The following is a 57,415-nucleotide window of genomic DNA, read 5'->3' as shown; positions in this document are numbered from 1 at the left end:
CGCGAAGGGCCACGAGTACTTCCTCAAGCACCTGCTGGGCGCGCAGAACGGCGTGCTGCAGGAAGGCGGCGACGGCAAGGGCACGAAGGAAGTGAAGTGGCGCGAGGAAGCGCCCGTCGGCAAGCTCGACCTGATGGTGGACATCAACTTCCGCCTGAACTCGACCGGCGCCTACTCGGACATCATCCTGCCGACGGCGACGTGGTACGAGAAGAACGACCTCAACACCACCGACATGCACCCCTTCATCCACCCGCTGTCCGAAGCCGTGACGCCGGGCTGGGAGTCGAAGTCGGACTGGCAGATCTTCCGCACGATTGCGAAGACCTTCTCGGATCTCGCCGAGAAGCACCTGGGCGTCGCGAAGGACGTCGTCGCCCTGCCGATGCAGCACGACTCGCCGTTCGAGCTCGCGCAGCCGCTGGGCCAGGTACGCGACTGGAAGAAGGGCGAATGCGAGCCGGTGCCGGGCAAGACCATGCCGCTGCTGAAGGTCGTCGAGCGCAACTTCGCCGACACCTACAAGAAGTACATCGCGCTCGGCCCGCTGCTGACCAAGCTCGGCAACAACGTGAAGGGCCTCGACTGGAACACCGAGCAGGAGTACGACGAGCTCAAGAAGTGCAACTACACGGTGAAGATTCCGGGTGTTTCCTTCGGCATGCCGTCGCTGGAAGAGGACATCTCGGTGTGCGACGCGGTGATGCGCATGGCGCCCGAGACCAACGGTGAAGTCGCCCACAAGTCATGGTCGGCGCTCTCCAAGAAGACCGGCATCGACCACCATCACCTGTACGCCGGCCGCCACGAGGACAAGATCACCTTCCGCGACATCCAGGCCCAGCCGAGGAAGATCATCACCGCGCCGACCTGGTCCGGCATCGAGTCGGAGACCGTGAGCTACACCGCGGGCTACACCAACATCCACGAGCACATCCCGTTCCGCACGCTCACCGGCCGAGCGCACTTCTACCAGGATCACGAGTGGTTCCTCGACTTCGGCGAAGGCTTCTGCGCCTACCGTCCGCCGGTCGACATGAAGGCCCAGAACCTGATTCCGGATTCCGTGCGCAAGAAGCCGCACCTGACGCTGTCGTGGCTCACGCCGCACTCGAAGTGGGGTATCCACTCCAGCTACCAGGACAACCTGCGCATGCTGTCGCTGTTCCGCGGCGGCCCCTACGTGTGGGTGTCCGAGGACGACGCGAAGGAAATCGGCCTCAGGGACAACGACTGGGTCGAGGCGATCAACGCCAACGGCGCAACGATGGCGCGCGCCGTCGTGTCGCAGCGGGTGCCGCGCGGCGTGGCGCTGATGTATCACGCCCAGGAGAAGACGGTGAACGTGCCCGGCTCGCCTTCGACCGGCAAGCGCGGCGGCATCCTGAACTCCGTGACGCGCGTGATCGTGAAGCCGACCAACATGGTCGGCGGCTACGCGCAACTCGCATACAGCTTCAACTACTACGGCACGGTCGGTTGCCAGCGTGACGAGATGGTGGTGCTGCACAAGGTCGAGGACCAGGACATCGACTGGCTGGAGCGACCTCTGACGCCGGAACGCGAGCAGCAGCGCAACCCGGTCGGGGTGGGTCCGCGGTAAGGGACCGAGTACGAAACAAACGCAGGATGGGGTGTCTGCGGAGCCGGGCGAGGAAGCGGCGGCCCGGCGGAGCAGATACCCCAGCCGGCGGGAAGCGGCACAACGCCCCCGCCCCAAAGGATCAAGCATCAGGAGAAACGCATGAAAATCCGCGCGCAATTCGCGATGGTGTTCAACCTCGACAAATGCATCGGTTGCCACACCTGCTCGGTGACCTGCAAGAACGTGTGGTCGAACCGCAAGGGTATCGAGTACGCCTGGTTCAACAACGTCGAGTCCAAGCCGGGCGTCGGCTATCCGAAGAACTGGGAAGACCAGGAAAAGTGGAAAGGCGGCTGGGAAAAGGTCAACGGCAAGCTCGAACTCAAGGCCGGCGGCAAGCTGAAGAAGATCGTTCAGATCTTCGCCAACCCCAACATGCCGCAGATTGACGACTACTACGAACCCTTCACCTACGACTACGCGCGCCTGCACAACGCGCCGCTGTCGGAGGCCGCGCCCACCGCGCGCCCGGTGTCGCAGATCACCGGCGAGAAGATGGACAAGATCACCTGGGGCCCGAACTGGGAGGACGACCTCGCCGGCGAATTCGCCGCGCGCTCGCAGGATGCCAACTTCGCGAACATGCAGAAGGAGATGTACAAGCAGTTCGAGAACACCTTCCACATGTACCTGCCGCGCATCTGCAACCACTGCATCAACCCCGCCTGCGTCGCCTCCTGCCCCTCGGGCGCGATGTACAAGCGCGAGGAAGACGGCATCGTGCTGGCCGACCAGGACCGCTGCCGCGGCTGGCGCATGTGCATCTCCGGCTGCCCGTACAAGAAGGTGTTCTTCAACTGGGAATCGTCGAAGGCCGAGAAGTGCATCGGCTGCTACCCGCGCGTCGAATCCGGCCTGCCGACGGTCTGTTCCGAGTCCTGCGTCGGCCGCATCCGCTACAACGGCATCATCCTCTATGACGCCGACAAGCTGCTCGACGCCGCCTCGACCGACAACGAACAGGACCTCTACAAGGCCCACCTCGACCTCTTCGTCGATCCCTACGACCCCGCGATCATCGAACAGGCGCTGAAGGACGGCGTGCCGCAGAGCTGGATCGACGCCGCACAGAAGTCGCCGATCTACAAGATGGCCGTCGAGTGGAAGATCGCCTTCCCGCTACACCCCGAGTTCCGCACGCTGCCGATGATCTGGTACGTGCCGCCGCTCTCGCCGGTGCAGTCGCAGATCGACCAGAAGAACCTGCCGACCGAGTCCGACGGCGTGATCCCGAAGGCCGAGGCGATGCGCCTGCCGGTGCAGTACCTCGCCAACCTGCTCACCGCGGGCAAGACGGAGTACATCCAGACCGCGCTCAACCGCCTGCTCGCGATGCGCTCCTACATGCGTTCGATCAACGTCGATGGCGAGCCGGATCTCGGTCCGCTCAACCGCGCCGGCATCACCGAGCAGAACGCGAAGGACATGTACCGCTACCTCGCGATCGCCAACTACGAGGACCGCTTCGTCGTGCCGACCGCGCACGAGGAAATCCGCCTCGACGACTACCACGGCTTCCAGGGCCAGAACGGGTTCACCTTCGGCGCCGACAACTCCAAGGGTTACGGCACCTTCGCCCTCTTCCCGGAACGCCGTACCGAGTCCGCCGAACCGCGCGAACCGGCTCCCCAGGCGAGCCCCTTTGCCACCACGCGCGACTGAAGGAGACCATCATGAAAATCTTCCGACTGCTGGCCGCGCTGCTGGACTACCCGAGCGACGAGCTTCTGCGCGATCTGCGCGAGAGCGTCGGCGCGAATGCGTCGAGCTTCGTCGAGGGGCTCAATGAAGAGCAGATCCTGAGCGCCGACGAGGTGCGCAGTGTTGCCGACTTCATCACGACGCAGCTCGCCGCCGACCCGATGGAGCTGCAGGGCAGCTACGTCCAGTGCTTCGACCTCACCGCCGAGCACAGCCTGCACCTGACGCACCACCTCTTCGGCGAGGAGAAGTCGCGCGGCCCCGCGCTCATCGACCTCGGCGAGTTCTACCGCAGCTACGGGCTGCAGGCCGACGAGAAGGAACTGCCGGACTACCTGCCGGTGATCCTCGAGTTCGTCTCGACCCTCGGCCTCGACGAAGCGTGGGTGTTCCTCGCCGACGTCGCGAAGGTGTTGAAGGTCCTCGCCGAAAACCTGGAAAAATCCGCCAGCCCCTACGCGTCACTGGTCCGGATCGTCGAAAAACAGGGCAGCCTCACCAACCTGGCTGCCTGAGGAGACAAGATGAACGCGCTTAACTTCTTCTTCGGGGTCTATCCCTACATCGCGCTGACGGTGTTCATCATCGGCAGCTGGATCCGCTACGACAACGGGCAGTACACGTGGAAGACGGATTCGTCGCAGTTGCTGTCGAAGCGCCATATGTGGCTCGCGAGCAACCTGTTCCACGTCGGCATCCTGTCGATCTTCGCCGGCCATTTCGCTGGCCTCGTGCTGCCGCACGCGCTGTGGACCGGGCTGGGCGTGTCCGACCTGCAGCACCAGTGGATCGCGATCATGGCCGGCAGCGTGTTCGGCATCATGTGCCTGCTCGGCGGCGCCATGCTGTGGATGCGGCGCATGTTCAACACCCGGGTGCGCGCCGCCGGCCGCCGCATGGACGTCTTCATCCTGAGCTGGCTGCTGCTGACCCTGCTCGCCGGCCTGTCGACGCTGCCGGTATCGGTGAGCCACGCGCATCATGGCGACCCGAGCGTGATGCTGGCGCTGTCGGGCTGGGTGCAGAGCGTGCTGACACTGCAACCCCAGCCGTCGCTGCTGGCCTCGGTCGAGCCGGTGTTCCGCCTGCACATGGTGCTTGGCATGACGGTGTTCCTGCTGTTCCCGTTCTCGCGCCTGGTGCATGTGCTGACCGCACCGCTCACCTACGTCGGCCGCGCGTACCAGATCGTGCGCACGAAACGGCGCGTCCGGGCAGCAGCTTCGGCCTGATCCCGCGCCTCCGGGCAGCGCCCCTGCGCTGCCCGGCCTTGCGGAGGGGACCGCTTGCAACATAGTCTGCGGTATTCCCCACCACCTTTCCCGTCCATGCTGCGCCCCCGCAACAGCCTCGCCACCAAGATCACCGGCATCCTGCTGGTGTTCTTTCTCGTCGCCCTGACGGCAATCGGCATCACGCTGTTCATGTCCTGGCAGCTCGAAGGCGCCGCCGCGGCGATCAACGACGCAGGCAGCCTGCGCATGCGCGCCTACCGCATCGCCAATCTGCTCGCGCGAGCGGACGCCACGTCACTCGGCGAGCCCGAGGAGTTTTCGGCCGCGCTGCGGGGCGAGCTCGATCAGTTCGATGACGTCCTCGACGAACTGCGCCGCGGCGACCCGAAGCGGCCGCTGTTCATTCCGCGCGACAACGACATCCCCGCCGACCTCGACCGGATGACCGACTCCTGGTCCGGACGCGTGCGCCCGCTGCTCCGCGAGCTGATCACCGATCCGGACCCCTCGCGACTGCACGGCGAACTGGCGGCCTTCGACCGCACCACCACCGAGTTCGTCGGCGGCATGAACGCCGTCGTGCTCAAGATGGAACAAAGCTACGCGCGCAATACCGACATCCTGCGCGCCTCGCAGGTCTCGCTGATCGCGCTGGCAGTCATCGGCACCCTCGTGCTGATCCGCTTTTTCTTCGTGCTCGTGATCCGCCCGGTGTCGGAACTGCGGGACGGCATGAAGCGCATGGAGGAGGAAGACTTCAGCGCGCGCGTGCCGGTACTCGCGACCGACGAGTTCGGCGAATTGTCGGACGGTTTCAACCGCATGGCCGTGCACCTGCAGGGCCTGTACGAGACGCTCGAGGAACGCGTCGCGGCGAAGACGCGCAGCCTCGAGGAGAAGAACCGCGAACTCGAAATCCTGTACGACATCGGCGCCTTCCTGCGCGAACCGAACGACGTCGACAGCCTGTGCCGCGGCTTCCTGCAGCGGGTGCAGACCACGCTCGGCGCGAGCGCGAGTTCGGCGCGGCTGCTCGATCCCGGTTCGCAGAACCTGTGCCTGACAGTGCATGACGGACTCGACCAGAAGTTCGTCGCGCGCGAAGCGGTGCTCGAATGCGGCGAATGCATATGCGGCGAGGCGGCGCGCCGCGGCTCGTCACTGGTGTGCGAGATGCGCGAGCCCGCCCCGCTGCTCACGCTGTCCGCCTGCCGCAAGGCGGGCTTCGAGGTCGTGTCGGCGACCACGATCACGGCCAACAAGCAGACGCTGGGCCTCTACAACCTGTTCTTCAGGGATCCGCGGCCGTTCACCGACTCGGACCGCCTGCTGCTCGAGACGCTCGGCCAACAGCTCGGCATCGCAATCGAGAACCAGCGCCTGCAGGCCAGCGGACGCGAGCTCGCGGTGTCCGAGGAACGCAACCTGCTCGCCCGCGAGCTGCACGATTCAATCGCGCAGGGACTCGCTTTCATGAACCTGCAGGTGCAGATGCTCGACGACGCGCTCAAGCGCAACGACGAAGGCGCAGCGCGCGACACGCTCGCCATGCTGCGCCAGGGCGTGCAGGAGAGTTACGATGACGTGCGCGAACTGCTGGTGCATTTCCGCACCCGCGTCGCGCAGCAGGACCTCGCCGCGGCGATCACGGCGACGCTGCGCCGCCTGGCCGAACAGACCGGCATCGCGACCGACCTCGAACTCGCGGGCGACGCCGCGCCACTCGACCCCGAGGCCGAAACCCAGGTGCTCTACATCGTGCAGGAGGCGCTGTCGAACGTGCGCAAGCACGCCAGCGCGCGCTCAGTGAAGGTCAGCATGCAGCGCGGCGTCGAGGGGCTCGCGGTGATCGTGCGCGACGACGGTGTCGGCTTCGACCTCGCCGATCGAAGCGCCACGGCGCAGGACTCGCATATCGGCCTGCAGATCATGCGCGAACGCGCGCTGCGCATCGGTGGGCGCTTCGCGGTACGCTCCTCGTCCGGCGAGGGGACCGAGGTCCGCCTCGAACTGCCACGCACGAACAGGGAAATCCAGTGACCTCCGATCCGCTTCACGTCCCGATCCGCGTCCTTCTCGTCGACGACCATGCGCTGTTCCGCAGCGGCATCCGGTCGCTGCTGCAGCGTCATGCACAGTTCGAGATCGTCGGCGAAGCCGGCGACGGCATGGAAGGCGTCAAGCGCGCCGGGCAGCTCAAGCCCGACGTCGTGCTGCTGGACCTGCACATGCCGGGGCTGTCGGGTCGCGACGCGGCGGCAATGATTGCCGAGGAGTCGCCCGCGTCACACGTACTGATGCTCACCGTGTCCGAGGACGCCGAGGATCTCATCGAAACGCTGCGCGCCGGCGCCTGCGGCTATCTGTTGAAGAACATCGAGGCGGAAACGCTGACCGCGGCGATCAGCAAAGCCGCAGCCGGCGAATCCGTGATCTCGCCGCAGATGATGGGCAAACTCGTTGCCGGCGTGCGCGCCGAGGCCCCGCCCAAGGCATCGGCCCCGGCGGTCGTCGCATCGGAACTCAACAAGCTCTCGCCGCGCGAGCGGGAAATCCTCGGTTTCCTCGCGCGCGGCCAGAGCAACAAGGAAATCGCGCGCGAACTCGACCTCGCCGATAGCACGGTGAAGATCCACGTGCAGAACATCCTGCGCAAGCTCAACCTGACGAGCCGCGTGCAGGCGGCCGTATTTGCCGTCGAGCAGGGAATCGTGCAGGATCCTGAAGCCTGAGCCCAGGCTTACGGAGACCCCCTTGGATTCATCGACTCCCACGCGCGCCGGCGTGCTCGGCCGCATGGTGCTGCCCTTTGCGCTGGTCCCCCCGATCATGATCATGCTCGCGATGCGCGATCACGCGGAGGCGTACCGGCTGAACCCGGCCGCGGCAAACTGGGAGTGGATCGCGCTAGTCGTGTTCGCCGCCGAAATTGCGTCGGTCGGCCTCGTCGCCGGCATGCTGCGCCTGACGACGCCGTCCGACCGGCTGCCGCCGGCGACCGGGCGGGCATGGATGCTCGCGGCGCGCGCCGCATCGCCGCTGTGGGCATCCGCCATCGTGCTCGCGGTACCGAGCCTCGCCGCGCTGATCGTGGCGCACCTGCTCGCCCATGCGGTCGCGCTGCGCACGCTTTATCGCGACATCCGCAACGAATGGCAACTTGGCCCGGGCGTCCAGGCGCTGCATCTCACCTACATCGTCTACAGCATCCCCGTGGTGCTGTGGATACCGATCTTCGTGATGATCTTCGTCTCGCTGTCGCAGGGCGGCTGACCGCCCTGCAGACTGTTTGCGGCGCGACTCAGCGCTTGAAGCGCTCCTCGGCGATCGCGTCGGCGACTTCCCCGGTCGGGCGCTCTTCCTTGCGGGCGCGCGCGAAGATTTCCATCAGGTTGTCGTAGATGCTCTCGATGTGCTTGGTGAGCGCGGCACGGTCGAAGTTGGCGGTGCGCTCGTAATACACGTCGATGATGCCGCCGGCGTTGATGACGTAGTCCGGCGCGTACAGGATGCCCTTGTTCATCAGCGCGAGGCCGTGACGCGGCTCGGCGAGCTGGTTGTTGGCGGCGCCGGCGATGACCTTCGCCTTCAGCAGCGGGATGGTCTGGTCGTTGATGATTGCGCCCATCGCGCAGGGGGCGAAGACGTCGACGTCGAGGCCGAAGATCTCTTCCGGCGACACGACGGTCGCTTCGAGCTCCTTGCCGGCACGCACCAGCGGCTCACGGTGGATGTCGGTGACCCACAGCTGGGCGCCGGCTTCCTTCAGCTGGCGGGCGAGGTCGAAGCCGACGTTGCCGAGGCCTTGCACCGCGATCTTCAGACCTTCGAGCGAATCGCGGCCGAGGCGCTCCTTGACGGCGGCCTTGATGCCGACGAAGGTGCCGTAGGCGGTCGCGGGCGACGGGTCGCCGCTGCGGGTGCCGTTCTCGGCGGGCTTGTCGACGATGCCGGCGACGTGTTGCGTGAATTGCGACATGAACTTCATGTCATCGACGCCGGTGCCGGAGTCTTCGGCGGCGACGTAGCGGCCGTTCACGCGCTCGACGGCCTGGGCGAAGGCCTTCAGCAGCTCGGGCGTCTTGTCGGTGCGCGGGTTGCCGATGATCACGGACTTGCCGCCGCCGAGCTTGAGGTTGGCCATCGCCGACTTGTAGGTCATGCCGCGCGACAGGCGCAGCACGTCGCGGATCGCTTCCTCTTCGCTCGCATAGGGCCACATGCGGCAGCCACCGAGGGCCGGGCCGAGGTTGGAGTTATGCACCGCGATGATGGCCTTCAGGCCGCTCTTTTCGTCGCTGCAGAAAACGACTTGTTCGTGATCGGCGAAATCGCTCAGGGAAAAAACGCTCATGATGTCTCCTTCATTGGTCTGGAAAGGGCGCAACGCCCCCTCCACCACGGCTCGTGGCCGTGACGGAAGGTTTGGTGCGGGGAAAAACGGGATTAACCGGGAATGACGGCGATGGTCTTGCGGACCTTGCCGTTCGCCACGTCGGCGGGGCGTTCCTTGCGGCGGAAGGCCGCGAGGAGTTCGCCTTCGCGCATCCGGGCGTGGCCCAGGTAGCGCTCGCGGATGTGACCGAAGCCGCGGATCTGCTCGGGCAAGTTCGCGAGTTCGATCGCGGTCTCGTAGTTCGCCTTCTCGACGCCGACGAGGATCTCCTCGACGATGCGCTCGTAGTCGGCGATGAGCTGACGGTCGAGCTTGCGGTCGTGCGTGCGGGCGAAGGGGTCGAGCATCGTGCCGCGCAGGCCCTTCATCTTCGCGAGCTGGCGCATCGCCTTCAGCATCCACGGGCCGTACTTCTTCTTCTGCAGCTCGCCGGTCTGCGGATCCTTGTCGGCGAGCGTCGGCGGGGCGAGGTGGAAGACGAGCTTGTAGTCGCCTTCGAACTGCTCCTCGACGCGCTTGAGGAAGTCGCTGCCGGTGTAGAGGCGCGCCACTTCGTACTCGTCCTTGTAGGCGAGCAGCTTGTGGTAGCCGCGGGCGACCGCTTCGGTCAGCAGCGTCGTGCCGGGCTGGACCTTGGCTTCGGCGGCGCGCACGCGCTCGACGAGTTTCGCATAGCGTTCTGCGTAGGCGGCATCCTGGTAGTCGGTGAGGAAGGCCTTCCGGCGGCCGATCACTTCATCGACCGAGGCCGACAACTTGTGATGTTCCGGCGTGCCGTGCTGCGGCTTGGCGGCCTTCTCGACGGCATCCGGATCGACCGCGGCGCGGCGGCCCCACTGGAAGGCCGACTTGTTCGCGTCGATCGCGGCGCCGTTCAACTCGATGGCGCGCAGGATCGCGTCGCGCGTCAGCGGCACGAGGCCGCGCTGCCAGGCAAAACCGAGCATGAAGAGGTTGGTCGCGATCGAGTCGCCGAGGATCGCGGTCGCCAGACGCGAGGCTTCGAGGAACTCGACGTTCTGGTTGCCTACAGCGTCGACAATTTGCGACTCCATCGAGCCGGACGGGAACTGCGGGTCCGGGTGCTTCGTGACGTCGCCGGTACGCGCCTGGGCCGCGAAGCCGCGGACGAATTCGCTGGTGTTGGTCTGGTCGCGGTTGATGACGACGCGGGTGTGATTGGTGCGCATCTTCGCGAGCGATTCGTCGCTGGCGGACACCACGAGATCGCAGCCGATCACGACGTTCGCTTCACCGGCAGCGACGCGGGCGGCGAAGATGTCTTCCGGACGGTTCGCGATCTTGACGTGCGACCACACTGCCCCGCCCTTCTGTGCAAGGCCGGCCATGTCGAGGATGGACACGCCCTTGCCTTCGAGGTGCGCGGCCATGCCGAGCAGCGCGCCGATCGTCACGACGCCCGTGCCGCCGACGCCGGTGATGAGGATGCCCCACGGCGCGTTGGTCGCCGGCAGCGTCGGCTCGGGCAGCGACGCGAAGACGTCGCCGGTTGCCCCCGCGGCCTTGCCCTTCCTCAGCTTGCCGCCTTCGATCGTCACGAAGCTCGGGCAGAAGCCCTTCACGCACGAGAAATCCTTGTTGCACGCGGACTGATCGATCGTGCGCTTCCTGCCGAACTCGGTCTCGACGGCGGTCACGGACATGCAGTTCGACTTCTCGCTGCAGTCGCCGCAGCCTTCGCACACGAGGTCGTTGATCACGACGCGCATCGCGGGATCGGGGAACTTGCCGCGCTTGCGACGGCGGCGCTTCTCGGCTGCGCAGGTCTGGTCGTAGATGATCGTGGTCACGCCCGGCACTTCGCGTAGCTCGCGCTGCACGGCGTCGAGTTCGTCGCGGTGGCGGATCGGCACGCCATGCGGCAGGTCGGCCGGGCCGTAGGCGCGCGGTCCGTCATTGACGACGATGATGTTGCCAACGCCTTCGGCGGCGACCTGGCGCGCGATGATCGGCACCGACAGCGTACCGTCGTGCGGCTGACCGCCGGTCATCGCGACGGCGTCGTTGTAGAGGATCTTGTAGGTGATGTTCACCTTCGCCGCCACTGCCGCCCGGATCGCGAGGATGCCAGAGTGCATGTAGGTGCCGTCGCCGAGGTTCGCGAAGACGTGCGGGGTCTTCGTGAAGGGCGCCTGGCCGACCCAGGGCACGCCTTCGCCACCCATCTGGCAGAAGGTCTGCGTCGTTTCGGGCGAGAGCCAGGTCGCCATGTAGTGGCAGCCGATGCCGGCAATCGCGCGCGAACCCGCCGGGACCTTGGTCGAGGTGTTGTGCGGGCAGCCCGAACAGTAGTGCGGCACGCGCTGGATCGACAGGCGGGGCTTGGCGAGCGCGGCTTCCTTGGCGTCGAAGAAGGCGAGGCGCGCCTTGATCTTGTCGGAGGTGTAGAAGCGCGCGATACGGGCGGCGATCACGCGGGCGATCATCGCCGGGGTCAGGTCGCCGGCCGCGGGCAGCATCCAGTCGCTATGCGGCAGCGCCCACTCGCCCTTCTCGTCGAACTTGCCGATGACGCGCGGACGCACGTTCTCGTTCCAGTTGTAGAGCTCTTCCTTCAGCTGGTATTCGAGGAACTGACGCTTCTCCTCGATCACGAGGATCTCGTCGAGGCCGTTGGCGAACTCGCGCACGCCCTCGGCTTCGAGCGGCCACACCATGCCGACCTTGTAGAGGCGGATGCCGATCTCGGCGGCAAGTTGCTCGTCGATGCCGAGGTCTTCGAGCGCCTGGCGCACGTCGAGGTAGCTCTTGCCGGAGGTGATGATGCCGAGCTTGGCGTTCGGGCTGTCGATGATCGTGCGGTTGAGCCCGTTGGCGCGGCAATAGGCGAGCGCGGCGTACAGCTTGTGGTGCACGAGGCGCTTTTCCTGCACCAGCGGGGGATCGGGCCAGCGCAGGTTGAGGCCGTCGGCGGGGATCGGGAAGTCGGTCGGGATGATGGTCCGGACCTTGAAGGGGTCGATGTCGACCGAAGCCGAGGTCTCGACGGTGTCGGTCAGCGCCTTGAAGGCGACCCAGCAGCCCGAGTAGCGCGACAGCGCAAAACCGTGCAGGCCGTATTCGAGGTAGTCCTGGATGCCCGCCGGGGCGAGCACCGGCATCATCATCGACTTGAAGATGTGCTCGGTCTGGTGCGGCAGCGTCGAGGACTTGGCGCCATGGTCGTCACCGGCGATCACGAGGACGCCGCCGTGCTTCGAGGTGCCTGCGGCATTGGCGTGACGGAAGACGTCGCCGGTGCGGTCCACACCCGGGCCCTTGCCGTACCAGATCGAGAACACGCCGTCGTACATCGCGTTCGGATCGAGGTTCACCTGCTGTGTGCCCCACACGGCGGTCGCCGCGAGGTCTTCGTTGAGCCCGGGCTGGAAGCGAATGTGCTGCGGCTCGAGGTATTTCTTAGCCTTCCAGAACTCCTGGTCGACATTACCGAGCGGCGATCCACGATAGCCCGTGACGAAGCCGGCAGTGTTGAGCCCCGCGGCCTGGTCGCGCAGGTGCTGCATGATCGGCAGGCGGACGAGCGCCTGGATGCCGGTCATATAGGCGCGACCGGAGGTCAGCGTGTATTTGTCGTCGAGCGAAACCGGGACGAGGGGAACGGATGCCTGGGGGGATTGGGTATTCGACATGGCGCGTGGTCCGTCGCAGTCCCGGGACACGTGGCGCTCGTGACGCCCCGATCCGGCCTGCCGACGTTGTCTCCTGTGTGGTTGCTGTTATGGCCGTTCGCGGCATCGAACGACGAGTCAGCATCGTAAGGAGAACTCACGGCGGAGAAATTTCTCGTTGGCGGGCCTTTTACCCTGTCGAAGGAAAAATTTTTCGCGAAATGGCGGTTTCGGAAAATTTATCCGATTGAGGGCACGATGCACCGCAACATGGGCCAAGCGGGTCGAGGCGCCCCTTCCCCGCCAGAACCCCTGCGTCCCTAGGGCGCGGCGGTCGCCAGCGCTGCCAGCGCGCCTTCGACGGCCTCGGCAAGATTTTCCCGGCTCGGCATCTCGGTAAACGCATGCCGCGCGCGTCTGGCGTCGACGGTGTAATCGATGCCGCAGAAATCGATGCCGAGGAGACGAATGCCTGCCGGCGGAGAAAGCCGCCGCAGCAAGTCGCCCTCCTCGCCCGGGGCGAGCGCCGGTATTCCGGCCCAGGCTTCCGCTTCCAGCCATCCCATCCGGCCCAACCCGCCGATGTAGCGCACGCGCCGCGGCGTGAAGCGGAAGAACATGAAGTCGAGCTGCAGGTATTGCTCGGCCTCCGGCTGGTAGCGGAGGTAGCGCGCGACGAGATCCGCATCCGGCTCGAAGCGCTCGGCCTCGCCCAGCAGCGTCATCCGCTGGGCGGTCTGCACGTTACTACTCTCAGGCCCGACGACGGATAGGCTCACCCGCCCGTCGGCGAGCAGGTTCTTGGTGTGCTCGGCCAAGGCACTGATACAGAGCAGCGGGCGATGGGCATCGTCTACGACACACGGGAGCGCCGTGGCGTAAGGGTAACCGGGGAGCTGGGTCGAATGCGTCGCGACGGTGACGAAGGCGGCTTCGTGCAGGAGATGGATGGCGGAGTCGGCTGCGATCTTCATGCGCGACAATTTCCGCTTCCGGGCGCCCGTAGTCAATCCGGCTCGGGCGATGCGGATTCGTCGCTTGTAGGAAATTCTGACAGCTTCGCCCGGCGCAATCAGCCAACATAACGAATGGCGGAAATCCGGACGGCACGTGACGCCTTCCCCGCCACAGCAGCATGAGGAGTTGTGATGATGAATCGAATGCGCCCCGTGGTCCTTGGCGTCGCGCTGCTATGCCTCTACGGCACGACCAACGCGGCCGACGTCCGGCCCGGACAGTGGGAATTCCGCACGACGCGGATGAATCTCGGCGGTCTGCCAGACATGTCGTCGCAGATGTCGCAGGCCCAGCAGTACCTGCAGAACCTGCCGCCCGACATGCGCCGGATGGCCGAGCAGCAGATGGCGGCGCGCGGCGTGCGCCTGAACAACGACGGGACCGTGCGCAGCTGCATCACACCCGAGCAGGCCAAGCAGGACAACATCTATTCCGGTCGTGCCGAAGGCAATTGCACGCTCTCGAACGTCGTCAAGAGCGAATCGACGGTGAGGGGCTCCGTCAGCTGCGCCCAGCCGCAAGCGAACGGCAACTTCGAGGCGAAGCTCGACGGGCCAGAGCACTTCACGACGCGCGTCAACATGAAGACGCAACAGGGCGACATGCATGTCGAGACCGACGCGCGCTGGGTCGGCGAGCAGTGCAGCGCGCCGGTTCGGCCACGCCGGCCACCCGGCTCGTGACGCCGTAGCGGGGGATGCCTCGAGGCGACTTCCCGAACAAGCACAACAAAGGGGGAGAAATGGACAGGAGATTTTTTCTTTCGTCGCTTGCGTCGGCGGCGGTGCTCGCTTGCGTCCCTGCCCGCACGCTGGCCGCGGCTCCAGCCGATCCCGACCAGGGGACCGAGGCGATCCAGGCGCGTCTGCGCGAGCTCGAGACCGCCGCGCAGGGGCGGCTCGGCCTCCATATCTTCGACTCGGCGACGGGCCAGGAATACGGCTATCGCTCCGACGAGCGCTTCATGATGCTGAGCTCATTCAAGCTGCTCGCGAGCGCGCTGGTGCTGCATCGGGTCGACGTGGGCCAGGAGTCGCTCGACCGCCGGGTTGCCTACACGAAGGACGATCTCGTCCCGTGGTCGCCGGTCACCGAAAAGCACGCCGACGGGCGCGGCATGACGCTTGGCGAGTTGTGCGAAGCGACCATCACGACCAGCGACAACACGGCTGCGAACCTGATCCTCGCGAGCTATGGCGGCCCGTCCGCAGTGACGGCTTACGCACGCCTGCTCGGCGACGGCATCACCCGCCTCGACCGCTTCGAGCCGCAGCTGAACGAAGGGCATGCGGACAAGCTGCTGGACACCACGACGCCGCGGGCGATGCTCGCGACGATGCAGATGCTGGTGCTCGGCGACTCGTTGTCCGCGGCCTCACGCGCGCGCCTGCAGCAGTGGCTGCTCGCGAACACGACCGGCGGCAAGCGGCTCAAGGCGGGCTTGCCGGCGGATTGGCGGATCGGCGACAAGACGGGCACCAACGGCACGGCCGCGAACGACATCGGCGTGATCTGGCCAGTCAATCGCGCGCCGATCCTCGTTGTCGCCTACCTCGCCGAAAGCGAGGCGGCGAGCCACGAACGCGACGCGGCGCTCGCCGCGGTCGGAACCCTGATCCAGGACATCGTCGCCTGAGGGTTCCGAGCCGGCCGGCTCAGATATCGAGCTGCAGGGCCGCCAACCGGGCGTAAAGCCCGCCCTGCTGGCGCAGGTCCTCGGGCGTGCCGATCTCGACGATATGGCCGTGGTCCATCACGACGATGCGGTGGGCCTTCTGCACGGTGGCGAGGCGATGGGCGATCATCAGTGTCGTGCGCCCCTGCATCGCGGCGTTGAGGCCTTGCTGGACGAGGATCTCGGCTTCGGCGTCGAGGGCACTCGTCGCTTCGTCGAGAAGCAGCAGCGGCGCGCCCTTGAGGATCGCGCGGGCGATCGCGAGACGCTGACGTTGCCCTCCTGACAGCCGCGTGCCGCGCTCGCCGAGGAAGGTGCGGTAGCCCTCGGGCAGGCGATCGACGAACTCGTCGACGAAGGCGGCCTTCGCCGCTTCGATCACTTCCGCGTCGCTCGCGCCGATGCGGCCGTAGCGGATGTTCTCCATCACGTCGGCGGAAAAAATCACCGGATCCTGCGGCACGATCGCAATCATCCGGCGCAGCTCGTGCAGGCTCAGCTCACGGATGTCCTGGCCATTGAGGCGAACGCAGCCGTCGGAGGCCTCGTAGTAGCGCAGCAGCAGCTGGAACATGCTGGTTTTGCCGGCGCCTGAAGGCCCCACGAGCGCAACGCTCTCGCCCTGCGCGATGTCGAGGCAGATATCGTCGAGCGCCCGGATCTGCGGGCGGGCCGGGTAGCGGAAGCTCACGTGCTCGAAGCGGATCGCGGCCCGTTGCCGGTCCACCGGGGCCCGCGGCTCGGCGACGTCGCCGATTGCCGAATCCGCATGCAGCAACTCCAGCAGCCGCTCGGCAGCGCCGCCGGCGCGTAACACGTCACTCCACACTTCGGCCATGGTGCCGACCCCGCCGGCAACCAGCGCAGCGTAGAGGACGAAGGACGCGAGTTGGCCCTGCGTCATCGCGCCGGAGTGCACCTGCCGCACGCCGACCCACAGTACGAAGATGATCGTGCCCATCACTGCGGTGATGATCAGCGCCGTGAGGGCGGCACGCACGCGCGTGCGACGCACCGCGGTCACGAAGCTCGCTTCGGTCGCGGCGGCAAAACGGGTGGCCTCGTGGCGCTCCTGTGTGTAGGCCTGCACCGTGGGCATCGCATTGAGAATTTCGCCGGCGAGCGCCGAAGCGTCGGCGATGCGGTCCTGCGATTCGCGCGACAAGTACCTGACCCGCCTCGCGATCAGCATGATGGGCGACATCAGCAGGGTCATCAGCCCCAGGTTGAGCAAGAAGAGATGGAGGCTCGTGACCGCAAGCATCGCCATGCCGCCGACGAACTGGAAGAAGCTCCGCAGCCCCATCGACACGGAGCTGCCGACGACGGTCTGGATCAGCGTCGTGTCGCCGGTGAGGCGCGACAGCACTTCGCCCGTCTGCAGCGTCTCGAAGAACTGCGGCGACTGCAACAGGACCCGCGCGTAGACGGCGCTGCGCAGGTCGGCCGTCGCCCGCTCGCCGATCCAGGAGACGGTGTAGTAGCGCGACGCGACCGCAACGGCCCAACCGCTCGCCAGCAGGAAGAGCACGAGAAACTGCTCGTTGACGCTGAGCGCGCCGAGCAGCCTTCCGCCGATTTCGGGACGGTCGGCGAAGCCGAAGTCGACGAGATCGCGAAAGGCCAGCGGCATCACCAGGATGGTCGAGGACGCAAGGCACAGGAGCACGAAGGCGAACAGCATCCGCCCGCGATAGGGCCGCAGGAAGGGCCATAGGCCTTTCAGCGCGGACAGGCGGCGCGGACTGTCTGCCGCGGTCTGGGCAAGGATGGACATTATTGAAACAGGATCTTCACAGCGAGCCCCACCAGGCCGCAAACCGCAATCACTTCGATGACGTTGCGGCGGAAGCGGAACAATGCGAGCGCGGCGCCGAGCGCGATCAAGGCCGACGGGACGTCGAAAGGACCGGCAAAGCCCTTCGGCCACAGCACGTGGTAAGCGAAGAAGACCGCGAGGTTGAGGATCACGCCGACCACCGCGGCCGTGATCGCGGTGAGCGGCGCCGTGAACTTGAGGTCGTTGTGCGTCGATTCGACGAGCGGTCCGCCGGCGAGGATGAACAGGAAGGACGGCAGGAAGGTGAACCACGTCACGAGCGTCGCTGCGAGCGCGCCGGCGAGGAAGACGGCGTCCGACCCGAACAGCACTTTCACATAGCCGCCGACGAAGCCCACGAAGGCGACGACCATGATCAGCGGTCCCGGCGTCGTCTCGCCGAGCGCGAGGCCGTCGATCATCTGCACCGGCGTGAGCCAGCCGTAGTGGTCGACCGCACCCTGATAGACGTAGGGCAAGACCGCGTAGGCGCCACCGAAGGTCAGCAGTGCCGCCTTCGTGAAGAACCACCCCATCTGCGTCAGTGTGTGATCCCAGCCCCAGGTCGCGACCAAGACGGCCATCGACACGACCCATAGCAGCGCGCCGACTCCGATCACGCGCGCAAGTCGGCCCCAGCGGAAACGCGCATGCTCGGGCGTCGGCGTGTCATCGTCGATCAGCGCCGGGCCAAAGGACTTGTCCGCCTGGCCGTGCCCGCCGCCGGTCTTGAAGCGCTCGGGCGTGACGCGTCCGCCGATATAGCCGACGAGCGCCGCCACGGCGACGATCACCGGGAACGGCAGGCTCAGCGCGAAGATCGCAACGAAGGACGCCGCGGCGATGCCCCACAGCAGGTTGTTTTTCAGCGCCCGCGAGCCAATGCGGTGGCCCGCCTGCACGACGATCGCGGTCACGGCCGGCTTGATGCCGTAGAAAAGCCCCGCGACGACGGGCACGTCGCCCAGGGCGATGTAGATCCAGGACAGGGCGATGAGGATCAGCAGCGAGGGAAGCACGAACAGGCCGCCCGCGACGATGCCGCCCCAGGTCCGGTGCATCAGCCAGCCGATGTAGGTCGCGAGCTGCTGCGCTTCGGGCCCGGGCAGGACCATGCAGTAGTTCAGGGCATGCAGGAAGCGCCGCTCCGAAATCCAGCGCCGGTTCTCGACCAGCTCCTGATGCATGATCGCGATCTGCCCGGCCGGCCCGCCGAAGCTGATGAAACCGAGCTTGAGCCAGAACGCGAAAGCGTGCCAAAAGCCGACCGTTCGCGGGGGAGCCACGGCCGTGTCCGCAGCAAGCGCCTCGGTAGGGGTCATGGGACGCGATCTCCTTGCCACGGTCGGGCCTCCATACTACAGGTCGTGACGATTCCGCGGCGCCCCACGAGGCACCGCGGCTGTCGCGCTCGGCCGCCCTCAGGCGACGCGGAAGCGGCGCGCCGTGTCCTGCAGCACCGTCGCCACCGACTCGAGCTGCTGCGCAGCCGACGCCGTCTGGCGCACGGCGGCGCTGTTTTCCTCCGTCATCTGCGCGATCTGCTCGACGCGCCGCGCGATGTCGTTGCTGGTCGAGGACTGTTCGTTCAGGGCGTTCGTGATCTCGCCCACGACCACCAGCGTCTTGTGCGACTGCTCGTCGATGAGCTGGATCGACTGCCCCGCTTCGTCCGACAGGCGTGCAACGCCGTCCATCTCGGCGACGACCTTTTCCATGCTGCCGACCGTTTCCGCCGTTACGGACTGCACGAGCCCGATCGTCTCGGCGATTTCCGTCGTCGAATGGGCCGTGCGCTCTGCGAGCTTGCGCACTTCGTCCGCGACAACAGCGAAGCCGCGGCCGTGCTCGCCGGCGCGCGCCGCTTCGATCGCGGCGTTCAGCGCGAGCAGGTTGGTCTGCTCGGCGACCTCGCGGATCACGGCGACGATCGACGAAATGCGCTCGGTCAGCTCGCCGAGTTCGCGGATCTTCTCGGCCGTCGCCTGCACGGACTTCGACGTGCTGTTGTCGGCACTCACAAGTGCGCCGATGATGTTGCGGCCCGCGACCGAAGCCTCCCCCGAGCACATGGCAGAGTCTGAGACTTCGCGGGCGCTATCCGACACCTGCGAGATCGACACCGACATTTCCTCGACCGACGCCGCCATCGACACCGCGGCCTGCGCGTGGTCCTCGGTCGAATGCGAGAGCTGGGTGGTCGCCGCCGCAAGCTGGCTGCTCATCGCGGCGATGTCCTGCGAATTGTGTTGCAGCGAGCCGACGATCTCGCGCAGCGCAACCTGCATGCGACTGCAGGACTGCAGCACCGACGCGAGTTCGTCGCGGCCGCGCGATTCGATGTCCTGTGACAGGTCGCCGTCGGCGATGCGCTGGGCGATGTGCTGCACTTTCGCAAGCGGCCGGACGATCGACACGACGATGCGCCACGCGAGTGCCAGCAGGAAGCCCGACGCGGCGAGGAAGATCAGCCCGGTACGGATCAGCGCGCCCCGAAACTCGGTATCGACGTCGTCCACATAGATGCCGGTCGTCACGACCCAGCCCCAGGGCTCGTAGAGCGCGCTGGTCGACACCTTGGGCACCGGCGCACTGCCGGCGCCGCGTGGCCAGATGTAGTCGACGAATTCGTGCTTGCCGCGCTTGGCGGCCGCGACCGCCTCGACGACGATCGGCACACCGTTGGCATCCTTCAGACCGGACAGGTCCTTGCCTTCGAGCTCGGGTTTCATCGGATGGCGGACCATCTGGTTGGCGGTATCGACAACGAAGAAATAGTTGTCGCCGTCGTAACGCAGCGCCCCAACCGCGGCCTTCGCCTGCTCGCGCGCGGCCTCGGCGTCCATCTTTCCGCCCGCGGCGAGCTCGCCGTAGTGGCGGATCAGCGTCACCGCGTTTTCCACCAGGGCCTGCGTCTTCTGCCGTCGTTCCTTGATCGTTTCGTTGCGCTGATTCCACGCGGAGGCCAGCGACACGATCGCAATCAACAGCATCGCGATACCGACGAGCAACCACAGGCGGTTGCGGATTTTCAGACTCGACAACATGAGGACCTTCACGAGAAATTAGGGAGAACGCCGCTTCGAGGCGGGAGACCGGAAACGGCTGGAGAGGGAGGATCACCATCGGCGGAAGGAGGGGGCCGCCGGAGCGTGCCATCATACGATAGTCATATGTCGACAGGGAAGCGCCAGCCCGCCCGCACCGGGGCATCGACAGTCGCACCACATCAGCACAATGGTATATATTGATCTGAATATGCCGTAGGTTGCACATGGACGATTCCCTAGACTCCTCGCTGCAATACAAGCTCGGCGCGATCGTGCTGAGCGTCACGGTCCTCGCGCTCGGAATATTCGGGAGCGTCCTGCTCGAACACGTCGAACGAACGGAGTACCGGGAAGCCAGCGAGCATCTGCTCGACAGCAGCCGCCGCGTGCGCGGCATGCTGGCCGTAAATCACCAGCTGATGCAGGTCGCGGCGGACGAGCACTTCGCCGCGTTCGAGGCCCTGCTCGATGCGCCGATCCGCGCCGACAAGACGACGACCGTCCATGTCGGCACGCATCACGTCCCGCAACTGCGCGTCGGGAGGCAGGCGATCGGGCCGGACTTCGCGCCGATCGACGAATTCACGCGCGACAGCCCGGGCAGCATCGCAACGATCTTCGTGCGTCACGGCGACGAGTTCCTGCGCATCGCGACATCCTTGCGCGACCAAGAGGGGCGGCGCGCGGTCGGCACGCTGCTGGGCTCTGACCACCCGGCCCACCGGCGGCTACTTCGCGGCGAAGCTTACGTCGGCCCGGCTCAGCTCTTCGGACGGCCTTACATGACGAAATACCGCCCCGTCGTCGGCCCCGGCGGCGAAATCATCGGTGCGTTGTTCGTGGGCCTCGACCTGTCGTCGAGCTTTGCGCAGATCCGGGAGGAGATCAAAGCCATCCAGGTGGGGCGCACGGGCTACGTGTACGTCCTCGATGCACAGCCGGGCGAAGAGCACGGCCGGCTCCTGATTCATCCGGGCCTTGAAGGACAGAATATCTTCGACCTGGCGGAGCCGGAAGCGCTCGGTTTTTTCCGAAAGGCACTTTCCGGCAACGGCGATCTGGTCGATCGCTACCGGTTTCGCGACCCCAATGGCCAATTTCGCGACAAGATCGCCGCGGTCGTCGAATTTCCCGAACGCCAATGGGTCATCGCATCGGCGAGCTATTACGACGAGTTCACCGCCCAACGGCGCCGGCTGCAATATGCCGTGCTCGGCGCGCTGCTGATCGCCGCGACGGCAATCGTCATCGCGCTGAAGGCATCCATCCGCCGACTCGTGCTGATGCCCTTGCTGAAAATGCACGAGACCCTTCGCGCATCCGAAATGCGCTTCCGCACGCTGGTCACTTCCACCGACGACCTGATCTACACGACCGACGAGACGGGCCGGTTGACGGCGATCTTCGACAAGGGCCTCGTTGCGCCCCGCGAAGAGGCGGCGGCGCTGGTCGGCAGGCCCATCGCCGCCCTGCTCGGCAAGGACGACGCGCTACATGGCGCGACCCATGCGCGGGCCCTCGAAGGCGAGCACGTGGTGTACGACTGGTGGACGACCGGGCCGCGCGGAAAGATCGACATCCAGAGCGCTCTGTCGCCGATGCACGACGCCGACGGCAAGGTCAGCGGCCTCGTCTGCATCGGACGCGACATCACGGAGCGGCGCCGCGCCGAGACGCTCGCCAACCATCTCGCACAACACGACACCCTCACCGGCCTGCCCAACCGCATGCTGATGCAAGACCGGCTGCAGCAAGCGATCCATCACGCGGAGCGCAACGGCAGGCTGGTCGGCCTGCTGTTCATCGACCTCGACCATTTCAAGCAGGTCAACGACCGCTACGGCCATGAAACCGGCGACCAGCTGCTGCAGGCGGTCGCGCAGCGCCTGCTCGCCTGCGTCCGCCAGACCGACACCGTCACGCGGATCGGCGGCGACGAGTTCGTCGTCGTGATCAGCGAGGCCGCGAATCAGGAGGCGCTCGTGCAGGTCGCCGAAAAGCTCCTCGGCGCCTTCGCCCAATCCTTCCAGCTGCCCCTCTGCACGCTGACGATGTCGCCGAGCATCGGCATCAGCGCCTATCCGCTCGACGCGCAGGACGCCGTCGACCTGATCAAGGCCGCGGATGCCGCGATGTACGCTGCGAAGAACGCAGGCCGCGCGAGCATCCGCTGTTCGGGAACGCCTATTTCAAGGACATGAGATAGGCGATGACGTCGGCGCGCGCGGCCGCGTCCGGCAGTCCGTCGTACTTCATCTTGCCGCCGACGACGGTCTTGCGCGGCAGGGTGAGATAGACGTCGAGCCGGTCAGGCGTCCACTCGATACCCGACTGCCGCATCGCGTCGGAATAGCCGGAAAAATCCGCCACGGAGCCCGCCTTGCGCCCGATCACGCCATGCAGGCTCGGCCCTTTCTTGTTCGTGCCGGCGACCGGGCTATGGCAGTCCCCGCATTCCTCGGCGAACACGTTCCGGCCCTTGCCGGCATCGCCGACGGCCCAGGCCTGCGGCGCCGCAAATACCGCCCCCATGCAGAGGGCGGCGGCAATGATGTGCGTTCTCGACGTCATGATTTCACCTCAGATCGACATCCACATGAACAGCATCGTGGTGTTGTTGTCGCGGGCGCGCCGCTCGTTGCCATCCGCATCGAGGAAGTGCGCGCCGCCCATGAAGCGCTCATAGCCGGTGTATTGCAGGCCCAGGCGCACGTTCGCCCACGGCGCGCCCCAGGAGCCTTCCTTGCCCCACGGCGTCCAGTCCGCCTGCAGGATGTAGCCCGAGGTGTTCGGCTTGCCGTTGAGCGAGCTCGAGTTGCGGGTCGCGTCGCGGTTGCCGCGGCTGTCGAAATAGCCGGCCGTCAAGCCCCAGGTCTGCAGGTAGTGATAGGAGGCCGCCACGCGCAGCTGATCGAGACTTCCGCCACGCTTGTCGGCTTCACCCAGCTTGCCGGCGGTGTAGTCGAGCGTCTGCCATTCCTTCATGTAGCTCGCGTTGACGGTGAAGATGTGCTCGCGATTGCCGAGGAACTGGTAAGCGGCGTCGATGCCCAGGTCGCGGTACTTGTCGCCGGTGCCCAGATCCGTCCGGTCCGGCTGCAGATTGGCGTCGAATCCGGACAGGCCGACCGAGAAGTTGTCGCGCTTGCGGTCGACGAGGTAGGCGAGCCGCCAGTATTTCCCGACGCCCTTGAACTTGCCGGGGTCATCCGCATTGATGCGGTCGAGGGTGGTCTTCGACAGCGTGTTGTAGAGGCCCGCTTCGGCATACAGGTGGTTGTCGAAGAAGACGTAGGCGTTGGCGCCGACGACGCCGCTCGCGAGGCTCTCGACCAGCGGCGAGGGGCCGAAGCCGGCGTTGAAGTCCGACGCGGTGTAGGGGAAGCGCCACTGGCCGAGGGTGTTGAGGGGATCGGTCAGCGTAGGGTTCGAGTTGAGCGACAGGCCGACGGTGGATTCCTTGTCGCCGAATTGCAGGGTGCGCGCGTAGCGCAGGTCGGCCTGGTCGAGGGCGCTCTTGCGGTCGACGCCGGACCAGGTCGCCTGCACGAAGGTGCCCAGGTTGTCGGCGAGGCGGCCCGCGAGGAAGAGCGAGGCTTCCTGCATCGCGGCATTGTCGTTGCTGCCGAAGTGCTTGATCTTGTCGCCGTCGGCGGCGTCCTTTGCGGTGCGCGTCCAGTTCGCGACCATCATCGCCGACAGCGGCACCTTGCCGTCCTTGCCGTCGGTATCAGCGTAACCGCCGATCTTGAACTTCATGCCGTAGGGCGTGAGCTGCGGACCGAAGCCGCCGACGTGACAGGCCGCGCACTCCGAACCGGTCTGGCGCGCGTAGCTCGGCAGCGCATGCGCCGCCGAGGCCGCGAGACCGAGCAGCAAGCTGGCCGCCAGAGCACGAAGGCTCCGCATCGATGCAATTTCCATATCCATTCCTCTTTCGCAAATGAGAACGGGCGGATTCTCGGACGATGAAGCTTGCGAATGCCTGACGAATGCCCACACCGGCTCGTCAGGCATTCGCAAGCTTAGGGCGGGGATCATTCGCCGACTTCTGAACGGAGACGGGTATGGACAAGGGAAGCGAGAAGATCAGGAAGGCAGGCATGTTCGGATTGGGCTCCGTGGCCCTGGTGCTGGTCGGGGCCTTGCTCGCCGGGGCCGGCAAGGTCGCGCTCGATCACACCAATACCGTGGAGTTCTGCACGTCCTGCCACGAGATGAAGGACAACAACTACAGCGAGTACAAGGACACGATCCACGCGCACAACCGCAGCGGCGTTAAAGCGACCTGCGCCGATTGCCACGTGCCGCACGAATTCGTCGACACGATGGTGCGCAAGATCAAGGCGTCGAACGACGTCTTCCAGCACCTCGCGGGCACCATCGACACGCGCGAGAAATTCGAGGCGCGCCGCCTCGAGCTCGCGAAGCGCGTGTGGCAGCGAATGAAGGACTCGGACTCACGCGAATGCCGCAACTGCCACGACGTGCAGGCGATGGCCGCCGACAAACAGGGCACGACCGCGCGCAAGCAGCACCAGAAACTCGCCTCCGGGGAGCGCACCTGCATCGACTGCCACTTCGGCATCGCACACAAGGAGCCCGAAGGGGGCGTCGAACCGCTCGATCTCGTGAAACAATAACCATCAAACGACTCCCTCCCCGTCAAAGTACATGCGGATACTGATTGTCGAAGACGACGCACTCGTCGCGGACGGCCTGAAGCAGGGCCTGCAGCAGCTCGGCTACACCGTCGACGTGGCGACGAGCGCGGAGGAAGCCGACGCCTTCGTCGCCGACGAAAGCTTCGACCTCGCATTGGTCGACATCGGCCTGCCCGGCATCGACGGGCTCGAATTCATCCGCCGGCTGCGCGAGCGCGGCAACCGTCTGCCGACGCTCGTCCTGACCGCGCGCGAGAGCATGGAGGATACGGTCCGCGGGCTGGACGCCGGCGCCGACGACTACATCACGAAGCCGTATCGCCTGCCCGAAGTTGCTGCTCGCATGCGCGCCCTGCTGCGCCGCGCCCATGCCGTCAGCGACGCCTGCCTGCGCCACAACGGGCTCGCGCTCGACACTCGCACCCGCGCCGCCACGCTCGACGGCGAACCGGTCGAGCTGACGAACCGCGAATGGGCGATCCTCGAGATGCTGCTGATGGCGTCCCCGGCGGTCGTCAGCAAGGACAAGCTCGTGCAAAGCCTCGCCGGCTGGGACAAGGACATCACGCCGAACGCGATCGAGGTGCACGTCTCGCGCCTGCGCGGCAAACTCGCGCCCGGCGAGATCGTAATCCGCACGGTGCGCGGGATCGGATATCGCGTCGATGCACCCGTCAACTGAACTCGCGCCGCATCCGCGTTCGCCGCTCGGGCTGCGCCAACGCCTGATCCTCGCGCTCGCGATCCCGCTGATGCTGATCGTCGTCACGAGCTCGGCCCTCGACTACCGTCTCGCCCGCCGGACCGCCGATACGGCGCTGGACGAAGCCCTCGCCGATACTGTCTTCGACCTGAAATCCTATGTCGCCAAACAGCAGGGCAGCGGCCGGATCGATCTGACGCAGGAGGCGGAGGCGATGCTGCGCAGCAATGCACCGGACCTGCTGTATTTCTCGGTGCACAGTGCGGCCGGCGAACTCCTCGCGGGCGACGTCGACCTGCCGGCCTTCGAGGCGCCACCCGAAGTCAACCGGGTGCAGTTCCGCGATGGCAGGTATCGGAAGCGGCCGGTGCGGATCGCGCTGCTGCGCATGGAGGGTGCCTCGGGTCCGCTGATCACCGTCATGGAGACCACCGGCAAACGCCAGCAGTCGCGGCAGCGCATCCTGGCCGCAATGGTCTTGCCCAACCTCGCGGTGGTCGCGGCCACGCTGATCGCCGTGCTGTTCGGTGTACGGCACGGTCTGCTGCCTCTGCAGGCGGTCGAGCGGGAGATCGCGGCGCGGTCGGTCGCCGACCTGCATGCGTTCGACCTCACGGCATCGCCGATCGAAATCCGCCCGATGCTCAGTCGCCTGAACGAGCTCTTCGTCCTGCTGCAGCAGGCATCCGAAGTGCAGCAACGCTTCATCGCCGACGCCGCGCATCAGCTGCGCACGCCGCTTGCCGGCCTGCAGAACCAGCTCGATCTCGCCGTCGGCGAAGGCGCGTTCGGACAGAATCCGCAACGTCTCGGCCACATTGAGGAGGCGACCAGCCGCATCGGTCACCTACTGAGCCAACTCCTCGCCTACGCGCGCACCGAAGCCTCGACTCCGGCACCGCGCGTCTTCGAGGCTGTCCGGCTCGAACAGCTCGTCGAGAACTCCGCCTCGCTGTTCCTCGACGCCGCCCTCGCGAAGGACATCGACCTCGGCTTCGAAATGTCGCCCACCGCGACGGTGGGTCTGTCGTGGATGCTGCAGGAGGCGCTGTCGAACCTGATCGACAATGCGATCCGCTACACGCCGCGCGGGGGAGTCGTGACGGTGCGCTGCGGCAGCGAGGGCGGTCAGCCCTTCCTGGAGGTCGAAGACAGCGGGCCGGGGATCTCGCCGGAACATGCGACGCACGTCTTCGAACGCTTCTACCGGATCCCCGGCTCCAGCGGGACCGGTTGCGGGCTGGGGCTCGCCATCGTCAGCGAAATCGCCCATCTGCACCGTGCAGAAGTCTTGCTCGCGGGAGCCTCTCCACACGGACTTCGGGTCCGTATCCGCTTTCCGGCAGCGCTGCCCGTATAAGCCGCCAAACGGGACGCGCGGGGCGGTTTGTTGCAGCGCGCCAGACAAGACAGGAAGAAAAACCGCGCTCGATCGCCGGATCAGGAAAAATTTTCCCCTGCCCTACGTGAAACCCGCAAAAGCCGAAAAACAATTCCCCTCCCCCGTCCTTAACATTCTCCTCCACGCAACCGCCCCACGAGCGGTTGCAACAAAAACAAGCAGGAGACAACCCCTCGTGGATTCACCGGTTGCCGCGCGAGCGGCCGGTATCCCTTCGTCTCCGCCACGCTTGTGCAGCATCCCGCGCACCGCCCACAAGGAGGAGACACCCATGAAGCTGAACAAACTGATTTTCGCTCTCGCCGCCGCGAGCCTCGCCACCGGCGCCGTCCAGGCCAAGGAAGTCGTCGTGCGCATCGGCCACGCCGGCCCGCTGACCGGACCCGCCGCGGCCTTCGGCAAGGACGGCGAGAACGGCGCGCGTCTCGCGATCGAAGATGCCAACGCGAAAGGCATCAAGATCGGTGGCGACACCGTCAAGTTCGAACTGGTCGGTGAAGACGACCAGGCCGACCCGCGCACCGCCACCACCGTCGCGCAGCGCCTGGCCGACTCGGGCGTCAAGGGCGTCGTCGGCCACGTCACCTCGGGCGCGTCGATTCCCGCCTCGCGCATTTACGAAAACGCCGGCATCCCGGTGATCACCCCGTCCGCCACCAGCCCCAAGCTCACGCAGCAGGGTTACAAGATGACCTTCCGTGTCATCGCCAACGACCTGCAGCAGGGCAACGCGCTCGGCAAGTACGCGGTGGGTGAGCTCAAGGCGAAGAAGATCGCCGTCATCGACGATCGCACTGCCTACGGCCAGGGTCTTGCCGACGCTTTCGCCAATGCGGTGAAGGCCGCCGGCGGCGAAGTGGTCGGGCGTGAATTCACCAACGACAAGGCGACCGACTTCATGGCGATCCTGACCAAGGTGAAGGCGATGAACGCGGATGCCGTGTTCTTCGGCGGCATGGACGCCCAGGCCGGCCCGCTGACGCGCCAGATGAAGCAGCTCGGCATGAGCTCGAAATTCCTTACCGGCGACGGCGGCTGCACCGGCGAGATGCTGAAGATGGCGGGCGACGCACTCTCCGCCACAACCTACTGCACCCAGGCCGGCATCCCGCTCGACAAGATGCCCGGCGGCGCAGCCTTCCGCACGGAGTACAAGAAGCGCTTCGGCGCCGACATCCACGTCTACGCTCCCTACGCCTACGACGCCACGATGGCGATGATCGAGGCGATGAAGACCGCGAACTCCGTCGAACCGGCGAAGTACCAGCCGAACCTGCGCACGGTCAGCTACCAGGGCGTCACCGGCCCGGTCTCCTTCGACGACAAGGGCGACATCAAGGGCGGCACGATCACCGTCTATAACTTCAACGGCGGCCGGTGGGCGCCGATCCAGACCATCCAGTAACTCTCCTCCCCTCGCGCCGGCCGGCAGTTCCGCGGTCGGCGCACCTTTTCCCCAAACGACGCTTGCCCTGCGTCCGCCGCCCGGCGGAAGCGCGGCAGCACTCGTCTGGACATCCGGCCTTCCTCCCCCGCCGGACTGTGCAAAACGACAAGGGTGAAACGATGGAAACCTTCCTGCAACAAACGCTCAACGGCCTGGTGTCGGGCAGCATCTACGCGCTCGTCGCGCTCGGCTACACGATGGTCTATGGCATTCTCGGCCTGATCAACTTCGCCCACGGCGACCTCTTGATGGTCGGCGCGCTGGTCGCGCTGCAGACCATTTCGCTCCTCAACTCGGCCGTCCCCGGCCTGCATCCGGTCGTGCTGCTGCTCGCCGGCGTCCTCACCGCCGTCCCGGTGTGCATGGCGGTCGGCTACCTGATCGAGCGCATCGGCTACCGCCGCCTGCGCAACGCGCCGAAGCTCGCACCGCTGATCACCGCGATCGGCGTGTCCTTCCTGCTGCAGACGCTGGCGATGATCCTGTGGGGCCGCGAGTTCCACGTCTTCCCGCAACTCGTGTCGACGACCCCGATGCAGCCGATCGACGGCGTCGTCGTGTCGCCGCTCCAGATCTTCACGATCGTCGTCGCCTTCGCGCTGATGGCCGGGCTGATGCTGCTGGTGAACAAGAGCCGCCTGGGCCGTGCGATGCGCGCGACCGCCGAAAACCACCGCGTCGCGGGGCTCATGGGCATCAACGCGAACGGCGTGATCGCCGCGACCTTCATCATCGGCTCGGGCCTCGCCGCACTCGCCGGCGTGCTCTTCGCGTCGAACTACGCGATCGCGCACTACGCGATGGGCTTCACGCCCGGGCTGAAGGCCTTCACCGCAGCGGTGCTCGGCGGCATCGGCAACCTGCCGGGTGCGATGGTCGGCGGTCTGGTGCTGGGCCTCGTCGAATCCTTCGGCGCGGGCTACATCGAGCACCTCACCTTCGGCTTCCTCAACTCGAGCTACCAGGACATCTTCGCCTTCATCATGCTCGGCGCCGTCCTGATCTTCCGCCCGTCGGGCCTCCTCGGCGAACGCGTCGCCGACCGCGCCTGACCTGAACAGGAAAGACAGACATGACCACGACTTCCTCGACCCTCACGCTGCCGGCGGGCTTCTCGCTCGACCCGCGCGTGCAACGCCCGCTCGTCATCCTGCTCGCACTCGTCGCGCCGATCGTCGCGCTCTCCTTCGGCAAGAGTTGGGTGCGCGTGCTCGACTTCGCGATGCTGTACGTGATGCTGGCGATCGGCCTCAACCTGGTGGTCGGCTTCGCCGGCCTGCTGGACCTCGGCTACATCGCCTTCTACGCGGTCGGCGCCTACACCTGGGCCTTCCTCGCGTCGCCGCACTTCGGCATCCACCTGCCCTTCTGGGTGGTGCTGCCGCTGGGCGCGGCCTTCGCGGCGGCAGCCGGCATCACGCTCGGCTTCCCGACCCTGAGGCTGCGCGGCGACTACCTCGCGATCGTGACGCTGGGCTTCGGCGAGATCATCCGCATCTTCATGAACAACCTGAACCAGCCGATCAACATCACCAACGGCCCCCAGGGCATCGACTCGATCGACCCGCTGGTGATCGGCGGCGTGGATCTGTCGATGGATACGAGCATTTTCGGGCTGCACACACCCTCGGTCGTGCTCTATTACTACGCCTTCCTCGCCTGCGTCGTGGCTGCGCTGATCCTCGTGCGTCGCTGCCAGATCTCGCGCATCGGCCGCGCCTGGGCCGCGATCCGCGACGATGAGCTCGCCGCCAAGGCGATCGGCATCGACACCCGCGCGATGAAGCTCCTGGCCTTCGCGATGGGCGCAACTTTCGGCGGCGTCGCCGGCGGCCTCTTCTCGGCCTTCCAGGGCTTCGTCAGCCCCGAGAGCTTCAGCCTCACCGAATCGATCGTCGTGCTGACGATGGTCGTGCTCGGCGGCATGGGCAACCTCGCCGGCGTCGTCCTGGGCGCCGTGCTGCTGACCGCGCTGCCCGAACTGCTGCGCCACTTCGCAGTGCCGATGCAGATGGCGCTCTTCGGCAAGACGCTCCTCGATCCCGAAGTGCTGCGCATGCTGCTGCTGTCGCTGGCGATGATCGTGATGATGCTCGTCCGCCCCGCGGGACTCCTGCCCGCCCGTACCCGCTATGCCCATCGTGACCGGAGAAACGCATGATCACGCTGCTCGAATCCCGCACCGTCAATAAGCGCTTCGGCGGCCTGCAGGCGCTCACCGACGTGTCGCTGAAGATCCATCGCGGCGAGGTCTACGGCCTGATTGGACCGAACGGTGCCGGCAAGACGACCTTCTTCAATGTGCTGACCGGCGCCTACCCGATCGACGGCGGCGAGTTCGTCATGAACGGCGCGGAACTGCCCGGGGGCAAGCCCCACCTCATCGTGCAGCACGGCATCGCGCGCACCTTCCAGAACATCCGCCTCTTCCGCGAACTCACTGCGCTCGAGAACGTGATGGCCGGCCACCACATCCGCTCGTCGGCCGGCATCTGGGGCGTGCTCGCACAGACCCGCGCCACCCGCGAGGAAGAGCGCCTGATGCAGGAACGCGCACTGGAGATCCTCGACTACGTCGGCATCGGCCGCCACGCCGATACGGTCGCGAAGAACCTCTCCTACGGAGACCAGCGCCGCCTCGAGATCGCCCGGGCGCTCGCGACCGAGCCGCAGCTTCTTGCACTCGACGAACCGGCTGCCGGCATGAACGCGACCGAAACGGCGGGCCTGCGTGCGCTGGTCGAGACGATCCGCGCCGACGGCGTCACCGTGCTGCTGATCGAGCACGACGTGAAACTCATCATGGGACTATGCGACCGCGTCGCCGTCCTCGACTTCGGCAAGAAGATCGCCGAAGGCACCCCGGCCGAGGTCCAGCGCGACCCCGACGTCATCCGAGCCTACCTGGGAGGCCATCGTGCGCACTGAAAATTCCTCGCCGATCCTGCAAGTCCGCAACCTGAAGGTCGCCTACGGCGGCATCCAGGCCGTCAAGGGCATCAGCCTGACGCTCAACAAGGGCGAACTGGTCTCGCTGATCGGCGCGAACGGTGCCGGCAAGACCACGACGCTCAACACGCTCGCCGGCATTGTGCCCATGGCGAGCGGCGAGGTCCTCTACGCCGGCCAGGAGATCGGCAAGCTGCCCTCGCACCTGCGCCTGCGCCAGGGCTTGGCGCTCGTACCCGAAGGCCGCGGCATCTTCACGCGCCTGTCGGTCGAAGAAAATCTGCAGACTGGCGCCTACACGCGCCGCGATGCGGACGGGGTCGCCGCCGACATGGAAAAGGTCTTCACCATGCTGCCGCGCGTCAAGGAGCGCCTGCATCAGACCGCGGGCACGCTCTCTGGCGGCGAGCAACAGATGGTCGCGATCGGCCGCGCGCTCCTGTCGCGCCCGCAGGTGCTGCTGCTGGATGAGCCTTCGATGGGCTTGGCGCCGCTCGTCGTCGAAAAGATCTTCGAGGTGATCCACACGATTACGCGCGAAGGCATGGCGGTGCTGCTCGTCGAGCAGAACGCCAATCTCGCGCTTGAAGTGTCGGAGCGTGCCTACGTGATGGAAGGCGGTCACGTCACGCTCGAAGGCACGGGCAAGGATCTGCTCAACGACCCGAAGGTGCGCAGCGCCTATCTCGGCGAAGAAATCGAGGAAATCGCCGCCTGAGCGCGACAGCAAAAAATCGGCGCTGCCCGCGTTACAGCGGCAGCGCCGTCTCGTTCTTGATCTCGCGCAGCGCGACGCTCGAATGCGTGACGTCGACTTCCGGAATCTTGAGCAGGAAGTTGTGCATGAACTGCGAGAAGGCTTCGAGGTTCGGCAGGTAGAGCTTCAACAGGCAGTCGGTCTCGCCGAGCAGCTCGTAGCACTCGACGACTTCTTCGCAGCCCTTCACGACCTGCTCGAAGCGCTCCAGCACATCGGCGCTGTGCTTCTTCAGCCGCACCCGCACCCATACGCAGGTGCTCAGGCCGACCTTGTTGCGATCGACCAGCGCGACGTAACCCCGGATCAGCCCCGCCTCCTCCAACTCCCGCACCCGCCGCCAGCACGGTGAAGGGGACAGCCCGACCTTTTCGGCCAAGTGCTGGGTGCTGACGGACGAATCCTTCTGTAGCAAGGTCAGGATGCGTCGCTGCGCCTGGTCGAGCTTCATGTTTCCCCCTTTTCGTTGTTATGGGGACGCATCGAGCGCCCGCGCCGCCGCCCGCAGGCAGCAGCGCCCTCCGTTGTCTCGCCGGTTCTTAGAGAACCTTCAGCAATTCGACTTCGAACACCAGGGTCGCGTTGGGCGGGATCACGCCGCCGGCGCCGCGCGCGCCATAGCCAAGCTGCGGCGGAATCGTCAGCTTGCGCTTGCCGCCTTCCTGCATTCCTTGCACCCCTTCGTCCCAGCCGCGGATGACGTGACCGGCACCGAGCGGGAAGTCGAACGGGTCGTTGCGATCCTTGCTCGAATCGAACTTACGGCCGTCGGTCAGCCAGCCCGTGTAATGCACGGACACGCGCTTGCCCTTGACGGCGGTGGCACCGGCGCCGACTTCCAGATCTTCGATGATGAGGCCGCTGTCGGTGGTGGTCTGGGACATCGGTATTCTCCTGGGGAGGTTAAAGCAGCAATATTAATCGGGTTTTCTTCTCCTGCTGGCAAACTTTTCGCGGAATTTGGCGATTTTCGGCGCAACCACGTACTGGCAGTATGGCTGGTCGGCATTGCGTACGTAGTAGTTGTGGTGGTACGCCTCGGCCGGCCAGAACCGCCCGGCCCGCTCGACCTTGGTCACGATGGCGCTTGGATACGCGCGCGTCTCGCCCAAGTATTCGATCAGGTCCAATGCGGTATGCAGTTGTTCGTCGCTCGTCGCAAAAATTGCCGACCGATATTGCGTACCGATGTCGTTGCCTTGCCGGTTAACGCTGGTCGGGTCGTGAATCGCGAAAAAAATTTCCAGCAGGTCCTTGTAGCTGATCACCGCCGGGTCGAACGCAATCTGCACCGCTTCTGCATGGCCGGTGCCGCCTTCACATACCTGCTGGTAGGTGGGCGCGTCGGTCCGCCCGCCGGTATAACCGGAAGTCACGGACGCAACACCTTCGACGTCCTTGAAAACCGCTTCCAGACACCAGAAACAGCCACCTGCCAAAATCGCAACTTCGCGTGATACAGGCATGTCGTTATCAGTCATCGGATTCTCCCCATGATGTCCCGCGAATGAGACAACGACGACGGCCGGCGATTCCCCAATTATTCGAACGAGATTGTGAAATAAATATCGGCTGAATTATCCGTGCCGGAACGCGCCACGAGCGATAGTTGACGAGTAAGCTGATAGGTCAGGCGAACGAGGCTCTCCGCCCCGCCGAGGCTTTGTTCAAAAGATAGCATCAGGTCGGACGACAGCCGCTTGCCGACTGTAAGCACCTGCGTGCTGACGTTTTCGCCGCCGCTCACGATGGTGCCCTCGCCGACGACGCGGCTCGTCGCGGTGCGCGTGACGCCCCCCAACTCCCCTTGCCCGATCGACAGCTCGTCGAAGCCCAGGCTGCGCTGCAACTGTTCCGTCATGCCGCCGCCCGGTCCGCCGAGCAGTGCCTGCGCGGCCGGCAGCAGCATCCCCAGGTCGGCGCCGCGTCCGGCGTTCGGCGCCCGTCCAAACACGATCCACGACAGCTTCTCCGGGTCCGGTACGTTCGGCTCGGACACGAGATGCACGCGCGGCCGACGCACGGTGCCGTCGATCTCGATCCCCGCCTCGACCGCCAGCCCCTTGCGCAGCGCCCGCACATTCAGCCCGGGATTGTCGAGCGGTCCCTGGAAATTGATCAGCCCCCGCTCGATGCTCATCGTCTGGCCGTAACCGCGATAGGTGCCGCCGGCGGCGTTGATCGAACCCACGGCGCTCAGCCCGCGACCCGGCCGCTGGAGCAGGTGGAGTTCGCCGGCGAGACGCGTGTCGAGCCCCAGGGCCGTGAGCTGGAAGTGATCGCCAAACGACATCGTCACATCGGCGCCGACACCGAAGGTGCTACCGGTCTGTTTCGGCGTCCGCCCGAGAATCACGACGTCGTCCGACAGTGCGGGCGGGGGCGACTCCGCGAGCCCGACGAAGCCCGCATCGGCACGCAGCTTCGCGACGACGTCGACACTCGTCCAGGTGCTCTTCGCAGTGCCTGATCCGGAGAGGATCAGCCAGCGATCCGCACGCTGCAGGATCGGCAAGCGCGTCGCCTCGTAATGGAAATCGCCGGCTCCGCTGTCGAGCGCAACCTGGCCCACGACCGACAAACGACCCGGTTCGCGCGTCAGGCGGTCGACCGGCAGGCGGGAATCGTTCGGGCGCACGCGATTCGGCGACACGAACTCCAGCTTGCGCAGGTAGAGATGATCGCGATCGAACTCGGCGTGCAGGTCGCCTCCCGAGAGCATCATGCCCTGATCGACGAGCGCCAGCGCGAGCGCACTGCCATCGATGCGCCCGCTCGCCCGCGGGTTCGCCGGCGTCCCCGAAAGCGCGAGGCTTGCGTCGACGCTGCCGCCGGTGACGACGTGCTCCTGCATCAGCCGGCCGATCCAGGTCAGTGAGGGCATCTTCAGGCTCGCCGAACCGAGGAGCGGCGCATCGGGCGCGAGCCGCCAGGCCCCGTCCGGACCGCGCTCGGCAAGCGCGGTCGCTGAACCGGAGATCTGGCCGAATTCCGTCCCACGCGCCTCCCAGCCGAGCGCAATGCGGTTCTCCCGCGCCGACAGGCGGACTTCGGCCTGCTGCAGCCCCAGCCGGACCGGCACTTCATCGGCGAGCTCCAGGTCGCCCGACTCACGGAAGATCCGCGCCGAACCTTCGGCTGTCTGTTCGAGGCGCAAGTTCCACTCCGCGCCGAGGATCAGCGAACCCTGCGCCCGTTTCGGCATGCCGTCCGCGCCCGGCACGAGGCCGAAACCGAGCCCGCTGAGCGAACCGCGCAGCACCGTGCGCGCTGGCGTCCATTCCGTTTCGACGAGCCGGATGCGCCCGCGCTCGCCGGCGTCGACCACGGCCGGCGCGAGCGTCATGCGGCCGCGGGCAAACTCCAGCCCAGTCGCATCCTCCAGCCGCAACGGGAAACGCCCCGCGGTCTCCAGCGCCATCAGCCGCCCCTGCCATCCGCTCACGGCCGCCCAGTTCGCCCCCGGCAGTCCGCCCTGCAGCCGCAGACGGACGCTGTCCTTCGCGAGTCCGCTCGCCGTCAGTTCGGCCACGTGCTCGCTGCGCCTGCCACTGGCGACGAAACTCGCCCGGTCCACCCACTGCGTCACGGTTTGGGGCGTCGTGCGTTCAGGCCCCACTTGCGTGAGATCGCTGAGCTCCGCCTTCACGTCGATCAGGCCGTCTGCTCCGGCGCCAATTTTCGCGTCGGCGACGAGCGATGCGAGGCGATAGCCGTCCGGACCGGCCAGCTTGCGCGCTTCTAGCTGCAGGCTGCCCTCGGGCTCGTCGAGCGTGCCCGCCAAGACGGCATCCAGTTTCGCGCTTCCCGCATAGCCTTTTTGCAGATCCGCGAGCGACGGAATATCGACGGCGACCTGAGCCGCCACCTTGCGCGTCTTGCCGCCTGCCACGGCGGTCAGCGTCCCGGCTCCGCCGACGCGCGCGGCGCCCGCCTTCACGTCGAGCTCCACGTGCTGCTGCGCCTCGTCGCCTTTCGCCTGCAGCCGCCCAGCGACTGCGGTCGCCGGCAAGCGGCCGTCGAGTTGCGCCAGTTCGACCGCAGCAAGCTGCAGCGCTGCGGTAAGGCTGCCGACCCCCGAGGTCCCGGACGCCGGCATCCTCCATTCCACGTCGCCGCTCATCCGCCCCTTGCCGGGCAAGGACAGGGACAGATCGGTGGCATTCAGGCGGCCCGGCACCCAGCGGATGCGAGCACTCATCTGCGTAAATGGAAGGCCTTGGCGATCGATTTTCGCCGGGCACTTGTTGTCGATCCGTATCGGCCCGATCACCCCCCAGCCCGTGCCATCCGGCACCGGCTCGGGCTGCAGATCGGCCAGCAGATGCAGTGCGGCATGCGGTGCCTGGGGCTTGAAGAGCGCGGGATCGAGCTCCCCGAGCGCGACGCGCGCGCGGCGCAGCGGGACGGGCGCAAAGGGCGCCGCCAGCACCTCGGCGTCGCCGTGCAGCCCCGCGCCCTCGGCCTTCAGCTGCAGACGCGGCGCGACGAGATCGCCGTCGGCCTGGACCTCGATGCGGTAGTCGCGCCCCTCGTAGACGCCCTGCAAAGATCCTGAAGCCGCAAACCTATACGGCGCCGCGGTGCCGTCGATTTCGCCGGAAACCGTCGCGTGACCGAAGGGCAGTTGCACCTCGGCTTCATGGATACGATGGTGTCGACCATCGCTTTCCGCGCTCAGCACGAGTCCGGACGCGCTGAATCGAACCGCCGCCTCGGCTTGCGCCGCGGACGCCGCCGGCTCGTCCGCGATCCATTCGCGCTGCAGCAGCTCGCCGACACTCAGCCGCTGGATCGCGACAGGCAGCGGCAGGGACAGCAGCTCGGGAACCGTCGGTGGCTTGGGCGCCTCGTCGGGCGGAGTGGAGAATTCGACGCGCTCGGCCGTGAGCGCGCTGATCACGAGACGGCGCTCCTCGATCAGGTCAGAGCGCCAATAAAGCGTGATGCCCTGCACATCGAGATGCAGATCCGGCCGCCGGATATGCAGCGCGCCGATCTGCAACGGTCCGGCGAGACGTCCCGTAGCCGACTCGATGCGCACCTCGCCGCCCGTGAGTACTGCGACAAGTCCGGTCGCCGCGCCCAGCCCGGACTCGGTCGCGACCAGCCACCACAGTGCGAGCACAACGAAGCCGGCTGCCGCCGCAACGCCCAAGAGCGTCCGGACGACGAGCCAGAAGAGGCGGACAAGACGCGGCGACACGGTGCGCCGCCCCGTTCAGCCGAACAACGCGCGCAGCTCCTCGCCGGGGTCTGGTGCACGCATGAAGGCTTCGCCGACGAGGAAGGCGTGGACGGCGTTCGAACGCATCAGCGCCACGTCCTCAGGCTTGAGGATGCCGGACTCGGTGACGACGATGCGTCCGGCGGGAATGCGCGCAAGAAGGTCCAGCGTCGTCTGCAGGCTGACCTCGAAAGTGCGCAGGTTGCGGTTATTGATGCCGACGAGCGGCGTCGCGAGCTGCAGCGCGACATCGAGCTCTTCGGCGTTGTGCACCTCGACGAGCACGGCCATGCCGAGACTCGTGGCGATCGCTTCCATCTCCTGCATCTGTGCGAGATCGAGCGCCGCGGCGATCAGCAGGATCGCATCCGCGCCCATCGCGCGCGCCTCGAAGACCTGCCACGGATCGACGAGGAAGTCCTTGCGCAGCACCGGCAGCTCGCAGGCCGCGCGGGCGGCCTGCAGGTATTCCGGCGCGCCCTGGAAAAATTGCCGGTCGGTCAGTACCGACAGGCAGGCCGCGCCCGCGCGCTCGTACTGCACGGCGATCTCGGCTGGGACGAAGTCAGGCCGGATCACGCCCTTCGACGGGCTCGCCTTCTTGACCTCGGCGATCACGGCGGCGTCGCCCGCGGCGATCTTCGCGCGGATCGCGCCGACGAAATCGCGCGGCGCAGGAGCCGCCTCGGCCTCGGCACGCACGCGCTCGAGCGAACGCAGCGCCTCGCCGGCGGCCACTTCCTCGGCCTTTACGGCGAGGATCTTGTTCAGGATGTCGCTCATCTCGGCCTCACGCGAATTTGCGGTTAAAGGCAACGAACTCCTCGAGCTTGGCCCGCGCTGCGCCGCTCACGACGATCTCGCGCGCCTTCACGACACCGGCGGCGATCGAGTCGACGAGGTTCGCCGTGTACAACGCGACCCCCGCGTTCAGGATCACGATCTCGCGCGCGGGCCCCGGCTTGTTGTCGAGCACGCCGAGCAGCGTCGCCTTCGACTCCTCGGGCGACGCGACCGCCAGATTGCGTGTGCCCGCCATCGTCAGACCGAAGTCCTCGGGATGGATCTGGTACTCGCGGATCTCGCCGTCCTTCAGCTCGCCGACCATCGTCGCGGAGCCGAGGCTCACCTCGTCCATGCCGTCCATACCATAGACGACAAGCACGTGCTTCGCGCCGAGGCGTTGCATTACGCGTGCCTGGATACCGACCAGATCCGGGTGGAACACACCCATCAGCGTATTCGGCGCACCGGCCGGATTCGTCAGCGGCCCCAGGATGTTGAAGATCGTGCGCACGCCCATCTCGCGGCGCACCGGCGCGACGTTCTTCATCGCGCTGTGGTGGGCCGGGGCAAACATGAAGCCGATGCCGGTCGCTTCGATCGACTCGGCGACCTGCTCCGGCGCGATGCCGAGCTTCACGCCCAGCGATTCGAGCACGTCGGCCGCGCCGCTCTTCGAGGACACGCTGCGCCCGCCGTGCTTGGCGACGCGGGCGCCCGCGGCCGCCGCGACGAAGATCGTCGTCGTCGAAATGTTGAAGGTGTTCGCGCCGTCGCCGCCGGTGCCGACGATGTCGAGGAAGTTCTGGTCGGGACCCGCGACCTCGACCTTCGTCGACAGCTCGCGCATCACGGTTGCCGCCGCGGTGATCTCGCCGATCGTTTCCTTCTTGACCCGCAGGCCGGTCAGGATCGCCGCGGTCATCACCGGAGACACCTCCCCGGCCATGATCTGGCGCATCAGCGACAGCATCTCGTCGTAGAAGATCTCACGGTGGTCGATCGTGCGCTGCAATGCTTCCTGGGCAGTGATGGTCATAGCGATCTCTTACTTCGACGAATTCTGTTCGAGGAAATTACGCAGCATCGCGTGCCCGTGCTCGGTCAGGATCGACTCGGGGTGGAACTGCACCCCTTCGACCGCGAGCGTCTTATGGCGCACGCCCATGATCTCGCCGTCGTCGGTCCAGGCCGTCACTTCCAGACAGTCCGGCATCGTCTCGCGCTCGATCGCGAGCGAATGGTAGCGGGTGCAGGTCACGGGGTTCGGCAGACCGCGGAACACGCCCACGTTGTTGTGATGCACCGGCGAGGTCTTGCCGTGCATCAGCTTCTTCGCGTGCACGATCTTCCCGCCGAAAGCGGCGCCGATGCTCTGGTGGCCGAGGCACACGCCGAGGATGGGGATCTTGCCGGCGAACTCGCGGATCGCGGGCACGGACACGCCCGCTTCGGCCGGCGTGCAGGGTCCGGGCGAGATGACGAGGTGTTCGGGCTTCATCAGCGCGATCTGTTCGAGGGTGATTTCGTCATTGCGATACACCTTCACCTGGGCACCAAGCTCGCCGAAGTATTGGACGAGGTTGTAGGTAAAGCTGTCGTAGTTGTCGATCATCAGCAGCATGACTGGTTCCTTCTGGCGCCGTTTGTTCAGTCGACCCGCGTATCGAGGCCGGATTCCGCCATCTCGGCCGCACGCAGCATCGCGCGCGCCTTGTTCTGCGTTTCCGTCCATTCGGCGTCGGGGTTCGAGTCGGCGACGATGCCGGCGCCGGCCTGCACGTGGATCTGGCCGTCCTTGATGACCGCGGTGCGGATCGCGATCGCGAGGTCCATGTCGCCATGGAAGCCGATGTAACCCGCCGCACCGGCATAGATGCCGCGCTTGACGGGTTCGAGCTCGTCGATGATCTCCATCGCGCGCAGCTTCGGCGCGCCCGAGACGGTGCCCGCCGGAAAGGTCGCGCGCAGCACAGCCAGCGCATTCAAGCCGTCCTTCAACCGCGCCTCGACGTTCGAGACGATGTGCATCACGTGCGAGTAGCGCTCGATCGTGAATTGCTCGTTGACCTTCACGCTGCCGACTTCCGCGACGCGGCCGGCATCGTTGCGACCGAGGTCCAGCAGTTGCAGGTGCTCGGCGCGCTCCTTCTCGTCGGCGAGGAGATCCGCTTCCAGTGCCTGGTCGTCCGCCACCGTCGCGCCACGCGGACGCGTGCCGGCGATCGGACGCACGGTGACGCGCTTGCCTTCGCCATCCTCATCAAGGCGCACGAGGATCTCGGGCGAGGCGCCGACGACGTGGAAGTCCTCGAAGTTGAAGTAGAACATATAGGGCGACGGGTTCAGCGAGCGGATCGCGCGGTATAGCGCCATCGGGCTTGCCGCGTAGGGCTTGCTCATGCGCTGCGACAGCACGACCTGCATGATGTCGCCGTCGATGATGTATTGCTTCGCCCGATTGACGGCGGCCTTGAAGGCCTCCTCGCCGAAGCTCGACACCGCGGGCTGCGGCTCGGCACGCACCTCCTCGGGGATCTGCACCGGCGCCCGCAGCCGCGCAAGGAGTTCGCGCAGGCGTTTTTTCGCGCGCTTGTATGCGCCCGGCACTTCCGGCTCCGCGTAAACGATGAGCGTCAGCTTGCCCGAGAGGTTGTCGACGATCGCGATCTCTTCCGAGAGCAGCAGCAGCACGTCGGGCGTGTCGAGCTTGTCTTCCTTCTCGGTCTTCGCGAGGCGCGGCTCGATGTAGCGCACCGTGTCGTAGCCGAAGCAGCCGACCAATCCGCCCGCGAAGCGCGGCAGGCCGTCACGCGGCGGCACCTTGATGCGCCCCATGAATTCGGCGACGAAGTTCAGCGGATCGCCATAGTCGCGACGCTCGACGAGACGGTTGCCGGTCAGCAGCAGCGCCGAGCGGCCATAGACTTCGATGCGGGTCGAGGCCGCCAGCCCGATCATCGAGTAGCGGCCGAAGCGCTCACCGCCCTGCACGGATTCGAGCAGGTACGTGTAGGGCTCGTTGGCGAGTTTCAGGTAGATCGACAGCGGCGTGTCGAGGTCGGCGAAGGTTTCGAGCGTAACCGGAATACGGTTGTAGCCCTGCGCGGCCAGCGCGTTGAATTCGTGCTCAAGCATGGAGACTCCACGGCAAACGGTTCGATTCGGGCAAGGGGTGCGGACGCATCAGCGGCGCCCGCGAAAGCGGAGGCGTTTTATCGGCCCGCAGGCCACCACACGCGCCAGCTGCGCCAACGCGACGGCGTGGCGGCAAACTGGATGCTTTCCTTGTCCGAAGCCCGGCTCTTGTGGGTCACGATGTCTCGATCGGATGGCGATGTCTGGATGAAGTGTGCCGGAATCGCGTCACACCGCCTGGATGCGGTCGAGCGCGCCGGTTGCGTCCGATAGTAGCCCATCGCATTCGATGGTGTCCACCGGCATGCCCTCGCTATATCCGTAGGTCACGAGCAGCACCGGCATACCCGCTGCACGGGCCGCCAGCGCGTCGTTGGCCGAGTCGCCGATCATCAGCGCGTGGCCCGTCTCGACGCCCAAGAGCGCGCAGGTATGGTGCATGACGCCCGGATCGGGCTTCTTCACCGCCAGCGTGTCGCCGCTGACGACCGCGCCGAAGTACGGCATCAGCCCCATCCGCTCGAGCAGCGGCAGCGTGAAGGCTGCGGCCTTGTTGGTCACGCAGGCGAGCTGCAGCGACATCTCGCGCATCGCGTCCAGCGTCTCGATGATGCCCGGGTAAATGCGGGTGTTGCGGCCGTTGACGTCCGCGTAGTGGCGGCGAAAGACGGTGATCGCGTGCTCGACCTCGTCCTCGCTCGCCAGGGCGTCCTCGGTCATGCAGCGGCGCACGAGGTTCGGGATGCCCTTGCCGACGAAGGAATGGATCTCGGCGAGCGGCCGCGCGGGCCGGCCGAGCTCTTCGAGCATCAGGTTGGCGCCGTCGGCGAGGTCCTGGATGGTGTCGAGCAGCGTGCCGTCGAGGTCGAACAGCACCGCACGGACCGGAAAGCGTGGGGCGCTCACTTCGCCACTCATTTCGCCACCTTCGCGAGCTCGGCGCGCAGCGCGGCGATCACGGTGTTGTAACGGTTGGGGTCGGTGTCGCGTCCCGCGCCGAACACGGCCGAACCGGCGACGAAGGTGTCGGCGCCCGCGGCGGCGATCTCGGCGATGTTGTCGACCTTCACGCCACCGTCGATCTGCAGCAGGATGTGCCGGCCGGTCTCGGCCTCGTAGGCGTCGAGGCGCTTGCGCGCTTCACGCAGCTTGCCGAGCGTGCCGGGAATGAATTTCTGGCCGCCGAAGCCCGGGTTCACGCTCATCAGCAGCACCATGTCGAGCTTGTCGAGCGCGTGGTCCAGATAGTGCAGCGGCGTCGCGGGATTGAACACGAGCCCAGCCTGGCAGCCCGAATCGCGGATCAGCGAGAGGCTGCGGTCGATGTGCTCGGACGCTTCCGGGTGGAAGGTGATCATGTTCGCGCCAGCCTTGGCGAAGTCCGGGATGATGCGGTCGACGGGCTTGACCATCAGATGCACGTCGATCGTCCCGGTCGTATGCGGGCGGATCGCCTCGCAGACCAGCGGGCCGATCGTCAGGTTCGGCACGTAATGGTTGTCCATCACGTCGAAGTGGATCCAGTCCGCGCCGGAGGCGATGACGTTGCGGACTTCCTCGCCGAGACGGGCGAAATCGGCGGACAACAGGCTGGGGGCGATACGGTACATGGGGGACACTCCTCTTTTCTTGTGCGGGGGCTTCAGGGCCCCGCGATATCCTAACGCACGCAGACGCGTCGGATCTGGTCGATGTCGGTGATGCCGGCCAACACCTTCTCGATGCCGTCCTGGCGCAGCGTGCGCAGCCCCTCGGCGAGCGCGAGGCTCAGGAGCTGCGACACGCGCGCACGCTCCTGGACCAGGCGCTTGACCTCGGGCGAGGCGATCATCAGCTCGTGCAGGCCGACGCGGCCCCGATAGCCGCCGTTGCATTCGGGGCAGCCGGCAGCGCGGTAGAGCGTGAAATGCCCCTCGCGGTCGGCGTGCGCCTCCCGCATGCGGGCGAGGATCGAAGCGCGTGCGGCCGGCGCATCGGCACGAAAATCGGGCGTCGCCGCCATGTCCTCGCAGTATTCGTCGAGCAGCTGCAGGATTTCCGCCTCGTCCGGGCGGTAGGCCTCCTTGCAGTGGCTGCAAAGCCGCTTCGCGAGACGCTGCGCGAGCACGCCGAGCAGCGCGTCGCCGAAGTTGAAGGGGTCCATGCCCATGTCGAGCAGGCGCACGATCGATTCCGGGGCGCTGTTCGTGTGCAGCGTGGAGAACACGAGGTGGCCGGTCAGCGAGGCCTCGATACCGACCGTCACAGTCTCCTTGTCGCGCATTTCGCCGACCATGATCACGTCCGGATCGGCGCGCAGGAAGGAGCGCATCATCGTCGCGAAGTCGAGGCCCGCCTTGCGATTGACCTGCACCTGGCGCAGGCCCTTCTGCGTGATTTCGACCGGGTCCTCCGCCGTCCAGATCTTGGTCTCCGGCGTGTTGATGTGGCCGAGGATCGAGTGCAGCGTCGTCGTCTTGCCCGAGCCGGTCGGGCCGCAGACGAAGAACAGGCCGTAGGGCTTCACGATCGCCCGCTTGAGGCGCTCAAGGTTGTGCGGCGTCAGGCCGAGCGCGTCGAGCTTGATCGGCTCGCTGTGTGCGAGCAGGCGCATCACGACGTCTTCCATGCCGCCGGCGGTGGGGACGGTCGCGACCCGCAGCTCGATGTCGAGCGGCGCGAACTTGCGGAAGCGGATCTTGCCGTCCTGCGGCTTGCGGCGCTCGGAGATGTCGAGGTCGCACATGATCTTGATGCGCGTCACCAGCGGGTTACGGTAGCTTGCCGGCACCTGGATGTAGGGGGTCAGCGTGCCGTCCTTGCGGAAGCGGATCAGCGTCTTTTCCTTGCCCGGGCGCGGCTCGATGTGGATGTCGGATGCGCCCTGGCGGTGGGCGTCGATGATGATCTTGTTCACGAGCTTCACGAGCTCATTGTCGGCCGCCGCGTTGACGTCGTCCGCGACCGACATTTCCTGCTCTTCCTCGAGCAGCTCGTGCAGCAGGTCGTTGACCGAGCCCAACTCCATCGTCGGCTCGAAGTACTGGTCGACCGTCTGCGCAAACTCGGCGCGCGTCGTGACGCGATAGGACAGCTTGGCCTTCGGGAACACCGTCTCGGCCATGTGCGAGGAGCGCACCTGCTCCGGGTCGGTCGTCAGAACGATGATCCCTTCGTGCGTCTCCTCAAGCGGAATCCAGTGGTTCTGCAGCACGTAGTCGCGCTTGATGTGCTTGAGCAGGTCCATCTGGCGGATGCGCTCAGTGCGGTACGGTTCGTACGGCACGCTGAAGAAGCGTCCCGCCGCCTCGCCGATCTGCGCGAGGGTCACGTCGAACTTCTCGACGAGCGCATCCTCGACCGTCGCGCCCGTCTCGCGCGCGACCCGCATTGCCTCGTGGAGATCGCCGTCCGAGATGCGGCCGTCGGCGATCAGGCCGTGGAAGCGCGACCGCAGCTTGCCCGGCACCTGGCTGCGCTCGGAGAAGGCCATCCCGAGGGTCTGGCTGAGCCCGAGCAGGCCCTCCAGCGCGAGGTTCGAAAAATCCTCACCACTCAGCGGATTCATCAACTCGATCACACCATGCAGACTGCCCGACTTCGGATCGATGATCGGAGCGGCCAGCATCTGGTGCGTCACGTAGCCGGTCAGCGTATCGCTGACGGTGCGGAAGCGCAGGTTGGGCGAAACCGCTGCCAGTTCCTTCGAGTCGTAGACGTCGTGCAGGCGTAGCGGCGCGCGCGTCATCGCGACGTAGCCGGCGATGCTGCTCTCGTCGATCGGCAAACGTGCCCCGGCGATCGCGCCGCGTCCGGTCTTGACGCGAGTCATGAGCCCCGCGCCACTCTCATCGACGACAAAGAATGACAGGCGGTCCGCCCCGAACAACGCACACAGATCCGATGACAGATCGACGACGATCTCGTCGACGTCCTTGCTCGCATGGATGCGCGTGGTCAGTGCCTGCAGACCCTTGAAGAATGCGAGGCGCGAAGATACTTCGCCGCTGGCGCCCGGTTTGGCTGGCGTGGTGCTCTGGGTCATGTCGCTACCTGCTCGCTGAAAACTCGGAATGGCGGAACGTTTGAGATCGGCCATTCTAGCCGCGAGCGGGCGCAGGAAGAATCAGAACTCGATAATCTGCCCCTGCCGCAGCGCCGTCGGTTCCAAACGCCCGCCGGCGGCCGCGATCTGGCGGAGGATCGTTTCGCCGTGGCCGGGCTTCAGATGGCTGATATGCACGCGCGGGGTGACGGTCAGCTCGTCGAGCATCGCCACGACCATCGACGGACACAGGTGGCGCGACGCCAGCGCCAGCCCGTGCTGTTCGTCCGGGAAAGCCGTCTCGATGATCAGGTGGCTCAGGCGCTCGCAGCGGTTGATCGCCGCAATGACATCCGGCGAATAGGCGGTATCGCCCGTGTAGACGAGCTGCCGGTCGCCGCTGTCGAGGCAATACCCGACCGCCGGCACGCTGTGCAGGGCGGGAAGCGCAGTGATGGAGCGCCCCCCGAGCCGCACCGACTCGCCGACCTTGAGCGGCTGAAGGCGCAGGAAGGGACGGCGTCGATCGGGAATCGCGGTGAAGTCCGGCCACACGAGCCAATTGAAGATATGCGCACGCAGGATGCGCAACACCTCGGGCGGCGCGTAGACGGTGACCGGCACGCCGCGCATCTCGCCGACCGCGTCGACGAGTAGCGGAATCGCCGCGATGTGGTCGAGATGGGAGTGCGTGACGAAGATGTGATCGACAGCCATCAGCGCATCGAGCTCGAGGTCGCCGACCCCGGTGCCACAATCGATCAGGATGTCCGTATCGGCGAGAAAAGAGGTGGTACGGGCGCCCGGCCCGCCGATTCCACCACTACAGCCGAGCACCTTTAGCTTCATGGTTCCCCGTCATCTCGCGCGCTGCGTCGCCAGGTCGGCGCACACCATTCTTGGTGGCGTAAAACTACCACCAGAGTGTCGAAAGTGACGTGTACTACCTCACGCCGCACGGCGCAGTGCGAAGGCCATGCGAACCCCGGCGATTTCGATCACATCTCCGTGACCGAGAAGATGACCGGCCGCTTCGATCGATTGGCCGTTGACCTGAGGACGGTCCTCGCCTTCGCCGTGCGCGATGACGTAACCGTTCTGGCGCCGTGTGATCACCGCCACCTGCTTGCCGGGCTTGCCGAGCGTCGTCAGCGCCTTGTTCAGGACGAGCTCGCGGCCCGCATTCGGGCCGTTGAGCACATTGACGACGCCGACCAGGGTCTCGTCGAAGCTGCCTTCCTGGGCTTCACCCGTCAGGACCTCGGGCGACAGCTGCTGCGTCTCGTGCGCCGACGGGGGAACGTCCGGCGGCGGTGCCGGCGCGCGCATGGCGGCCGGCGACGGCGCGTAATCGGACGCAGCAAACACGCGCTCGGCGAGGTACTTCAGGCGGTACTTGCCGAGCTCGATCACGTCGTTGTTGTGTAGCACGCACTTCTTGACCGGCTGGCCATTGACGTAGGTGCCGTTGGTGCTGTTCTGGTCCTCGAGGAAGGCGTCGTCGAGGATCGTCGTGATGACTGCGTGCTGGCCGCTGATTGCCAGATTGTCGATCTGGATGTCGTTGCTCGGCTTGCGACCGATCGAAATCCGCTCCCTGTCGAGCGCAATCTCCTTGAGCACCAGCCCGTCCATACTGAGGATCAACTTCGGCATCGTTTCTCGCGTTCCGTTCAAACAGGACACCGCACCACGGTCATCCGACGACGTGGGCCAGTATCAACGATATATTGTCGCGCCCGCCCCTGGCATTGGCCTGTGCGACGAGCCGATCGGCAGTCCTCGTGAGCGCATCGCCGGAGCCCGTTGCAGCGGCCAGACCGGCCTGGATGGCCGCATCGTCGAGCATGTCCGTGAGCCCGTCCGAGCATAGCAGGAAGAGGTCCCCGATCTGCGTCGCATGCGCCGAAACATCCGGCACGACAGTGGCCGCGACGCCGAGCCCGCGTGTCAGCAGGCCGCGGAAATGCGAGCGCCCGGCTTCTTCCGCGCTCATGATGCCGCCATCGACCAGGTCCTGCAACATCGTGTGGTCGCGGGTAAGCTGCTGCAGGACACCGCTGCGCAGCCGGTACAGGCGCGAATCGCCGATGTGCGCCGACACGACCTGGCCGGGGAGGAAGGCCGCCGCCACGACCGTCGACCCCATGCCGGCCAGTTCGCGCACCCGCTGCGATTCGCGACGGATTTCGTCGTTCGCGTCGCGGGCCGCCGCATGCAGTACCTGACCGACGACGTCCGTTCCGGCGAGCGGACGGCTCGCGGCCTCTTGTTCCAGACGCCGGATCACGGCCTCGACGGTGATCCTCGACGCCACGTCGCCGCCCCGGTAGCCGCCCATGCCGTCGGCAAGCACGGCCCAGCCGGCGGCTTCACGGACTTCGAGCGAATCCTCGTTGCGCGCGCGCACCCGCCCGACATCGCTACGCGCGCAGAATTCGATGCGCGGCGCGGCAGGCTGACGGGGTCGCTGCGTGTCCATGGCTCAGTAGGGCAGGGCCTGCCCCAGCCCCCGTTCGCGAGCCCTTTCGAGTACGCGCGCGGCGAGGGCGATATCCTGGATCGCCATGCCTTGCGACTCGAAGAGCGTGATCTGTTGCGGAGAAGTCCGCCCGGGACGGATGCCGGCGATGACTTCACCCAGTTCCACCCAGCGTCCGGGCTGGGTGCGCCCCTTCTCCAGCAGCGGCATCAGGTCGCCCGACTCGCGCACCGCCACTTCGCGCGAATCGACGCAGATCACCGCCGCGCGCCGCACCGCGGCCTCGGACAACTCCTGCCTGGCGAGGCTGTTCGAGCCCGCGCCGGTGATGTGGGTGCCTTCGCCGAGCCACTCGGCATCGAAAAGCGGTTTCGGCGAAGTCGTGATCGTGACGACGACATCCGAGCCCCGCACCGTCTCTTCGGCGCTCGCCGCCGGGACGATTTCCCGCCCGGTCTCCCGGCTCATCTGCGCGCAGAAGCTTGCCAACCGGTCCGGGTTGCGTCCGAAGACCTTGACCCGCTCGATCGGCCGCGCCGCGCAGAGCGCCAGTACCTGCCCCTGCGCCTGCCACCCGGAGCCGAACACGCCGGCGACGCACGCTTCGGGCCGCGCAAGCCACTTCGCCGCGACGCCCCCCGCCGCGCCGGTGCGCATCATGCCCAGGCGATCGGCCTCGAGCACCGCCACCGGATCACCGTTCGTCGCATCGAAGAGATGCACCCAGAAGCGCACCTTCGGCCCCGCCGACGTATATACCTTCAACCCGGTGAGATTCAGCCCCGGAACCCCGCCCTGCAGAAGGTGGGTCATCGTCGAAGGCAGGCGCACACGCTGCCGCGGATAATCGACGGTTTCGCCGCGTCCGTGCGCAGCCATCACCTGCTCCACCGCGTCCAGTGCCAGGGGCATGTCGAGCACGCTAGCGACCTCGTCTTCCTTCAGGTAAATGGCCATTTTTCGTCCAGTCTTGGTTTCAAGCGCGCGGCCCGGCAATGCACCACGCATCTCTGGCTATTCTAGTCCTGCACGAGGCGAAAAAAAGGCCCGCTACCGGGAGCGGGCCTTGCTGGCAGGTCGAAGCGGCGGCCCGCACTACATCATGCCGAGCGCCTTCGGCAGCACCAGCGAGATCCCCGGCACGTAGGTGACGAGGATCAGGAACACCAGCATCGACACGAGCCATGGCCACACGGCGACCGTCAGCTCCGTGATCCCCATCTTCGTGATGCCCGACGCGACGTAAAGGTTCAGGCCCACCGGCGGGTGGCACATACCGACTTCCATGTTCACAACCATGATGATGCCGAAGTGCACCGGGTCGATGCCGAGCTTGATCGCGATCGGGAACAGGATCGGCGCCAGGATCAGCACGATCGACGAAGGCTCCATGAAGTTGCCGGCGACCAGCATCAGGATGTTGGCCATGATCAGGAAGCCGACCATGCCCACGCCACTGCCGATCATGAAGTCCGCCATCGCCTGCGGTATGTTCTCGTGCGTGAGCAGAAAGGAGAACAGCACCGCGTTGGTGATGATGTAGAGCAGCATCGCGCTCATGTTGGCGGAGTTCAGCAGCACCTTCGGCACGTCACTCATACGCAGGTCCTTGTACACGAACACTGCGACGAAGAAGGCATACACGGCGCTCATCGCGGCCGCTTCGGTCGGCGTGAAGATGCCGGTATAGATGCCTCCCATCACGACCACGATCAGGAAGAGTCCCCACGCCGACTCGCGAAAGGCCTTCACGCGCTGCCCCCAGCTCGCCTTCGGCTGGCGCGGGTAGTCGAATTTGCGCGCGCGATACCAGGTCGTGAAGCCAAGGAAGGCCGCGAGCAGCAGCCCCGGCAAGACACCCGCCATGAAGAGCGCGCCGACCGAAGTGTTGGTCGACACCGAATACATCACCATGACGATCGAGGGCGGGATCAGAATGCCGAGTGCGCCCGAGGTCGTGATAACGCCCGCGCCGAACTTGGCCGGGAAGCCCTGGCGGGTCATCGCCGGCATCAGGATCGCACCGATCGCGACGACCGTCGCGGGGCTCGAACCGGAAACCGCGGCGAAGAGCGCGCAGGCGAGCACGCCGCCGAGGCCGAGGCCACCGTACCAGTGCCCGACCATTGCCGTGGCGAAGTTGATCATCCGTCGCGCGACCCCGCCGTGCGTGAGGAAGTTGCCCGCGAGGATGAAGAACGGGATCGCCATGATCTCGAACTTCTCGATGCCGGTGAAGAGCTTCAGCGCGACCGATTCGATCGGCACCTGCGTCATCGTGAAGAGGAAGGTCAGGACCGTCAGGCCCAGCGAGATCGAGATCGGCATCCCGGTGAGCATCAGCACCAGGAGAATAACGAAAATGATGGCAGCGCTCATTTGCCGTCTCCCTTGCCGTTCTTGCGGCCCTTGTCGCCGTTTCCGCCCATCTGCTTATGCACGAGATCGTGCGGATGAAGGTTGTCGCCCATGTCGTAGGGGTTGGCATCGACCGGCACCATTTCTTCCTCGATGCCTTCGACGTGTCCGTGATCGTGGTGCGGCAACTCGCCGGTGCGCAGGAAACCCACCATGACCTGCAGGAAGCGGAAGCACATCAGGTAGGAGCCGAGAGGAATCGCCGAATAGACGATCCAGGTCGGCCATTCGAGGTCGGGCGTGGTCGGACCTTCATAGAGGTCGCCGACATCCCTGCCGAGCCAGGTCAGGATCTGGTAATGCGCGCCGTTCTCGAGCACGAAGCGCAGCCCGAGCGTACCGACGATGCCGGTGAAGAGCGCGCCCGCGGCAAGCCCGATGACGATGAATTTCGCGCGGTTCTTATCGGAAAGGCGGTTGATGAGGACGTCGACGCCCACGTGGATGCCGGTCCGCACGCCATAGGCCGCGCCGAACTTCGCCATCCACACGAACATGATGATTGTGAGCTCCTGGGCCCAGCCGAAATTGATCGACAGTAGCCAGTCCTGCAGCCCGGGGATGGACAGACCGGAGCCGTAGCGGTGGAGGACCGACGCGAAGATGATCAGCGTCGCCGCGCCCATCAGGAAGGTGATCAGCCATTCCTCGAGGTGGTCGAGTATCTTGAGCATGGAATTCTCCCGTCGCGCGACAAGCCTCCGGCTGCGAATGCACGCAGCCGGAAGATGTCGCTTCGGTTATTGAGGTGTTCCGGACGGTGAATTACAGCTTCGACGGATCGAAATTCGTTTCCTTGTAGATTTCCTGGATGATGTCGGCGCCAATGCGCGACTCCATCTTCTTGTGCACCGGCACCAGCGCCTTCTTGAATGCCAGCTTCTCGGCATCGGTCGGCTTGTAGATCTGCGTCTTGCCCGATGCACGCACGGCCTCCAGGGCCTTGTCGTTCTCCTCACGGGCGATCTTGTTGGCGTAAGCGGTCGACTCCTTCATCGCCTGCTCCAGCTGACCGCGCACGTCGGCCGGCAAGCCGTCCCAGAACTTCTTGTTGGTGATGACCGCGTAACCCAGATACCCATGATCGGTCAGGATCATGTGCTTCTGCACCTCATGCATTTTCTGCGTATAGAGGTTCGAATGCGGGTTTTCGGTGCCGTCGACGACGCCCGTCTGCAGCGCTTGGTACACCTCGGAGAAGGCCATCACTTGCGGGATGGCGCCGAGCGCGCGCATCTGTTCCTCGAGCACCTTCGAGGACTGGATGCGCATCTTCTTGCCCTTCAGATCATCCGGCGTCTTGATCGGGGTATTCGCCGAGAAGGACTTGAAACCGTTGTCCCAGAAGGCAAGGCCCTTGATGCCGCGCGACTCGAGCTTGCCGAGCAGCTTCTGGCCGACCGGGCCGGTCGTCACCGTATGCAGTTCATCGTAGTTGTCGAAGATGTAGGGCAGATCGAAGACTTCGAATTCCTTGACGCCGAGCGGGCCGAATTTCGCCAGCGACGGGGCAAGCATCTGGACCGCGCCGAGCTGCAGCGCTTCCATCTCTTCCTTGTCCTTGTACAGCGTGCTGTTCGGGTAGACTTCTACCTTGACGGCGCCCTTGGTGTACTTCTCGGCGAGTTCCTTGAACTTGTCCGCCGCCTTGCCCTTCGGGGTATCGTGCGCGACGACGTGGCTGAACTTGATCAGGATGGGGTCTGCGGCGACCGCGGCTGCGGACAGGCCGACAGCGACAAGACCAACGAAAAGTGCGCGAAATTTCATTCCTCTATCTCCTCCGGATGGCACATTTATTTGACTTCCTCATTACCCGGGACGATGCCATCGTTCGACCGCGGCAGTCGCAGCCGGGTACGACTTTCAGTGTAGGTCGGCCATCCGCCGCGCTGTATTGTGGTCATCCGCAATCCCCCGCATGATTTCGCGACCATGACTCCTCCTCAAAGTGCGGCGCCCCCTTCGGGACGGTGGGCGAGCGCTCTGCCCTACCTGACCCTGCCGCTGTTTCTCGCCATCATCGCGGCGCTGGTCTGGCTCACGCGGGTCCATGACGATGACGAGCAGCGCGCTACGCTGATCAACGACGTGTTGTGGATGGAGCAGAACATCCAGTTCAAGCTCGACCGCAATGCGGCGCAGCTGGCGCAGATCGGCAACGAACTGCTGTCGGCCGAGCGCCACCGGCCCCAGTCGATCGCCGCCCTGCGCCAGCTGACGCGTCCGGAAAACGGCCTGGTGCGCGTGATGTGGCTTGACGCTCGCGGCAACGTGCGCGGAGCGGTGCCGCCCGTCACCGACGGCGAACTGATCGGCGAGACGACCGGCGCCGTCCCCGCGGAATCCACCTTCCGCCTCGCGGCCGCGCTCGGCCACCACGTCTACGGGCCGGTCTACGAAGTGGCCGGCGGCGGACACCATTTCGAGGTGCACGTCCCGATCTATTCGGACAACGCCTTCATCGGCGCATTGGTCGGGGTCTATTCGCTGCAGGATCTCGTCATCAGCGAACTACCGTGGTGGTTCGCCGAGCGCTACCGCGTCAGTGTCCGCGACAGCGACGGACATGAAATCGTCTCCAAGTCCAAGGTCGCGCCGCTGTCCGACCAGCTCAACTACTCGATGGCCTTCGACCCGCCGGGCAGCGGGCTGACCCTGAATATCACCGCCTACCGCCCCGAAACGCGCTGGATCCCGATCCTGCTGATCGGTTCGATCGTCCTCTTGAGCGGCGTGCTGATCTGGACCTTCTGGCAGTTGCGTCGACAGCTCGGACGCCGGCTCAGCGCCGAGCAGGCGCTGCGCAGCGAGTCGCTGTTTCGCCGCGCCATGGAGGATTCGCTGCTCACTGGCCTGCGCGCGCGCGACCTCGATGGGCGCATCACCTACGTCAACCCTGCCTTCTGCCGGATGGTTGGCTACAGCGCCGGCGAACTCGTCGGCTGCACGCCGCCGATGCCCTACTGGGACCCGGAATTCCACGAGCAGACACGCGAGATCCACGACCGCATCCTGCGCGGCGGCTCGCCCACCGACGGCCTCGAAGTGCGCCTGCGGCGCAAGAACGGCGAGCGCCTCGACGCGCTGATCTTCGAAGCGCCGCTGATCGACGCGGCCGGCAAGCACACCGGCTGGATGGGCTCGATGCTCGACATCACCGAGCAGAAGCGCGTCCAGGACCTCGCGCGGCAACAGGAAGAGCGCCTGCACGCCACCTCGCGCCTGATCACGATGGGCGAAATGGCCTCGACCCTCGCGCACGAGCTCAACCAGCCGCTCGCTGCCATCGCGAGCTACAACTCGGGCTGCCTCAACCGCCTCGAACAGCCGGCCGTCGACCCCGCCGAACTGCGCGAAATCCATGACAAGATCGGCCGCCAGGCGCGCCGGGCGGGCGACATCATCCGCCGCGTGCACGCCTTCGTGCGCCGTTCGGAGCCCAAGCGCGAGAGCCTCGATCTGAACGCGGTGATCACCGAAGCGGTCGGACTGATCGAGGCGGACACGCGTAAGCACGGCATGCGCATCACGACCGAACTCGCGGCGCAGCTGCCGACGGTCGCGGCCGACCCCGTGATGATCGAGCAGGTCGTCGTCAACCTCGTCCGCAACGGTATGGACGCGATGCGCGACAATCCGCCCTCGCGACGCACCGTGCATATCGCCACGCATGTCGATGGCGGCATGATCGAAGTGCGCATCGCCGACAAGGGCAAGGGCATCGATCCGGAAACCGCGCGGCGCCTCTTCGAACCCTTCTTCACGACCAAGACCGAGGGCATGGGCATGGGCCTCAACATCTGCCGCTCGATCGCCGAACTCCACCACGGCCGCCTGAGTTTCGAACCGAACCCCGACGGCGGTACCATCTTCATCCTGTCGCTCCCCGTGGAACCTTCATGACTACGCCCTGCGCACACATCATCGACGACGACGAAGCCATCCGCGATGCGCTGCAATGGCTCTTCAAGACGCGCAACGTCGCCTGTGCGACCTGGCCCAGCGCCGAGCGCTTCCTCGACGCGGTGCAGCCCGACTGGCGCGGCTGCGCGGTGCTCGACATCCGCATGGAAGGCATGAGCGGCCTCGAATGCTTCGACGCCCTGCGCGCGCGCGGCAACCTGCTGCCCGTGGTCTTCATCACCGGCCACGGCGACGTGCCGATGGCCGTGTCCGCGCTGAAGAAAGGGGCCTTCGACTTCATCGAGAAGCCCTTCAACGACAGCGACCTCGTCGACGTCGTGATGCGCGCGCTCGAAGCCGACGCCGCCCGCCAACAGGCCGCCGCGACGCGCGACGAGGTCGAGGCGCGCCTCGCGCTCCTGACCGCGCGCGAGCAGGAAGTCATGGAACTGATCCTCGCCGGCAAGTTCAATAAGGTCATCGCCGACGACCTGAGCATCTCGATGCGCACCGTCGAAGCGCATCGCTCGAAGGTCTTTGAAAAGATGGAAGTCCGCTCCGCCGTCGAACTCGCGCAGCTCATCAACCTCGTACGCAACCGCGCGGGCTGACCGCGCCATCCTCCGATGAACACGTCTGCCCCCGCCGCCGCCCAACGCATGCGCATCGACAAATGGCTCTGGGCCGCGCGCTTCTACAAGACGCGCTCGCTCGCCAGCGAAGCCATCGACGGCGGTCACGTCCGATTGAACGGTACGGTCATCAAGCCCTCGCGCGACGTGCGGCCGGGCGACATGCTCGATATCACGGCCGCGAACCAGACCTGGACGGTGCGCGTGCAGGGCCTCAACGAACAACGCCGCCCGGCACCGGAAGCCCGCCTGCTGTACGAGGAAACCCCGGAAAGCGCCGCACGGCGAGAAGCGGAACGCGAAGCACGCGCACTCGCGCCGACGCCCGGCAGCGATCTGCGCGGACGACCGACGAAGAAGGCGCGCCGCCAGATGCGCGGCTTCAACGAAGGCTACTGAACGGATTCGGCTTCAGCGGCGCCAAACCGGCAGCAGCCCCTCCTCGCCAGGCCCGCACGCCAGCTCTGCCGCGACTCCGATCTCGGCAATCCAGCCTGCCCGGCCATCGACGCGCAATACCGGCAGACGCGGACGTAACCACGCCGGAATGCTCGCCTCCTGGCATAGATTCTTGAACGTGCGCGACGGCCGCCCATATCCCTGCCGCAGGGAAAGCCCCTTCCAGCGCGCGCACAACGCGACCTCGCCGGCGGCCATCAGCGCAGCGCGACCCAGACCCGCGCCCATCACCGGCTCGAAGCGCACGAAACCTCCGTTCCACGCGAGCTCTGCCTCGCCCCGCCACGGCTGCACTGCGGCAGACGGATCGTCCGCGATCTCCGGCTCGAGCCAGACCTGGCCGCGGTAAGCGCAGCACGCCACCCCGCCGAGCGAAAGACAGAGCGGTCGCTCGGCCGCCTCGCGCAACTGCCGCGCGACCTCGACAAGACGCACTCGCGCCGGCGCTTCCAGTCCCATCTCGCGGATCTGCCAGCGCAGGAGATTACGCACCCGCTCGTCCGAGAGCGCGAGCAAGGGCGCGAGACTCATCGGATGCCCGCCGCACGCCGCCCGATCGATCGCCGCGAGCTCCCCCAACAGCCCATCCGCCTCGCGGAAATTCTCGCTCGCCCGCGCGAGCGCCGGCACGGCACCGGGAAATGCGCGAGAGATGGGCGGCATGACCTGATGGCGGATGAGGTTGCGGCTGAAGCGCGGATCCTCGTTGCTCTCGTCCTCGACCCAAGCCAATCCGAACGCTTCGGCGTAAGCGACGATATCCGAGCGCCACAGCCCGAGCAGCGGGCGCAGGCGTCCCGGCCACCCGCGCTCGACCGGCGCCATCGCCCCGGCCCCCCGCACGCCGGTGCCGCGCAACAGCCGGAAGAGCAGCGTCTCGGCCTGATCGTCGAGTTGGTGTCCCAACGCAAGCCAGTCGCAACGCACCTCCGCAAGCGCGGTATGACGCGCGTCACGCGCCGCGGCTTCGAGGCCGCCGGGATGATCGCGCGCGACCTCGACATGGAAGGCATGATGGGGAATGTCCAGCAGCGCGCATTGCTGCCGGCAGAATTCGAGCCACGCGTCCGCGTTCGGACTCAGCCCGTGATGCACATGCGCCGCCGACAGTTCGAAGCGCAATGCCCCGCGCAGACAGGCCAGCGCGTGCAGCAGCACCGTCGAATCGACGCCACCGCTGAGCGCCACACACACCGATTGGGCGGGCCTCACACCCGCCGTCGCCAGCACGCCGGCGACGGCGTCGGGGATCCGCAGCTCAGGCGGCTTGCTGTTCCTTGAAGCGACCATAGCTCATCAGTCGCTCGAAACGCTTCTCCACGAGCTCCGCCGGCGAGAGGTCCGCCACCAGCCGCAGCGAATCCTGCAGGGCCCGCTTGAGGTTCTGCGACATCGCGCGGTAGTCGCGATGCGCGCCTCCCACCGGCTCGTTGACGACCTTGTCGATGAGTCCCAGCGACTTCAGGCGCGACGCCGTGATGCCCATCGTCTCGGCCGCTTCGGACGCCTTCTCGGCACTCTTCCACAGGATCGACGCGCAGCCTTCCGGCGAGATCACCGAGTACGTCGAGTACTGCAGCATCATCAGCTGATCACCGACAGCGATCGCGAGCGCGCCGCCGGAACCGCCTTCGCCGATGATCGTCGAGATGATCGGCACCTTCAGTTCGGCCATCACGTAGAGATTGCGTCCGATCGCCTCCGATTGACCGCGCTCCTCGGCGCCGATCCCCGGGTAGGCCCCCGGCGTGTCGACGAAGGTGAAAACAGGGATGGCAAACTTCTCTGCCAGCCGCATCAGCCGCAGCGCCTTGCGATAGCCTTCCGGACGAGGCATGCCGAAGTTGCGCAGGATCTTTTCCTTCGTGTCGCGCCCCTTCTGGTGGCCGATCACGACGCAGCTCTGGCCGTTGAAACGGGCGATGCCGCCGACGATCGCCTTGTCGTCGGCAAAGGCGCGGTCGCCGGCCAGCTCCTCGAAATCGGTAAAGATGTGACGGACGTAGTCCAACGTGTAAGGCCGCTGCGGGTGGCGCGCAACCTGCGCGATCTGCCACGGCGTCAGCTTGGCGTAGAGGTCGCGCGTCAGCGTGGCGCTCTTGCCTTCCAGGCGGGCGATCTCCTCCGAGATATCCACCGCCGAGTCGTCCTGCACGAACCGCAACTTCTCGATCTTCGCTTCGAGATCGGCAACCGGCTGTTCGAAATCCAGAAAGGTGGTCTTCATCCGACCGTACTCAGTGAAAAAAACGCG

Annotated in this window: 49 protein-coding genes (1 of these 49 cut by a window edge); 21 read left to right on the top strand and 28 right to left on the bottom strand. The window is 66.0% G+C overall.

What is annotated here, in order from left to right; translation table 11 throughout:
- From VJ673_RS17900 to VJ673_RS17870, 7 genes are all read left to right on the top strand, one after another.
- A protein-coding gene (locus VJ673_RS17900; protein ID WP_324127525.1) for a nitrate reductase subunit alpha crosses the window boundary here: on the top strand, window positions 1-1,603 show its end. Its footprint begins 2,153 nt before the window's first position; only the last 1,603 of its 3,756 coding nucleotides appear in the window; the start codon falls outside the window, past its left edge; it ends in the stop codon at window positions 1,601-1,603.
- 141 nt (window positions 1,604-1,744) lie between these two features.
- Window positions 1,745-3,307, top strand: coding sequence for a nitrate reductase subunit beta (gene narH, locus VJ673_RS17895; RefSeq protein ID WP_324127524.1), 1,563 nt, complete (start codon window positions 1,745-1,747; stop codon window positions 3,305-3,307).
- An 11-nt stretch (window positions 3,308-3,318) separates the two neighbouring features.
- Window positions 3,319-3,861: a nitrate reductase molybdenum cofactor assembly chaperone gene (gene narJ, locus VJ673_RS17890; protein ID WP_324127523.1), complete on the top strand. Its 543-nt coding sequence runs from the start codon at window positions 3,319-3,321 to the stop codon at window positions 3,859-3,861.
- A 9-nt stretch (window positions 3,862-3,870) separates the two neighbouring features.
- Window positions 3,871-4,578: a respiratory nitrate reductase subunit gamma gene (gene narI / locus VJ673_RS17885; RefSeq protein WP_324127522.1), complete on the top strand. Its 708-nt coding sequence runs from the start codon at window positions 3,871-3,873 to the stop codon at window positions 4,576-4,578.
- 96 nt (window positions 4,579-4,674) lie between these two features.
- Window positions 4,675-6,621, top strand: a complete 1,947-nt coding sequence (locus VJ673_RS17880; protein WP_324127521.1) for a type IV pili methyl-accepting chemotaxis transducer N-terminal domain-containing protein — start codon at window positions 4,675-4,677, stop codon at window positions 6,619-6,621.
- Complete coding sequence (locus VJ673_RS17875; protein ID WP_324127520.1) at window positions 6,618-7,313, top strand: response regulator transcription factor; 696 nt, start codon at window positions 6,618-6,620, stop codon at window positions 7,311-7,313. The genes VJ673_RS17880 and VJ673_RS17875 overlap by 4 nt, the downstream gene beginning before the upstream one ends.
- Window positions 7,314-7,335: 22 nt before the next feature.
- On the top strand, window positions 7,336-7,854 hold the full coding sequence (locus VJ673_RS17870; protein WP_324127519.1) for a hypothetical protein: 519 nt from the start codon (window positions 7,336-7,338) through the stop codon (window positions 7,852-7,854).
- Between the two features lie 28 nt (window positions 7,855-7,882).
- On the opposite strand, the gene VJ673_RS17865 is transcribed toward VJ673_RS17870, so the two are convergent.
- The 3 genes from VJ673_RS17865 to VJ673_RS17855 all read right to left on the bottom strand — a co-directional run bounded on the left by VJ673_RS17865 (window position 7,883) and on the right by VJ673_RS17855 (window position 13,583).
- On the bottom strand, window positions 7,883-8,935 hold the full coding sequence (locus tag VJ673_RS17865) for a Glu/Leu/Phe/Val dehydrogenase dimerization domain-containing protein (protein WP_324127518.1): 1,053 nt from the start codon (window positions 8,933-8,935) through the stop codon (window positions 7,883-7,885).
- Between the two features lie 92 nt (window positions 8,936-9,027).
- On the bottom strand, window positions 9,028-12,630 hold the full coding sequence (locus tag VJ673_RS17860; protein WP_324127517.1) for an indolepyruvate ferredoxin oxidoreductase family protein: 3,603 nt from the start codon (window positions 12,628-12,630) through the stop codon (window positions 9,028-9,030).
- A gap of 299 nt (window positions 12,631-12,929) precedes the next feature.
- Entirely contained in the window at window positions 12,930-13,583 is a 654-nt protein-coding gene (locus tag VJ673_RS17855; RefSeq protein WP_324127516.1) for a HugZ family pyridoxamine 5'-phosphate oxidase, read from the bottom strand.
- Window positions 13,584-13,757: 174 nt separating this feature from the next.
- Here VJ673_RS17855 and VJ673_RS17850 point away from each other — a divergent pair, with 174 nt between their 5' ends.
- Window positions 13,758-14,309 (top strand): DUF3617 domain-containing protein, encoded by a 552-nt coding sequence (locus tag VJ673_RS17850; RefSeq protein WP_324127514.1) that lies wholly within the window; start codon window positions 13,758-13,760, stop codon window positions 14,307-14,309.
- 59 nt (window positions 14,310-14,368) lie between these two features.
- Window positions 14,369-15,262, top strand: a complete 894-nt coding sequence (gene bla, locus VJ673_RS17845) for a class A beta-lactamase (RefSeq protein ID WP_324127512.1) — start codon at window positions 14,369-14,371, stop codon at window positions 15,260-15,262.
- Between the two features lie 19 nt (window positions 15,263-15,281).
- Here bla and VJ673_RS17840 read toward each other — a convergent pair whose 3' ends face one another.
- From VJ673_RS17840 to VJ673_RS17830, 3 genes are all read right to left on the bottom strand, one after another.
- A complete protein-coding gene (locus tag VJ673_RS17840) occupies window positions 15,282-17,078 on the bottom strand; it encodes an ABC transporter transmembrane domain-containing protein (RefSeq protein WP_324127511.1) in 1,797 nt (598 codons plus the stop codon).
- Window positions 17,078-18,442 (bottom strand): chromate efflux transporter, encoded by a 1,365-nt coding sequence (gene chrA, locus VJ673_RS17835; protein WP_324127510.1) that lies wholly within the window; start codon window positions 18,440-18,442, stop codon window positions 17,078-17,080. The genes VJ673_RS17840 and chrA overlap by 1 nt, the downstream gene beginning before the upstream one ends.
- Window positions 18,443-18,541: 99 nt before the next feature.
- A complete protein-coding gene (locus tag VJ673_RS17830; protein WP_324127509.1) occupies window positions 18,542-20,167 on the bottom strand; it encodes a methyl-accepting chemotaxis protein in 1,626 nt (541 codons plus the stop codon).
- Between the two features lie 227 nt (window positions 20,168-20,394).
- Between VJ673_RS17830 and VJ673_RS17825 the strand changes: the two genes are divergently transcribed.
- Window positions 20,395-22,371: a Cache 3/Cache 2 fusion domain-containing protein gene (locus VJ673_RS17825; protein WP_324127508.1), complete on the top strand. Its 1,977-nt coding sequence runs from the start codon at window positions 20,395-20,397 to the stop codon at window positions 22,369-22,371.
- Here VJ673_RS17825 and VJ673_RS17820 read toward each other — a convergent pair.
- Together VJ673_RS17820 and VJ673_RS17815 are read right to left on the bottom strand one after the other, a co-directional pair.
- Window positions 22,355-22,741, bottom strand: coding sequence for a c-type cytochrome (locus VJ673_RS17820; protein ID WP_324127507.1), 387 nt, complete (start codon window positions 22,739-22,741; stop codon window positions 22,355-22,357). The genes VJ673_RS17825 and VJ673_RS17820 overlap by 17 nt on opposite strands.
- 9 nt (window positions 22,742-22,750) lie before the next feature.
- Window positions 22,751-24,079, bottom strand: a complete 1,329-nt coding sequence (locus VJ673_RS17815; RefSeq protein ID WP_324127506.1) for a cytochrome C — start codon at window positions 24,077-24,079, stop codon at window positions 22,751-22,753.
- A gap of 158 nt (window positions 24,080-24,237) precedes the next feature.
- Here VJ673_RS17815 and VJ673_RS17810 point away from each other — a divergent pair, with 158 nt between their 5' ends.
- From VJ673_RS17810 to VJ673_RS17775, 8 genes are all read left to right on the top strand, one after another.
- Entirely contained in the window at window positions 24,238-24,813 is a 576-nt protein-coding gene (locus VJ673_RS17810; protein WP_324127505.1) for a NapC/NirT family cytochrome c, read from the top strand.
- 31 nt (window positions 24,814-24,844) lie between these two features.
- Window positions 24,845-25,516 (top strand): response regulator transcription factor, encoded by a 672-nt coding sequence (locus VJ673_RS17805; protein WP_324127504.1) that lies wholly within the window; start codon window positions 24,845-24,847, stop codon window positions 25,514-25,516.
- Entirely contained in the window at window positions 25,500-26,897 is a 1,398-nt protein-coding gene (locus VJ673_RS17800) for a sensor histidine kinase (protein WP_324127503.1), read from the top strand. Before VJ673_RS17805 ends, VJ673_RS17800 begins: the two co-directional genes overlap by 17 nt.
- Before the next feature lie 313 nt (window positions 26,898-27,210).
- Window positions 27,211-28,344, top strand: a complete 1,134-nt coding sequence (locus tag VJ673_RS17795) for a branched-chain amino acid ABC transporter substrate-binding protein (RefSeq protein ID WP_324127502.1) — start codon at window positions 27,211-27,213, stop codon at window positions 28,342-28,344.
- 161 nt (window positions 28,345-28,505) lie between these two features.
- The gene (locus VJ673_RS17790; RefSeq protein WP_324127501.1) at window positions 28,506-29,438 is read left to right on the top strand and encodes a branched-chain amino acid ABC transporter permease; all 933 of its coding nucleotides are present in this window, start codon (window positions 28,506-28,508) and stop codon (window positions 29,436-29,438) included.
- A 20-nt stretch (window positions 29,439-29,458) separates the two neighbouring features.
- Window positions 29,459-30,547 carry an ABC transporter permease subunit gene (locus VJ673_RS17785; protein ID WP_324127500.1) on the top strand — a complete coding sequence of 363 codons (1,089 nt, stop codon included), beginning with the start codon at window positions 29,459-29,461 and terminating at the stop codon, window positions 30,545-30,547.
- Window positions 30,544-31,314, top strand: coding sequence for an ABC transporter ATP-binding protein (locus VJ673_RS17780; RefSeq protein WP_324127499.1), 771 nt, complete (start codon window positions 30,544-30,546; stop codon window positions 31,312-31,314). Before VJ673_RS17785 ends, VJ673_RS17780 begins: the two co-directional genes overlap by 4 nt.
- Entirely contained in the window at window positions 31,304-32,053 is a 750-nt protein-coding gene (locus VJ673_RS17775; protein ID WP_324127498.1) for an ABC transporter ATP-binding protein, read from the top strand. Before VJ673_RS17780 ends, VJ673_RS17775 begins: the two co-directional genes overlap by 11 nt.
- Before the next feature lie 31 nt (window positions 32,054-32,084).
- Here VJ673_RS17775 and VJ673_RS17770 read toward each other — a convergent pair whose 3' ends face one another.
- The 18 genes from VJ673_RS17770 to VJ673_RS17685 all read right to left on the bottom strand — a co-directional run bounded on the left by VJ673_RS17770 (window position 32,085) and on the right by VJ673_RS17685 (window position 51,934).
- Window positions 32,085-32,543, bottom strand: a complete 459-nt coding sequence (locus VJ673_RS17770; protein WP_015437253.1) for an Lrp/AsnC family transcriptional regulator — start codon at window positions 32,541-32,543, stop codon at window positions 32,085-32,087.
- A gap of 88 nt (window positions 32,544-32,631) precedes the next feature.
- Window positions 32,632-32,976, bottom strand: a complete 345-nt coding sequence (locus VJ673_RS17765; protein WP_324127497.1) for an FKBP-type peptidyl-prolyl cis-trans isomerase — start codon at window positions 32,974-32,976, stop codon at window positions 32,632-32,634.
- Window positions 32,977-33,009: 33 nt separating this feature from the next.
- Complete coding sequence (gene msrA, locus VJ673_RS17760; protein WP_324127496.1) at window positions 33,010-33,573, bottom strand: peptide-methionine (S)-S-oxide reductase MsrA; 564 nt, start codon at window positions 33,571-33,573, stop codon at window positions 33,010-33,012.
- Window positions 33,574-33,632: 59 nt separating this feature from the next.
- Window positions 33,633-37,298 (bottom strand): translocation/assembly module TamB domain-containing protein, encoded by a 3,666-nt coding sequence (locus VJ673_RS17755; RefSeq protein WP_324127495.1) that lies wholly within the window; start codon window positions 37,296-37,298, stop codon window positions 33,633-33,635.
- 15 nt (window positions 37,299-37,313) lie between these two features.
- A complete protein-coding gene (gene trpC, locus VJ673_RS17750; protein ID WP_324127494.1) occupies window positions 37,314-38,102 on the bottom strand; it encodes an indole-3-glycerol phosphate synthase TrpC in 789 nt (262 codons plus the stop codon).
- Between the two features lie 7 nt (window positions 38,103-38,109).
- Window positions 38,110-39,141, bottom strand: a complete 1,032-nt coding sequence (gene trpD / locus VJ673_RS17745) for an anthranilate phosphoribosyltransferase (protein ID WP_324127493.1) — start codon at window positions 39,139-39,141, stop codon at window positions 38,110-38,112.
- Between the two features lie 9 nt (window positions 39,142-39,150).
- Entirely contained in the window at window positions 39,151-39,726 is a 576-nt protein-coding gene (locus VJ673_RS17740) for an aminodeoxychorismate/anthranilate synthase component II (protein WP_324127492.1), read from the bottom strand.
- Window positions 39,727-39,752: 26 nt separating this feature from the next.
- Window positions 39,753-41,240, bottom strand: a complete 1,488-nt coding sequence (trpE, locus tag VJ673_RS17735; RefSeq protein ID WP_324127491.1) for an anthranilate synthase component I — start codon at window positions 41,238-41,240, stop codon at window positions 39,753-39,755.
- Between the two features lie 228 nt (window positions 41,241-41,468).
- Entirely contained in the window at window positions 41,469-42,158 is a 690-nt protein-coding gene (locus VJ673_RS17730; protein WP_324127490.1) for a phosphoglycolate phosphatase, read from the bottom strand.
- Window positions 42,155-42,850: a ribulose-phosphate 3-epimerase gene (gene rpe / locus VJ673_RS17725; protein ID WP_324127488.1), complete on the bottom strand. Its 696-nt coding sequence runs from the start codon at window positions 42,848-42,850 to the stop codon at window positions 42,155-42,157. Before rpe ends, VJ673_RS17730 begins: the two co-directional genes overlap by 4 nt.
- A gap of 50 nt (window positions 42,851-42,900) precedes the next feature.
- On the bottom strand, window positions 42,901-45,264 hold the full coding sequence (locus tag VJ673_RS17720) for a GspE/PulE family protein (RefSeq protein ID WP_324127487.1): 2,364 nt from the start codon (window positions 45,262-45,264) through the stop codon (window positions 42,901-42,903).
- A gap of 81 nt (window positions 45,265-45,345) precedes the next feature.
- On the bottom strand, window positions 45,346-46,113 hold the full coding sequence (locus VJ673_RS17715) for a 3',5'-cyclic-nucleotide phosphodiesterase (RefSeq protein ID WP_324127486.1): 768 nt from the start codon (window positions 46,111-46,113) through the stop codon (window positions 45,346-45,348).
- 99 nt (window positions 46,114-46,212) lie between these two features.
- On the bottom strand, window positions 46,213-46,920 hold the full coding sequence (locus VJ673_RS17710; protein WP_324127485.1) for an FHA domain-containing protein: 708 nt from the start codon (window positions 46,918-46,920) through the stop codon (window positions 46,213-46,215).
- Between the two features lie 40 nt (window positions 46,921-46,960).
- A complete protein-coding gene (locus VJ673_RS17705; RefSeq protein WP_324127484.1) occupies window positions 46,961-47,746 on the bottom strand; it encodes a PP2C family protein-serine/threonine phosphatase in 786 nt (261 codons plus the stop codon).
- A gap of 3 nt (window positions 47,747-47,749) precedes the next feature.
- Window positions 47,750-48,703, bottom strand: coding sequence for an ornithine cyclodeaminase family protein (locus VJ673_RS17700; protein ID WP_324127483.1), 954 nt, complete (start codon window positions 48,701-48,703; stop codon window positions 47,750-47,752).
- A 138-nt stretch (window positions 48,704-48,841) separates the two neighbouring features.
- Complete coding sequence (locus VJ673_RS17695) at window positions 48,842-50,125, bottom strand: TRAP transporter large permease (RefSeq protein ID WP_324127482.1); 1,284 nt, start codon at window positions 50,123-50,125, stop codon at window positions 48,842-48,844.
- Window positions 50,122-50,838, bottom strand: a complete 717-nt coding sequence (locus tag VJ673_RS17690) for a TRAP transporter small permease (RefSeq protein ID WP_324127481.1) — start codon at window positions 50,836-50,838, stop codon at window positions 50,122-50,124. Before VJ673_RS17690 ends, VJ673_RS17695 begins: the two co-directional genes overlap by 4 nt.
- A 91-nt stretch (window positions 50,839-50,929) precedes the next feature.
- Window positions 50,930-51,934 (bottom strand): TRAP transporter substrate-binding protein, encoded by a 1,005-nt coding sequence (locus VJ673_RS17685; RefSeq protein ID WP_324127480.1) that lies wholly within the window; start codon window positions 51,932-51,934, stop codon window positions 50,930-50,932.
- Between the two features lie 165 nt (window positions 51,935-52,099).
- On the opposite strand from VJ673_RS17685, the gene VJ673_RS17680 reads away from it, so the two are divergent.
- The 3 genes from VJ673_RS17680 to VJ673_RS17670 are packed head-to-tail and all read left to right on the top strand — an operon-like array spanning window position 52,100 to window position 55,101.
- Entirely contained in the window at window positions 52,100-54,070 is a 1,971-nt protein-coding gene (locus VJ673_RS17680; protein ID WP_324127479.1) for a sensor histidine kinase, read from the top strand.
- Window positions 54,067-54,681 (top strand): response regulator transcription factor, encoded by a 615-nt coding sequence (locus tag VJ673_RS17675; protein ID WP_324127478.1) that lies wholly within the window; start codon window positions 54,067-54,069, stop codon window positions 54,679-54,681. The genes VJ673_RS17680 and VJ673_RS17675 overlap by 4 nt, the downstream gene beginning before the upstream one ends.
- A 15-nt stretch (window positions 54,682-54,696) precedes the next feature.
- Window positions 54,697-55,101 (top strand): RNA-binding S4 domain-containing protein, encoded by a 405-nt coding sequence (locus VJ673_RS17670; protein WP_324127477.1) that lies wholly within the window; start codon window positions 54,697-54,699, stop codon window positions 55,099-55,101.
- A gap of 12 nt (window positions 55,102-55,113) precedes the next feature.
- On the opposite strand, the gene tilS is transcribed toward VJ673_RS17670, so the two are convergent.
- On the bottom strand, window positions 55,114-56,451 hold the full coding sequence (tilS, locus tag VJ673_RS17665; protein WP_324127476.1) for a tRNA lysidine(34) synthetase TilS: 1,338 nt from the start codon (window positions 56,449-56,451) through the stop codon (window positions 55,114-55,116).
- Window positions 56,420-57,388, bottom strand: a complete 969-nt coding sequence (locus tag VJ673_RS17660; RefSeq protein ID WP_324127536.1) for an acetyl-CoA carboxylase carboxyltransferase subunit alpha — start codon at window positions 57,386-57,388, stop codon at window positions 56,420-56,422. Before VJ673_RS17660 ends, tilS begins: the two co-directional genes overlap by 32 nt.
- Window positions 57,389-57,415: the final 27 nt, after the last annotated feature.

Origin of the sequence: Aromatoleum sp., assembly GCF_035254505.1 — a bacterium.
In the GTDB taxonomy this organism is placed as follows: Bacteria; Pseudomonadota; Gammaproteobacteria; order Burkholderiales; family Rhodocyclaceae; genus Aromatoleum.
Note: the sequence above shows the minus strand (reverse complement) of the source record. Positions and strands in the feature narration are given on the sequence as shown.

Excerpts from the sequence above, each read along its gene's own strand:
- msrA (WP_324127496.1), bottom strand. The coding sequence starts at position 33,573 with ATGACTGATAACGACATGCCTGTATCACGCGAAGTTGCGATTTTGGCA.
- VJ673_RS17880 (WP_324127521.1), top strand. The coding sequence starts at position 4,675 with ATGCTGCGCCCCCGCAACAGCCTCGCCACCAAGATCACCGGCATCCTG.
- trpD (WP_324127493.1), bottom strand. The coding sequence starts at position 39,141 with ATGACCATCACTGCCCAGGAAGCATTGCAGCGCACGATCGACCACCGT.
- VJ673_RS17680 (WP_324127479.1), top strand. The coding sequence starts at position 52,100 with ATGACTCCTCCTCAAAGTGCGGCGCCCCCTTCGGGACGGTGGGCGAGC.
- VJ673_RS17690 (WP_324127481.1), bottom strand. The coding sequence starts at position 50,838 with ATGCTCAAGATACTCGACCACCTCGAGGAATGGCTGATCACCTTCCTG.
- VJ673_RS17780 (WP_324127499.1), top strand. The coding sequence starts at position 30,544 with ATGATCACGCTGCTCGAATCCCGCACCGTCAATAAGCGCTTCGGCGGC.
- VJ673_RS17660 (WP_324127536.1), bottom strand. The coding sequence starts at position 57,388 with ATGAAGACCACCTTTCTGGATTTCGAACAGCCGGTTGCCGATCTCGAA.
- VJ673_RS17730 (WP_324127490.1), bottom strand. The coding sequence starts at position 42,158 with ATGAGTGGCGAAGTGAGCGCCCCACGCTTTCCGGTCCGTGCGGTGCTG.
- VJ673_RS17825 (WP_324127508.1), top strand. The coding sequence starts at position 20,395 with ATGGACGATTCCCTAGACTCCTCGCTGCAATACAAGCTCGGCGCGATC.
- VJ673_RS17695 (WP_324127482.1), bottom strand. The coding sequence starts at position 50,125 with ATGAGCGCTGCCATCATTTTCGTTATTCTCCTGGTGCTGATGCTCACC.
- VJ673_RS17770 (WP_015437253.1), bottom strand. The coding sequence starts at position 32,543 with ATGAAGCTCGACCAGGCGCAGCGACGCATCCTGACCTTGCTACAGAAG.
- VJ673_RS17705 (WP_324127484.1), bottom strand. The coding sequence starts at position 47,746 with ATGGACACGCAGCGACCCCGTCAGCCTGCCGCGCCGCGCATCGAATTC.
- VJ673_RS17790 (WP_324127501.1), top strand. The coding sequence starts at position 28,506 with ATGGAAACCTTCCTGCAACAAACGCTCAACGGCCTGGTGTCGGGCAGC.
- bla (WP_324127512.1), top strand. The coding sequence starts at position 14,369 with ATGGACAGGAGATTTTTTCTTTCGTCGCTTGCGTCGGCGGCGGTGCTC.
- tilS (WP_324127476.1), bottom strand. The coding sequence starts at position 56,451 with ATGGTCGCTTCAAGGAACAGCAAGCCGCCTGAGCTGCGGATCCCCGAC.
- VJ673_RS17800 (WP_324127503.1), top strand. The coding sequence starts at position 25,500 with ATGCACCCGTCAACTGAACTCGCGCCGCATCCGCGTTCGCCGCTCGGG.
- VJ673_RS17860 (WP_324127517.1), bottom strand. The coding sequence starts at position 12,630 with ATGTCGAATACCCAATCCCCCCAGGCATCCGTTCCCCTCGTCCCGGTT.
- VJ673_RS17785 (WP_324127500.1), top strand. The coding sequence starts at position 29,459 with ATGACCACGACTTCCTCGACCCTCACGCTGCCGGCGGGCTTCTCGCTC.
- VJ673_RS17685 (WP_324127480.1), bottom strand. The coding sequence starts at position 51,934 with ATGAAATTTCGCGCACTTTTCGTTGGTCTTGTCGCTGTCGGCCTGTCC.
- VJ673_RS17675 (WP_324127478.1), top strand. The coding sequence starts at position 54,067 with ATGACTACGCCCTGCGCACACATCATCGACGACGACGAAGCCATCCGC.
- VJ673_RS17815 (WP_324127506.1), bottom strand. The coding sequence starts at position 24,079 with ATGCGGAGCCTTCGTGCTCTGGCGGCCAGCTTGCTGCTCGGTCTCGCG.
- VJ673_RS17805 (WP_324127504.1), top strand. The coding sequence starts at position 24,845 with ATGCGGATACTGATTGTCGAAGACGACGCACTCGTCGCGGACGGCCTG.
- VJ673_RS17795 (WP_324127502.1), top strand. The coding sequence starts at position 27,211 with ATGAAGCTGAACAAACTGATTTTCGCTCTCGCCGCCGCGAGCCTCGCC.
- VJ673_RS17700 (WP_324127483.1), bottom strand. The coding sequence starts at position 48,703 with ATGGCCATTTACCTGAAGGAAGACGAGGTCGCTAGCGTGCTCGACATG.
- rpe (WP_324127488.1), bottom strand. The coding sequence starts at position 42,850 with ATGTACCGTATCGCCCCCAGCCTGTTGTCCGCCGATTTCGCCCGTCTC.
- VJ673_RS17820 (WP_324127507.1), bottom strand. The coding sequence starts at position 22,741 with ATGACGTCGAGAACGCACATCATTGCCGCCGCCCTCTGCATGGGGGCG.
- narI (WP_324127522.1), top strand. The coding sequence starts at position 3,871 with ATGAACGCGCTTAACTTCTTCTTCGGGGTCTATCCCTACATCGCGCTG.
- VJ673_RS17855 (WP_324127516.1), bottom strand. The coding sequence starts at position 13,583 with ATGAAGATCGCAGCCGACTCCGCCATCCATCTCCTGCACGAAGCCGCC.
- VJ673_RS17865 (WP_324127518.1), bottom strand. The coding sequence starts at position 8,935 with ATGAGCGTTTTTTCCCTGAGCGATTTCGCCGATCACGAACAAGTCGTT.
- VJ673_RS17810 (WP_324127505.1), top strand. The coding sequence starts at position 24,238 with ATGGACAAGGGAAGCGAGAAGATCAGGAAGGCAGGCATGTTCGGATTG.
- VJ673_RS17670 (WP_324127477.1), top strand. The coding sequence starts at position 54,697 with ATGAACACGTCTGCCCCCGCCGCCGCCCAACGCATGCGCATCGACAAA.
- trpE (WP_324127491.1), bottom strand. The coding sequence starts at position 41,240 with ATGCTTGAGCACGAATTCAACGCGCTGGCCGCGCAGGGCTACAACCGT.
- VJ673_RS17850 (WP_324127514.1), top strand. The coding sequence starts at position 13,758 with ATGATGAATCGAATGCGCCCCGTGGTCCTTGGCGTCGCGCTGCTATGC.
- trpC (WP_324127494.1), bottom strand. The coding sequence starts at position 38,102 with ATGAGCGACATCCTGAACAAGATCCTCGCCGTAAAGGCCGAGGAAGTG.
- VJ673_RS17740 (WP_324127492.1), bottom strand. The coding sequence starts at position 39,726 with ATGCTGCTGATGATCGACAACTACGACAGCTTTACCTACAACCTCGTC.
- VJ673_RS17840 (WP_324127511.1), bottom strand. The coding sequence starts at position 17,078 with ATGTCCATCCTTGCCCAGACCGCGGCAGACAGTCCGCGCCGCCTGTCC.
- VJ673_RS17720 (WP_324127487.1), bottom strand. The coding sequence starts at position 45,264 with ATGACCCAGAGCACCACGCCAGCCAAACCGGGCGCCAGCGGCGAAGTA.
- VJ673_RS17710 (WP_324127485.1), bottom strand. The coding sequence starts at position 46,920 with ATGCCGAAGTTGATCCTCAGTATGGACGGGCTGGTGCTCAAGGAGATT.
- VJ673_RS17765 (WP_324127497.1), bottom strand. The coding sequence starts at position 32,976 with ATGTCCCAGACCACCACCGACAGCGGCCTCATCATCGAAGATCTGGAA.
- chrA (WP_324127510.1), bottom strand. The coding sequence starts at position 18,442 with ATGACCCCTACCGAGGCGCTTGCTGCGGACACGGCCGTGGCTCCCCCG.
- VJ673_RS17715 (WP_324127486.1), bottom strand. The coding sequence starts at position 46,113 with ATGAAGCTAAAGGTGCTCGGCTGTAGTGGTGGAATCGGCGGGCCGGGC.
- narH (WP_324127524.1), top strand. The coding sequence starts at position 1,745 with ATGAAAATCCGCGCGCAATTCGCGATGGTGTTCAACCTCGACAAATGC.
- narJ (WP_324127523.1), top strand. The coding sequence starts at position 3,319 with ATGAAAATCTTCCGACTGCTGGCCGCGCTGCTGGACTACCCGAGCGAC.
- VJ673_RS17830 (WP_324127509.1), bottom strand. The coding sequence starts at position 20,167 with ATGTTGTCGAGTCTGAAAATCCGCAACCGCCTGTGGTTGCTCGTCGGT.